The 57,354-nt window shown below is 43.0% G+C and carries 57 protein-coding genes (1 of these 57 only partly in view); 33 read left to right on the plus strand and 24 right to left on the minus strand.

What is annotated here, in order from left to right; all coding sequences use genetic code 11:
• Positions 1-139 precede the first annotated feature (139 nt).
• Positions 140-2,197: an alpha-amylase family glycosyl hydrolase gene (locus tag DPF91_RS07490; RefSeq protein ID WP_420855587.1), complete on the minus strand. Its 2,058-nt coding sequence runs from the start codon at positions 2,195-2,197 to the stop codon at positions 140-142.
• Between the two features lie 193 nt (positions 2,198-2,390).
• Here DPF91_RS07490 and DPF91_RS07495 point away from each other — a divergent pair, with 193 nt between their 5' ends.
• The gene (locus DPF91_RS07495; RefSeq protein ID WP_117233805.1) at positions 2,391-3,263 is read left to right on the plus strand and encodes a LysR family transcriptional regulator; all 873 of its coding nucleotides are present in this window, start codon (positions 2,391-2,393) and stop codon (positions 3,261-3,263) included.
• A 181-nt stretch (positions 3,264-3,444) separates the two neighbouring features.
• Positions 3,445-3,684 carry an HP1242/YdcH family protein gene (locus tag DPF91_RS07500; RefSeq protein WP_117233806.1) on the plus strand — a complete coding sequence of 80 codons (240 nt, stop codon included), beginning with the start codon at positions 3,445-3,447 and terminating at the stop codon, positions 3,682-3,684.
• A gap of 344 nt (positions 3,685-4,028) precedes the next feature.
• On the opposite strand, the gene soxR is transcribed toward DPF91_RS07500, so the two are convergent.
• Complete coding sequence (gene soxR / locus DPF91_RS07510; RefSeq protein WP_117233807.1) at positions 4,029-4,451, minus strand: redox-sensitive transcriptional activator SoxR; 423 nt, start codon at positions 4,449-4,451, stop codon at positions 4,029-4,031.
• A 99-nt stretch (positions 4,452-4,550) separates the two neighbouring features.
• On the opposite strand from soxR, the gene DPF91_RS07515 reads away from it, so the two are divergent.
• Entirely contained in the window at positions 4,551-4,970 is a 420-nt protein-coding gene (locus DPF91_RS07515; RefSeq protein ID WP_117233808.1) for a VOC family protein, read from the plus strand.
• A 115-nt stretch (positions 4,971-5,085) separates the two neighbouring features.
• Here the strand turns inward: DPF91_RS07515 and DPF91_RS07520 are convergent, their stop codons facing one another.
• The 3 genes from DPF91_RS07520 to DPF91_RS07530 all read right to left on the minus strand — a co-directional run bounded on the left by DPF91_RS07520 (position 5,086) and on the right by DPF91_RS07530 (position 7,726).
• Positions 5,086-6,195, minus strand: a complete 1,110-nt coding sequence (locus DPF91_RS07520; RefSeq protein ID WP_117233809.1) for a DUF1254 domain-containing protein — start codon at positions 6,193-6,195, stop codon at positions 5,086-5,088.
• 145 nt (positions 6,196-6,340) lie between these two features.
• Entirely contained in the window at positions 6,341-6,736 is a 396-nt protein-coding gene (locus DPF91_RS07525) for a GlcG/HbpS family heme-binding protein (RefSeq protein ID WP_117233810.1), read from the minus strand.
• Between the two features lie 12 nt (positions 6,737-6,748).
• A complete protein-coding gene (locus DPF91_RS07530) occupies positions 6,749-7,726 on the minus strand; it encodes an aldo/keto reductase (protein ID WP_117233811.1) in 978 nt (325 codons plus the stop codon).
• A gap of 113 nt (positions 7,727-7,839) precedes the next feature.
• Between DPF91_RS07530 and DPF91_RS07535 the strand changes: the two genes are divergently transcribed.
• Positions 7,840-8,730 carry a LysR family transcriptional regulator gene (locus DPF91_RS07535; protein WP_117233812.1) on the plus strand — a complete coding sequence of 297 codons (891 nt, stop codon included), beginning with the start codon at positions 7,840-7,842 and terminating at the stop codon, positions 8,728-8,730.
• Here the strand turns inward: DPF91_RS07535 and DPF91_RS07540 are convergent.
• Positions 8,727-9,566: a sulfurtransferase gene (locus DPF91_RS07540; protein WP_117233813.1), complete on the minus strand. Its 840-nt coding sequence runs from the start codon at positions 9,564-9,566 to the stop codon at positions 8,727-8,729. The genes DPF91_RS07535 and DPF91_RS07540 overlap by 4 nt on opposite strands.
• A 146-nt stretch (positions 9,567-9,712) precedes the next feature.
• Between DPF91_RS07540 and yqfB the strand changes: the two genes are divergently transcribed.
• Positions 9,713-10,027, plus strand: coding sequence for a N(4)-acetylcytidine aminohydrolase (yqfB, locus tag DPF91_RS07545; protein ID WP_117233814.1), 315 nt, complete (start codon positions 9,713-9,715; stop codon positions 10,025-10,027).
• A gap of 56 nt (positions 10,028-10,083) precedes the next feature.
• On the opposite strand, the gene DPF91_RS07550 is transcribed toward yqfB, so the two are convergent.
• The 4 genes from DPF91_RS07550 to DPF91_RS07565 all read right to left on the minus strand — a co-directional run bounded on the left by DPF91_RS07550 (position 10,084) and on the right by DPF91_RS07565 (position 14,894).
• Positions 10,084-10,359: a nitrogenase-stabilizing/protective protein NifW gene (locus DPF91_RS07550; RefSeq protein ID WP_117233815.1), complete on the minus strand. Its 276-nt coding sequence runs from the start codon at positions 10,357-10,359 to the stop codon at positions 10,084-10,086.
• A gap of 139 nt (positions 10,360-10,498) precedes the next feature.
• A complete protein-coding gene (locus tag DPF91_RS07555; protein ID WP_117233816.1) occupies positions 10,499-12,946 on the minus strand; it encodes a trimethylamine-N-oxide reductase 2 in 2,448 nt (815 codons plus the stop codon).
• Between the two features lie 23 nt (positions 12,947-12,969).
• Positions 12,970-14,064 carry a NapC/NirT family cytochrome c gene (locus DPF91_RS07560; RefSeq protein WP_117233817.1) on the minus strand — a complete coding sequence of 365 codons (1,095 nt, stop codon included), beginning with the start codon at positions 14,062-14,064 and terminating at the stop codon, positions 12,970-12,972.
• A gap of 233 nt (positions 14,065-14,297) precedes the next feature.
• Entirely contained in the window at positions 14,298-14,894 is a 597-nt protein-coding gene (locus DPF91_RS07565) for a beta-phosphoglucomutase family hydrolase (protein ID WP_117233818.1), read from the minus strand.
• A gap of 325 nt (positions 14,895-15,219) precedes the next feature.
• Here DPF91_RS07565 and cspE point away from each other — a divergent pair, with 325 nt between their 5' ends.
• On the plus strand, positions 15,220-15,432 hold the full coding sequence (gene cspE / locus DPF91_RS07570; protein WP_117233819.1) for a transcription antiterminator/RNA stability regulator CspE: 213 nt from the start codon (positions 15,220-15,222) through the stop codon (positions 15,430-15,432).
• Between the two features lie 209 nt (positions 15,433-15,641).
• Here cspE and DPF91_RS07575 read toward each other — a convergent pair whose 3' ends face one another.
• Both DPF91_RS07575 and msrB read right to left on the minus strand, forming a co-directional pair.
• Positions 15,642-16,748, minus strand: a complete 1,107-nt coding sequence (locus DPF91_RS07575) for a mechanosensitive ion channel family protein (protein ID WP_117233820.1) — start codon at positions 16,746-16,748, stop codon at positions 15,642-15,644.
• A gap of 311 nt (positions 16,749-17,059) precedes the next feature.
• Positions 17,060-18,208, minus strand: a complete 1,149-nt coding sequence (gene msrB / locus DPF91_RS07580) for a peptide-methionine (R)-S-oxide reductase MsrB (RefSeq protein WP_117233821.1) — start codon at positions 18,206-18,208, stop codon at positions 17,060-17,062.
• 134 nt (positions 18,209-18,342) lie between these two features.
• On the opposite strand from msrB, the gene DPF91_RS07585 reads away from it, so the two are divergent.
• The 7 genes from DPF91_RS07585 to DPF91_RS07615 all read left to right on the plus strand — a co-directional run bounded on the left by DPF91_RS07585 (position 18,343) and on the right by DPF91_RS07615 (position 24,637).
• The gene (locus DPF91_RS07585; RefSeq protein ID WP_117233822.1) at positions 18,343-18,741 is read left to right on the plus strand and encodes an OsmC family protein; all 399 of its coding nucleotides are present in this window, start codon (positions 18,343-18,345) and stop codon (positions 18,739-18,741) included.
• Between the two features lie 180 nt (positions 18,742-18,921).
• Positions 18,922-20,985: a hybrid sensor histidine kinase/response regulator gene (locus tag DPF91_RS07590; RefSeq protein WP_117233823.1), complete on the plus strand. Its 2,064-nt coding sequence runs from the start codon at positions 18,922-18,924 to the stop codon at positions 20,983-20,985.
• Positions 20,986-21,015: 30 nt separating this feature from the next.
• The gene (locus DPF91_RS07595) at positions 21,016-21,555 is read left to right on the plus strand and encodes an NUDIX domain-containing protein (protein ID WP_117233824.1); all 540 of its coding nucleotides are present in this window, start codon (positions 21,016-21,018) and stop codon (positions 21,553-21,555) included.
• Between the two features lie 89 nt (positions 21,556-21,644).
• Positions 21,645-22,319 (plus strand): pyrimidine 5'-nucleotidase, encoded by a 675-nt coding sequence (gene yjjG, locus DPF91_RS07600; RefSeq protein WP_117234201.1) that lies wholly within the window; start codon positions 21,645-21,647, stop codon positions 22,317-22,319.
• A gap of 9 nt (positions 22,320-22,328) precedes the next feature.
• Positions 22,329-22,853 (plus strand): RNA methyltransferase, encoded by a 525-nt coding sequence (locus DPF91_RS07605; RefSeq protein ID WP_117233825.1) that lies wholly within the window; start codon positions 22,329-22,331, stop codon positions 22,851-22,853.
• Positions 22,854-22,881: 28 nt separating this feature from the next.
• Positions 22,882-23,403, plus strand: coding sequence for a DUF2058 domain-containing protein (locus DPF91_RS07610; protein ID WP_117233826.1), 522 nt, complete (start codon positions 22,882-22,884; stop codon positions 23,401-23,403).
• Positions 23,404-23,530: 127 nt separating this feature from the next.
• A complete protein-coding gene (locus DPF91_RS07615) occupies positions 23,531-24,637 on the plus strand; it encodes a threonine aldolase family protein (RefSeq protein ID WP_117233827.1) in 1,107 nt (368 codons plus the stop codon).
• 144 nt (positions 24,638-24,781) lie between these two features.
• On the opposite strand, the gene DPF91_RS07620 is transcribed toward DPF91_RS07615, so the two are convergent.
• Positions 24,782-26,254 (minus strand): peptide MFS transporter, encoded by a 1,473-nt coding sequence (locus DPF91_RS07620; protein WP_117233828.1) that lies wholly within the window; start codon positions 26,252-26,254, stop codon positions 24,782-24,784.
• A gap of 427 nt (positions 26,255-26,681) precedes the next feature.
• On the opposite strand from DPF91_RS07620, the gene DPF91_RS07625 reads away from it, so the two are divergent.
• On the plus strand, positions 26,682-27,899 hold the full coding sequence (locus DPF91_RS07625; RefSeq protein WP_117233829.1) for a cyclic di-GMP phosphodiesterase: 1,218 nt from the start codon (positions 26,682-26,684) through the stop codon (positions 27,897-27,899).
• An 82-nt stretch (positions 27,900-27,981) separates the two neighbouring features.
• On the opposite strand, the gene nhaD is transcribed toward DPF91_RS07625, so the two are convergent.
• On the minus strand, positions 27,982-29,421 hold the full coding sequence (gene nhaD / locus DPF91_RS07630) for a sodium:proton antiporter NhaD (RefSeq protein WP_117233830.1): 1,440 nt from the start codon (positions 29,419-29,421) through the stop codon (positions 27,982-27,984).
• A gap of 232 nt (positions 29,422-29,653) precedes the next feature.
• Here nhaD and DPF91_RS07635 point away from each other — a divergent pair, with 232 nt between their 5' ends.
• On the plus strand, positions 29,654-30,136 hold the full coding sequence (locus tag DPF91_RS07635) for a L,D-transpeptidase family protein (protein WP_117234202.1): 483 nt from the start codon (positions 29,654-29,656) through the stop codon (positions 30,134-30,136).
• Between the two features lie 114 nt (positions 30,137-30,250).
• Here DPF91_RS07635 and DPF91_RS07640 read toward each other — a convergent pair whose 3' ends face one another.
• Positions 30,251-30,907: a nitroreductase family protein gene (locus DPF91_RS07640; RefSeq protein WP_117233831.1), complete on the minus strand. Its 657-nt coding sequence runs from the start codon at positions 30,905-30,907 to the stop codon at positions 30,251-30,253.
• Between the two features lie 240 nt (positions 30,908-31,147).
• Between DPF91_RS07640 and pepT the strand changes: the two genes are divergently transcribed.
• Positions 31,148-32,371, plus strand: a complete 1,224-nt coding sequence (gene pepT, locus DPF91_RS07645) for a peptidase T (RefSeq protein ID WP_117233832.1) — start codon at positions 31,148-31,150, stop codon at positions 32,369-32,371.
• Positions 32,372-32,470: 99 nt separating this feature from the next.
• Here pepT and hpf read toward each other — a convergent pair whose 3' ends face one another.
• On the minus strand, positions 32,471-32,827 hold the full coding sequence (hpf, locus tag DPF91_RS07650; protein ID WP_117233833.1) for a ribosome hibernation-promoting factor, HPF/YfiA family: 357 nt from the start codon (positions 32,825-32,827) through the stop codon (positions 32,471-32,473).
• Between the two features lie 449 nt (positions 32,828-33,276).
• Here hpf and DPF91_RS07655 point away from each other — a divergent pair, with 449 nt between their 5' ends.
• Positions 33,277-34,185, plus strand: coding sequence for an ROK family protein (locus tag DPF91_RS07655; protein ID WP_117234203.1), 909 nt, complete (start codon positions 33,277-33,279; stop codon positions 34,183-34,185).
• Between the two features lie 88 nt (positions 34,186-34,273).
• Here the strand turns inward: DPF91_RS07655 and DPF91_RS07660 are convergent, their stop codons facing one another.
• Positions 34,274-36,385, minus strand: a complete 2,112-nt coding sequence (locus DPF91_RS07660; RefSeq protein ID WP_117233834.1) for a sensor domain-containing diguanylate cyclase — start codon at positions 36,383-36,385, stop codon at positions 34,274-34,276.
• A 373-nt stretch (positions 36,386-36,758) separates the two neighbouring features.
• On the opposite strand from DPF91_RS07660, the gene DPF91_RS07665 reads away from it, so the two are divergent.
• The gene (locus DPF91_RS07665) at positions 36,759-37,124 is read left to right on the plus strand and encodes a DUF3316 domain-containing protein (protein ID WP_117233835.1); all 366 of its coding nucleotides are present in this window, start codon (positions 36,759-36,761) and stop codon (positions 37,122-37,124) included.
• 44 nt (positions 37,125-37,168) lie between these two features.
• Here the strand turns inward: DPF91_RS07665 and DPF91_RS07670 are convergent, their stop codons facing one another.
• Complete coding sequence (locus DPF91_RS07670) at positions 37,169-37,846, minus strand: DUF2057 family protein (RefSeq protein WP_117233836.1); 678 nt, start codon at positions 37,844-37,846, stop codon at positions 37,169-37,171.
• Positions 37,847-38,081: 235 nt separating this feature from the next.
• Positions 38,082-39,518 carry an amidohydrolase gene (locus DPF91_RS07675; RefSeq protein ID WP_117233837.1) on the minus strand — a complete coding sequence of 479 codons (1,437 nt, stop codon included), beginning with the start codon at positions 39,516-39,518 and terminating at the stop codon, positions 38,082-38,084.
• Positions 39,519-39,745: 227 nt separating this feature from the next.
• On the opposite strand from DPF91_RS07675, the gene DPF91_RS07680 reads away from it, so the two are divergent.
• Positions 39,746-40,369: a 3'-5' exonuclease gene (locus DPF91_RS07680; RefSeq protein ID WP_420855580.1), complete on the plus strand. Its 624-nt coding sequence runs from the start codon at positions 39,746-39,748 to the stop codon at positions 40,367-40,369.
• Here the strand turns inward: DPF91_RS07680 and DPF91_RS07685 are convergent.
• From DPF91_RS07685 to DPF91_RS07700, 3 genes are all read right to left on the minus strand, one after another.
• Entirely contained in the window at positions 40,366-41,391 is a 1,026-nt protein-coding gene (locus DPF91_RS07685) for a methionine synthase (RefSeq protein ID WP_117233838.1), read from the minus strand. The two genes, DPF91_RS07680 and DPF91_RS07685, sit on opposite strands and share 4 nt — an antisense overlap.
• A 29-nt stretch (positions 41,392-41,420) precedes the next feature.
• A complete protein-coding gene (locus DPF91_RS07690; RefSeq protein ID WP_117233839.1) occupies positions 41,421-42,407 on the minus strand; it encodes a DUF1852 domain-containing protein in 987 nt (328 codons plus the stop codon).
• Between the two features lie 251 nt (positions 42,408-42,658).
• Positions 42,659-42,913 (minus strand): MarR family winged helix-turn-helix transcriptional regulator, encoded by a 255-nt coding sequence (locus tag DPF91_RS07700; protein ID WP_241033780.1) that lies wholly within the window; start codon positions 42,911-42,913, stop codon positions 42,659-42,661.
• A 145-nt stretch (positions 42,914-43,058) separates the two neighbouring features.
• On the opposite strand from DPF91_RS07700, the gene DPF91_RS07705 reads away from it, so the two are divergent.
• The 14 genes from DPF91_RS07705 to DPF91_RS07765 all read left to right on the plus strand — a co-directional run bounded on the left by DPF91_RS07705 (position 43,059) and on the right by DPF91_RS07765 (position 55,843).
• Complete coding sequence (locus tag DPF91_RS07705; protein WP_241033796.1) at positions 43,059-43,331, plus strand: DUF3861 domain-containing protein; 273 nt, start codon at positions 43,059-43,061, stop codon at positions 43,329-43,331.
• Positions 43,332-43,454: 123 nt separating this feature from the next.
• Positions 43,455-43,667 carry a TIGR02450 family Trp-rich protein gene (locus DPF91_RS07710; RefSeq protein ID WP_117233842.1) on the plus strand — a complete coding sequence of 71 codons (213 nt, stop codon included), beginning with the start codon at positions 43,455-43,457 and terminating at the stop codon, positions 43,665-43,667.
• Positions 43,668-43,782: 115 nt separating this feature from the next.
• Positions 43,783-44,628, plus strand: a complete 846-nt coding sequence (locus DPF91_RS07715) for an SDR family oxidoreductase (RefSeq protein WP_117233843.1) — start codon at positions 43,783-43,785, stop codon at positions 44,626-44,628.
• A gap of 33 nt (positions 44,629-44,661) precedes the next feature.
• Entirely contained in the window at positions 44,662-45,045 is a 384-nt protein-coding gene (locus tag DPF91_RS07720) for a nuclear transport factor 2 family protein (RefSeq protein WP_117233844.1), read from the plus strand.
• A gap of 797 nt (positions 45,046-45,842) precedes the next feature.
• Complete coding sequence (locus DPF91_RS22035; protein ID WP_164684075.1) at positions 45,843-46,013, plus strand: hypothetical protein; 171 nt, start codon at positions 45,843-45,845, stop codon at positions 46,011-46,013.
• A 218-nt stretch (positions 46,014-46,231) separates the two neighbouring features.
• Positions 46,232-47,746: a hypothetical protein gene (locus DPF91_RS07725; RefSeq protein ID WP_117233845.1), complete on the plus strand. Its 1,515-nt coding sequence runs from the start codon at positions 46,232-46,234 to the stop codon at positions 47,744-47,746.
• A 73-nt stretch (positions 47,747-47,819) separates the two neighbouring features.
• Entirely contained in the window at positions 47,820-48,176 is a 357-nt protein-coding gene (locus tag DPF91_RS07730) for a hypothetical protein (protein WP_117233846.1), read from the plus strand.
• Between the two features lie 131 nt (positions 48,177-48,307).
• Positions 48,308-48,628 (plus strand): hypothetical protein, encoded by a 321-nt coding sequence (locus tag DPF91_RS07735; protein WP_123766754.1) that lies wholly within the window; start codon positions 48,308-48,310, stop codon positions 48,626-48,628.
• A gap of 431 nt (positions 48,629-49,059) precedes the next feature.
• On the plus strand, positions 49,060-50,430 hold the full coding sequence (locus DPF91_RS07740; protein WP_117233848.1) for a COG3014 family protein: 1,371 nt from the start codon (positions 49,060-49,062) through the stop codon (positions 50,428-50,430).
• 14 nt (positions 50,431-50,444) lie between these two features.
• Entirely contained in the window at positions 50,445-51,041 is a 597-nt protein-coding gene (lpoB, locus tag DPF91_RS07745) for a penicillin-binding protein activator LpoB (RefSeq protein WP_117233849.1), read from the plus strand.
• Entirely contained in the window at positions 51,041-52,468 is a 1,428-nt protein-coding gene (locus DPF91_RS07750) for a DUF6844 domain-containing protein (RefSeq protein WP_123766755.1), read from the plus strand. Before lpoB ends, DPF91_RS07750 begins: the two co-directional genes overlap by 1 nt.
• A gap of 14 nt (positions 52,469-52,482) precedes the next feature.
• Entirely contained in the window at positions 52,483-53,631 is a 1,149-nt protein-coding gene (locus DPF91_RS07755) for a hypothetical protein (RefSeq protein WP_117233851.1), read from the plus strand.
• 31 nt (positions 53,632-53,662) lie between these two features.
• The gene (locus tag DPF91_RS07760; RefSeq protein WP_117233852.1) at positions 53,663-55,546 is read left to right on the plus strand and encodes a hypothetical protein; all 1,884 of its coding nucleotides are present in this window, start codon (positions 53,663-53,665) and stop codon (positions 55,544-55,546) included.
• A 33-nt stretch (positions 55,547-55,579) separates the two neighbouring features.
• A complete protein-coding gene (locus DPF91_RS07765) occupies positions 55,580-55,843 on the plus strand; it encodes a DUF4282 domain-containing protein (RefSeq protein ID WP_117233853.1) in 264 nt (87 codons plus the stop codon).
• A gap of 86 nt (positions 55,844-55,929) precedes the next feature.
• On the opposite strand, the gene DPF91_RS07770 is transcribed toward DPF91_RS07765, so the two are convergent.
• Together DPF91_RS07770 and DPF91_RS07775 are read right to left on the minus strand one after the other, a co-directional pair.
• Entirely contained in the window at positions 55,930-56,925 is a 996-nt protein-coding gene (locus tag DPF91_RS07770) for an ABC transporter substrate-binding protein (RefSeq protein WP_117233854.1), read from the minus strand.
• A 99-nt stretch (positions 56,926-57,024) separates the two neighbouring features.
• A protein-coding gene (locus DPF91_RS07775; protein WP_117233855.1) for an endonuclease/exonuclease/phosphatase family protein crosses the window boundary here: on the minus strand, positions 57,025-57,354 show its end. 618 nt of this gene lie beyond the right edge of the window; 330 of the gene's 948 nt are visible here — the last part of the coding sequence; its start codon lies off the right edge, out of view — the gene reads right to left on this strand; it ends in the stop codon at positions 57,025-57,027.

The raw sequence follows: 57,354 nt of genomic DNA on the forward strand, positions 1-57,354 counted from the left end.
AGCTCTCTAGCTCTCTAGCTCTCTAGCTCTCTAGCTCTCTAGCTCTCTAGCTCTCTAGCTCTCTAGCTCTCTAGCTCTCTAGCTCTCTAGCTCTCTAGCTCTCTAGCTCTCTAGCTCTCTAGCTCTCTAGCTCTCATCCTCACTCACACTTCGCGACAGCAACCGATTCTGCTTTGCCATCTTCGTTAAACGTTAAGCTCCACACATATTGACCATCTTCCATTAAGGTAGCCGTCGTGTCTTGGCCGTAACCACCACGCACTAGTTTGTTCGTTTGACCAAGCTTGAGGCTTAGTCCATCAGCGGTAAATTGTGGTGACCAACTCTCAGCCGCATATTGCATGCGATAGCTGCCGGCCTTTTCGTTCATAACGACTTGATAGAGGTTATTGCCCTTGTATTTGAATGAGCGAGAGTCAATGTGTTTCCACCCTGAATCAGCAAAGTCTCCTACAACGAATAATTCAGTAGAAACTGGGCCCTGTTGGTCTACGGTTGGGTTATCACATTTCCCTAAGGCGCCTAAGTCGTCACCCATTGTTTGGATCGACTGTGACTGAGGTTTTGGTTTTGTCGCATGTTCAATTTTTAAGAAGCGTGCTTCAAACGGTTTGAGATCAACCGCATAACTGCCTTGTTTATTCCGAATCAGCGTTTCACGACGTAAATCCGTTAGCCCATCTTTAGAACCAATCTCTTCGCCTTTTAACGAAAGCATTTGAGAATCGCCTGAGATATTAGCAACATAAAGCAGGTTTTCATCACCAAACTGTTTATGGTCAACATAGAATTGGTCGGTACTCAAAATATGTGTGCGTTTGCCTTTAGCTAAAGCAGGGTGCTTGTCCCTGAGAGACATCAGCAGGGTGACTTCTTGCTTGAGTTTAGCTTGTTGCTCTGAAAGTGAGGCTGTCACACCGTCGATCTTGGCACTTGTACGCGCCACATGGTCATCACAAAAGCCTTGAATGGCACAATTACCCCAGACCTTGTTGGCAAAGCCATCGACTTGGTCACCAATCTCATCACCATAATACACAGTGATTGGACCAGAATAAGCGGTTTGGAAGGCAAAGGCTGCTTTATAGCGTAACCAGTATTCTTCATCTTGTGGTGAGGCAATGTTAGAGCGTTGCATTAGGTCACCAAAGCGAACGAGGTCGTGGTTACCAATCATTAGGTTTGGTTTAGCGTGAGAAGGGTAGAGATCATGAAGTTGCATTCCTTCGGCAAGCCATTGACCGCTAGCATGTGAAACGCCTGCTTCGTTTGCAGCAAAGGTTTCGACTAATCTGTAGCGCATTGGAAAATCAAACGCAGAACACAAAGCGGGAGCATCTTCATCGCCATAGCCTGTTTCTATAATGCGGTTTTCTCCAGCCCAAATTTCCGCCACCATGTAACCAAGTGGATTGACCTTTTTGCCATTAGAGTTGGTGTAAGTGACGCTAGCTGAGGCTTGCTCGACAGCGCGGCGAATCTCCGTCCATGCTTCTGGTGGTACCTGGTACGCTTGGTCAAGTCTCCAACCATCAATCTTGAGTTCGTTGATCCAATATTGAGCGACTTCTTTGTAAAAAATGAGGCTATCGGGATAGGACACTGGGTTCGACTCACCGACAGGTAAGTTGCCACTTGGTGAGGCGACAACATTCTTTTTGTGGTGACCAAACACGCCGTCAAAGAAGACATAAAGGCCACGCTTATGCGCTTCTTCCACTAGTTGTTTTGCTTGCTCAAACGTTCCGAAGCGAGGGTCGATGTTAAAGTAATCAGTGGCGAAATAACCCGTTGCATCCAGTCTATCTGCCCAGTGCTTTTGACCTTCAATTGGCTGAGAGTCAAAAATTGGCGTCATCCATATTGCATTAACGCCAAGCGATTGTATGTAATCAAGAGAGTCAATGATGCCCTTAATATCACCCATATGGTGACTAGTACCGTAACCCGTACCATGACCGATATTTGGGTCACCATTTACAAAACTCTCTACCATGATCTGATAAATTATAAGTTCATCAATAGCTGCACTATTGTTCTGACAAGCGTATGGACCTGATTCTGTTATAGCAGAATTGTTCGCTTGATTGGTTTGACTATGAACATGGTAACCACTGAATAATATGGCGTTCGATCCGAGTAGCAGGGCTATTTTTTTGAGTTTCACGTTTCTGTCCTTATTTCCATTATGGACGATAGGCTTCTGGCAGAGGCTTTTCTTGGTTTTATTATGTTGATTGTTACTTAATCAAATCAGCTTGAAATCATCCATATAACTCATTGAAAAGGATGAGGGAGAAGGGTGAGAGATCGCTGTCACAATTTGTCTATGCTTCGAGTTTACAGTCACCTACAATGAAGACGTTGTAGCATGAGTAGAGAGAGACGAGATGGCAAATTGGGAAGGTGTGACAGAATTTGTAGCAGTAGCCGAAACGCAGAGCTTTACGGCTGCTGCCAATAAGCTGAATACCTCTGTCGCTCAGATAAGCCGACGTGTTTCCAATCTCGAGAGTCGATTAGCGATAAAACTGTTTAACCGGACGACTCGTAAGGTTTCATTAACAGAGCCTGGTTTGTTGTATTTCGAACAATGTAAACAACTTGTCGAGGGGCTTGAGTTGGCAGAGCTCGCGGTGACTCAAATGCAAACCGTACCCAAGGGCTTGATCAAAATTACCGCGCCAGTCACGTTTGGCGAACAAAAAATCGCACCACTTCTTAATCAATTTCTACTGCTGTACCCTGAAATAGACTTGGATATTAACTTTACGAACCAAAAACTTGACCTGATCGATCAAGGCGTCGATGTCGCAATCCGTTTAGGACAACTCGAAGACTCGTCCATGATGGCAAAAAAGCTTGCTGAGCGTCAGTTATACGTTTGTGGTACTCCTAGCTATCTAGAATCTTTTGGTGAGCCACACACGCTTTCTGAGTTATCTCATCATCAATGCTTAGGCGGAACAATCGAGCATTGGCGATTTAAAAATCAGGGGCGAACTCATAGCCTAAAGGTCAGTGGCCGCATGAAATGCAACAGCGGTATAACGCTTCTCGATGCGGCTCTGTCGAGCTTAGGTTTAGTGCAATTGCCTGATTATTATGTGCGAGCTCATATAGAGTCGGGACAATTGGTCGAAGTGCTTTCTCAATATAAAGATGATAGGGAAGGGGTTTGGGCGGTTTACCCTCCAAACCGAAACTTATCTCCAAAAGTCAGGGCATTGATAGACTTTTTAGCGGAAAGTTTGACAATTTAGGGGCAGTCGAACAATGCTCCGAGCAATAAGCTTCAAACTTGTGGGACTCAACGCAATGCTGGGTGGGAAAGCAGCAATTTGTGGTCTCGGTCTACTATTTAAATTAACGTTTTGTTAGTGAAAGTGTTACATTTAAACGAGCGATGGTTTTATCGTGTGTCTTAAAATGAAAGGAGCAAGTATGTTAGGTGAAGTTCACTCTCTGGTTAATGATTTTCCTGAGCATAAAGACAAAGTAGAAGCACTGATAAGCAACGATGAGTCGTTTGCTGCTGAGAACAAGCGTTACAACGAACTGGACAAGGAAATTCGAGTTCTAGAGCTTAATGGAGCTCCAATCGATGATGAAGCAATGCATCAGCTTAAACATGACCGTTCCGTACTTAAAGACGCGCTATACCAACGTTTAACGAGCGCATAACCTCCTCAAATTAAAGTATTTATAAGCCAGGTGAGCGTAATCATCTGGCTTTTTTCGTTTTTGAACTACTAGGGTCTGTTGACCTTTCGAGCTGGTTTTTGCAGCAGTTTGTGGGAAATTTCCACAAGGCAAAGGCTTTGATGTGTAGCTAGCCTACATGAGAAGCCGATAACACAGTGGAAATGAAGCACAAACGCTGCCCGAAGGGTTCGGCTAAAATCGTTTTATGCTTTGTTAAGGGGTATTTACTTAGAATGACTAGGCTACACACCCCTTGCCGCGCCTAAAACGATTTTATCTCGAACAAAATTTAACCTCGAAAGGTCAACAGACCCTAGGTAGGATTACCAGAGACCAGCACCCTGCGCTTCGTTCGCTATTTCATCGTCAGGGTTGTATAGCTGACATGACTTCATTGATAGGCAACCACAACCAATACAATGGTCAAGCTGTGAATGGAGTTTCTGCAAGTTCTCAATGCGTTGTTCAAGTGATTCTCTCCATTTTGCACTCATTTCTCCCCATTGTTCTTTGCTTGGCGCTTTGTTTAAGGGAAGCACTGCCATTGCTTGTTTGATTTCTTCCAGCGGTAATCCAACTTGTTGAGCTATCTTGATGACGGCAATCCGTCGCAATACATCGCTATTGTAGCGTCGTTGATTGCCACTATTTCTGGTTGATGTAATTAAGCCTTTGCGTTCATAGAAATGGATAGCAGAAACAGCAACTCCCGCTCGATCAGCAACTTGACCAACAGACAACATAATAAATCTCCAAAAAAGTGTTTGACCTAAACTTAAGTTAAGGTTTTAGAGTGAGTCGCAAGTTAAGTCAATAATGAAGATCACAATCAGAAGGAATTGAGTATGACGACACTAGAACACGCCAACATCACTGTACCGAGCATCGATGCTGCTATCCGCTTTTTAAACATTGTTGCACCGGATTTTAAAGTGCGTGCTGATGAGTATCGAGACGACCACTATCGTTGGGCGCATATAGGTAATGACTACAACTACTTAGCATTGCAGGAGCCTAATGAGAAGGTAAGTGCTGAAGATCGTCGTAATCCATATTACGACATCGGAATTAACCATTTAGCATTGACCGTGTCAGGTGTCGAAGACATAAAAGCCAAACTAGAGCTTGCGGGATATAGAGTTAACGGAGATATGCAAAGCGAACCGTTCAGAAAACGTGTCTATTTTTGGGATGAAGCCGGTTTTGAATGGGAGCTGGTGGAGTACTTCACTGATGAAGTCGCAAAACGCTATATCTATGAGTAATGAGATCCATTCCGAGTAACAGATAACTCAGAGCAACAGATAGGGGAGAGGGAGCATATCAGCTCCCTCTCTTCATTTTCACTTGTTCTAATACATGTCACTTAACTCTGTTTAGTTACTTGCCATGTGGTAGCTCAACATCCTTAGCGTAAGAAACAATCTCGTTAATTGAGGTTGGTTGGTACATACGTAGGATACCCGTCCAACCTTTTTCAACATCGATGTTATTGATGGCGTTATCACCACAATTGAAGTTAACGGTATAACTACCATCTTTGTTGGCTTTGAGCTCTCCTTCACGGCTTGATAGTGCAAAGTTATCAGTATGAATATAGGCATCAGCACCATAGGTTGTGATTGAGAAGAAACCATTCTCTGTCAATGGTGGTGCATCGAACGTCATTGTCTGACACTCACCACTGCGATCGTCAGCTAATAACACCTTGTAGAACGCATGCTCACTTGGAAGACCGCCAAAGCCCATTGATGTCATGCCAAGAGCGTGGAACTGCTCTACATTACGCTCAGGGACGCTGTCATGGTTTGAACCGACAGTCGGAGCTCCCATCGCTTTGGTGAAGTCTAGCTGTGCAACATGGCCCTCAAGTTGCAGTCGTACTTTTTCGCGTGACTTTTGATCGAAGCCTTTTGGTGTGTAACGGGTGTATTCGTCCGTAGTTACTTTAATTGCATCCTGCTTCATGTGACCCTGCATGAGATCTTTGTCTGAAACTGAATCTATCTGTGTTCGAACAACCACCCAAACGTGTTGGCCGCTTGAAAGCATATCAGGAGTCACGGTAACTTTGTTTTTACCTTGCTCTGAATAAAGTACCGCAACGGTTCGGTGTTGTTCATCGATGATCTGAATGCTTTGGTAATCATCATGAATAGGCAGCTCAAATGTCACTGAGCCTTCGGTGTCGAAAATCCCTTTCGAATATAAGGTGTCTCGGTTTTGTCTTACGACCGTTTGTGTCTCTTGGCTGACTAGATTACGGTCATGTTTAAACTTATTAGTACTGCCTTGAGCTTGCTGCTCAAAGAAGTATTTGTCCGATTCCGCTAGGATGAAGTTATCTTCCGTGACAACTGTTGAACCACCATGCGCAAGCTGAACTTGAGTAGGTTCACCTTTCTTAGGAAGGTGATCACCAAGGTCATGTGCCATTGCTGTGTGAGCCATTAGACCAGAAATCATTGATGCGATAATTAGCTTTTTCATAGTAACCTCATTAGGGGATGTTCGTTTCGATGGGGTTACTTTATGAGTTATTGGTTATGTTTTGAAATGATATAGAATAATGTTAGATATGCAACTGGTGCATATTTAAAAAGACTTACTCTGTACTGAGTAAGCCTTTTACTGTTTATTTGAAAAGAGTATTTATTGCTTGCTGTGCGAGCCGTTCATCATCTTCTTCACTCAAACCGCTGATACCAATTGCGCCGAGCACCTGGTTGTTAAGCTCAATCGGTAGGCCTCCTTTGAATCCGGTGATTCGAGGGTCTGTCCAGTAACTCAGTTCTTTACCAGTTTCTCTTGACCATGCTCCTAGATTGCCACTTGGTTGGCGATCTCGAGCGGAGGTGTAGGCTTTGTTCTGTGCTAACAGTGCCGCTTGAGGGCTTACGTCATCCATGCGCAAATAACCAAGTAATTCTCCATGACTGTCACAGACAGACACAGCAACGGTTTGTTGATTGTCTTCAGCGATTGAAATAGTCACATTAAGTAGCTGTTGTACTTGCTGTAAAGTTAACATTGTTACTTCCTTTTATGGCATGCGTTGACCGCGAGAGCGCACAAATAAGGTGTACCACTCTTCACGAGTCAGTTCAATTGTCGTTGCTAGTGCTGATGCCTTAATGCGCTCAAGGTTGGTTGTACCAATTACAGGCTGAATATTCGCAGGGTGACGAAGTAGGAATGCAAGTACGATCGCCTCGCTAGGTACTTGATACTTCGCTGCTAGTTCCATCACATATTGTGTGGTCAGGCGGACGTTTTCAAACTCTGAATCCAAGCCTTTCTCTGAGTACTTACCTTGCGCGAGACAGCCCCATGCTTGAATCTGGATGTTATTGAGGCGGCAGTATTCCATTGTTCCTGGAGTAATATCACCTTGATTGAATCCTTCAGTACCTACCATTACTACATCATTGAAGAAATCGAGTTTTGACAGGCTCATTTCGACTTGGTTTGCCACAATCGGAAGATTCAACGCCGATTGTAGGAAGTTGATTTGATGGCCACTCATGTTAGAAACACCAAAGTGTGCCACTTTACCTGCAGCATGGATCTTATGCAGTGTCTCGGCCACTTCATCCAGTTCCATTAATGGATCTGGGCGGTGAAGAAGAAGCACATCAAGCTGTTCGATGTTCAGGCGCTCAAGGATCCCGTCTACCGATTGTGAGATCCAGTTAGCTGAGAAATCATAGCGACCGACACCCATTTCATCTTCAAATCGGATGCCACACTTCGATTGAATGTACATGTCATCACGTAGTGCAGGGGAGCTCGCAAGCACCTTGCCAAATGCCTGTTCAGCTTTCGTGTGGGTATAGATATCAGCGTGGTCGAAGATATTAATACCCGCGTCAAGCGCTGTTTCGATGACATTGCGTGCTTGAGTGATTTCAGTATCTGTGATCGGGTTGCTATCCCAGCCACCACCGAGTCCCATACAACCGTAAGCAATCTGGCTGACATCTTTTAGATGAGTTGCTAAAGGTAAAGTCTTGTTAGTCATTGTTTTCTTCCGTTGCGAACTAAATTAATAGCCATTTTATTGTTTTTATTTGAAATGATAAGTGCGTAGTTTAGAATTCATTGTTCTTGAGTGAGAACAATAAAAGGCATTAGATGAGTGATTTTAAGCGTGTCGAAAGGTTGATGCTGTTTGTCGAGTTAGCTCAGCATTTGAATTTTACTCGAGCGGCAGAAGTGCTTGGCGTCTCTAAGGGGCACTTATCGGAGCAGATAAAGAAGCTAGAGTTTGAATTACAGTGCCCTTTGTTAGTGAGAACAACTCGTAGCGTACGCTTAACTCAGGAAGGGGAGCGAGCGTTCCAGCAGGGGTTGAGAATTCGTTCGCAAGTATTAGAGCTAGAGCGTAACGTTTCTTCCGAGCATGATTCCATTGTTGGAACTTTGCGTATTACAGCCCCCAAAATGTTTGCCGAAATTTTTCTGTTTGATATCTGTGCGAAGTTTCGTGAAATTCACCCCGATATCGAATTTGAAATCAACTCAAGCTATACCAATTTCAACCTTAACCAAGATGATATTGACTTGGCCTTTCGAGCAACGATGAATCCGCCAGAGAACATGGTCGCGTCCCTACTCATGCCATATCAACATTATTTGGTTGCTTCTCCTAGCTATCTCCAAGCAAATGGAACGCCTGAGAACCTAGCTAATCTTAACCAACACCAATGTCTGACCACTCTCCACCAGAGTGTTTGGCCTATGAAGTCGCAAGACGTTGCGGTGGATGGATGGATGGCAACCAATGAAAACCACCTACTCAAGCAGCAAGCATTACTTGGGCACGGCATTGTGCGAATTGCGAGTTACTATGTTGATCGAGAAATTCAGTCAGGTCTTTTGGTGAAGGTGTTGGAACATGAGTACTTGCAAGGGCAGAACAGTATCTATCTGTTTTACCCTCAGGTCATTTACCCGTCACAAAAGCTCAAGGCATTCGTAAAGTTTGTGCAGGAGTATTTCAACTCGCTTACTTTTGGAATTTAGCTTTCTATTGGTAGAGAGTCATTACTTCCCCATTCGGCCCAAGAACCATCATAAAGAACTGTCTCTTTCAGTTGAGCGATATGAGCTGCCAAAATAAGGATGCAGGCTGTGATACCAGAGCCACAAGAAAACACGATAGGCTTACTTTTGTCTTCAACGAGCTTGCTAAACAAAATCTGTAAATCAGCTTCTGGTAAAAACTTATGCTTACCAAGTACTTGAGCAAAAGGTAAGTTCACCGACGTAGGGATATGGCCACTGCGAACACCAGGTCTAGGCTCGGCAACTTGAGCATTGAAGCGTGGTGCGCCACGGGCATCGAGAATCGTGTAAATCTCATTGCTTAAACTTGAATTCAGGTCATCTGCATCAATGACTCGCTTATGCTGGCAAGAAGCTTGGTAAGCATTGCCTGTCGCTGTTGGTTGCTTTGACTGCGTCACAACAATACGTTGTTCTTCACACCATTGAGGTAAACCACCGTCTAGCACATAAACCTGATCAAAGCCCATAAACTTGAAAGTCCACCAAGCGCGTGGGGCAGAATAGATACCTTGATTATCGTACAGCACCACTTTGCTTTCAGCTTCAATGCCGAGTTCCATACAGACTTGATTAAATTGGGTTTCTGTTGGCATGGCATGAATCTGCGAGGAAGTGTGATCGCAGAGTTTATTTTCAATATCTAGGGTCAATGCATTAGGAATGTAGAGAGGTTCGGGGTATTCGATAGGCTCCTTACCTATCACGGTCTTCATACTGACGTCGAGGATCAGTAGCTTAGGAGCATTCAGGTGTTCATTTAGCCATTGTGTTGAAACAATCGGTGAGGGCATAGAGTATTTCCTTTTACTTGAACCACAATCTATTCTTTTTACGCTAAGTGCGAACTGTTTTTTTATCGAGGTGTTAAGTTTCTTTTTATTCAGCTGCTAAGTTACTATGACAGAAAATGACCGGATATCAATTAATTGGAGTGACTATGCCAGCCCCAACCAAAATCACATTCTTTGAGTTTTTAACACCGCTTATCACTTCGGGTAAGAAGACCATTACCATTCGCGATGAGTCAGAATCTCACTATGTGCCAGGTACTCAAGTGGAAGTGTTTACCTTGGAAACGGACCAAAAAGTTTGCGAGATTAAGATCTTAGCGGTAGAACCCCTTAGATTTGAAGATATCGGAGAGTTTCACGCCGAGCAAGAGGCGATTGAGTTGCCAAGGCTAAAAGAACTGATTAAAGAGATCTACCCAAATACAGATGAGCTTTACATGATTACTTACGAGCTAGTGTGAGTCATCAACGTGTTTGAAAGAGTCGTCAACACACTTGAAACAGCCTGAATAACTCATTAGCGCCTTTGGCAAGTTGTGCAGCCACGACAAGCCTGCCGTGTTCCTTTGCTTAATTGAGATCGTTGGATTTTACAGTAGGCATTTTTTAACGCCCTTCTTGCAGCGAACCAATCTTCGGGTTTTTCGAGAATAAGGTAACCGTTAAAACGTTTGGTGAGTGCTAAGCGATGCTCATTGATGAACTTTTGTGTATAGCTGATTTCGAAATAGTCTAGCGCCTCCTCAATAGAGGTGAACGTAGAAATGGTCTGCATGATCTCTGGTTGGCTCATGAATCGGTCTCGCTAATTAATGTGACGACATTAGCAGCTTATCCAATTCTTATATTTGATTTGAGTCTAGCCTGATGTTGCTCTTATGAAACAAAAAGACCCAGCGATGTGCTGGGTCTTGGACATTATGAAGGGCTAATTAAGCGTTCTTAGGTGGAGTGAATGCCGTTAGCTCAAGTGCTGGACCTTCGTATTTCTCAATCTTCACAAGCGCTGAGTTCGCTGCACAGCCGTTTGCTAGACGTGAAGTTGGAATATCAAGCGTGAGCACGTTTGCGCCACCGTTCTTACATAGACCCGTTTCTTTGTCTAAGTCTGGCCAGCCACCTTCGTGGATACATACCGCACCTTGCTTGATGCCGTCTGTAACAAGTGCACCCACAAGTACAGCGCCACGGTCGTTGAATGCACGAACGAGATCACCCGTCTTAATGCCACGTGCTTTCGCATCTTCTGTGTTGATTGAGATAGGTTCGCGGTTTGCGATAGCATACTCATCACGAAGCTTCGCGTAGTTGAACTGGCTGTGTAGACGGTGCGCTGCGTGCGCTGTCATTAACTGAAGTTCACCATTCTGAGACTTACCGAAGAACTCTGTAGGCTCCATCCACGTTGGGTGAGCAGGACAGTCCTCTAGTTTGTAGCCTTCGATGGTTTTCGAGAAGATCTCGATCTTACCTGAAGGCGTACCTAGTGGGTTCATCACTGGATCCTTACGGAAGTCTGCGTGACGAACGAACTGAGCCGCTTTCTTGTTCAGCTTCATTTCGATTAGCTGGTTCTCATCCCAGAACTTACCGAACTTAGGCATACGAACGCGCGCTTTCTTACCTGCTTTTTGTGCTTCATCGTAGAAGCCTTTCAGCCAAGCCATCTCGTCTTTACCTTCAGTAAACACATCACGACCGCCTGCTTTTAGCAGCTCAGACATGTCCGCGAATACATCGAAGTCATTACGCGCTTCACCTTGAGGCTCAACCGCTTTCTTCATTGGCACTAGGTGTTGGTTCGAGTAGTCACCGGTCATCGTCATATCGTTACGTTCGAACGATGTTGTGATAGGCAGAACGATGTCGCCGTGCTTCGCTGCTGCTGTCCAGTAAATCTCAGAGATAACCACCATCTCTGGTTTCTGCCATGCATTGATCAGGCGGTTTGTGTCTTGGTGGTGAGTGAAGTTACCACCGCCTGCCCACCAAATCATCTTGATGTCTGGGAAAGTAAGCTCATGACCGTTGTGCATGAATTTCTGACCAGGATTCTCTAGCGCTTCAACGATACGCGCTACAGGGAAGCTGTTCACAGCACCTGATACAGCCCAGTCGTTACCCGCAGAAGAACCACCACCGATAGATGCTGAAATTGCAGGAAGTACCGCAGCATCGCGCGTTGGGTTACCACCGTTAGAGTAATGGTAAGACAGGCCGAAACCACCACCTGGTAGACCGATTTGACCTAGCATTGCTGCTAGAGTTACTACCATCCAGTGACGTTGTTCACCGTATTGCTGACGTTGAATACCCCAACCAGCCATTAGCATTGTGCGGTTTTGGCTGAAGATATCTGCAAGCACTTCCATTTGTTTTGCAGGAACGCCAGTGATCTCTTCTGCCCATGCTGGTGTCTTCTCAACGCCATCTTCTTTACCCATCAGGTACGCTTCAAACTTATCGTAGCCAGTGGTGTACTTGTTCAGGAATTCAACGTCGTGCTTGCCTTTCTTCACTAGTGAGTGAGCGATACCCATCATCATTGCAACGTCAGTCATTGGACGTGGTGCAATCCATTCTACTTTGTCGCCAAAGAATTCTATCGTCTCAGACTTCATTGGATCGATCGCGATGATTGTTTTGCCTGATGCTTTCAGTTTATTAAAGAACTCAAGGCCAGAGCAGTCTGTAGAGCTCCAAGCGATCTTAAGCGTGTTCAGTGGGTTCATACCCCAAAGTACAACAACGTCTGAATTTTCTAAAACGACAGGGTGTGTTGTCTGCTGTTCGTAAACCTCAATTGAACCCATTACGTGAGGCATGATCACCTGCGCAGCACCTGTTGAGTAATCACCTAGGTGACCTGAGTAACCACCAGCCATGCTCATGTAACGTTGTAGAAGGGTTTGTGCTTTGTGGAGCACACCACTTGAACGCCAGCCATAAGAGCCAGCAAATACAGAGTCTGCACTGTTTTCTTTACGGATACGCATGTGTTGTTCGTGGATTAGCTTGTAAGCTTCGTCCCACGAAACACGCACGAACTCATCGTCACCACGCTTACCTGTTGGTGCTGATGGGTTATCTAAGAAACCCTTACGTACCATTGGGTACTTAATGCGTGCTTTAGTATGAACTTGGTCTGGGCCTGTAGTCTGAAGACTGTTTGGTACTGTTTGAGCTAGAGCGTTGGTCGAAGAGACAAGTTTTCCATCTTTAACTTCAACAATCATCGGGCCCATACGACCAGCCGTTAGAATACCTTTACCACGTTTGTTGGCAGCAGCGGCCGTCATTGGTGTCATGGAAGTGAACGCGATTGCGCCCGCTGCCATACCTGTTCCTTTAAGGAATCCGCGACGTGTAATTTCTGTCATTTTTATATCCCTTTTGTTTCTTATTAGTGACCAACCACATCTTTTGCGTGGTTCTGGAAGTATTTGGTAAGTAGTTCAAGGTCTTCATCTGAGATATCGGTGCGCTCACCCATACCTTTTGCTACAGGGCCCCATGCATTGACGGTGAAGTGACCCGCGGCAATCTTCGCGTGACAAGTTGAGCAGTAAACGTTGTCTAGTTCTTCTGCATAGTCCCAAATAGGTTCTAGTGAATCTAGAACGTCAGCATCGATTTGGGCGGTTAATACAGCTGTGCGCCATTCATTACCGTATGCATCAGCTTTGAATTCACCAGCATTTACAGCTGCTTGTCCTGCATCGGTTAGCATGGCGACGATAGCGCGTTGTCCTTCGCCGAAGTAAAGGACTTGTTCGGCACCTTTCATTTGGTATGCATGCAGCTCAACGATGCGTTGTGAACCATTTGCTTCAACAACATCAAGTTTTGCTGTTGGGTTGATGGTACCTAGGTCGCCCATTTCAATGGTTTCTGCTGGGTATACCACTTTCGCATCTGCTGATGTGTTTTGAGTAAATGCCATTAGGTTGTCAAACGCTTCGCTGTCCATTTCTGGCTCTGGCGCAAAGTGAGCAACGCCTTTGTGACAGTCAATACAGGTTTGATGGTTTTCTTGACCGTATGCGTGCATTTTGGCTGCATCTTCAGATTGTTCGTACGTATCCATAGCATCGAACTCATGACATGAACGACAAGTTGCGGAGTCGTTAGCACGCATCTGGCCCCAAACGGTTTCAGCCATTGCCATACGGTGCTCTTCATACTTATCTTCGGTATCGATCTTACCGGTGACGAACTCGTGGTAGATGTCTTTAGAGGCACGGATTTTAGTGATCACGTAATCAATTGGATCGTTAGGAATATGGCAGTCGGCACATTCAGCACGAATCCCTTTTGCATTACTGAAGTGGATGGAACCTTCATATTCTTCGTATGGGATTTCCATTGAGTGACAAGATACACAGAATTCTGTGCTGGAGGTGTAATGCATAACTGCGGCAGTACCACCTAGAGTGATCCATCCTACAGCGATGCCTAAAATTGCAATAATTGCGACATAACGTTTTTTAATTGACATGACTCGAAATGTTTATTCATAGTTTGTAATAATTTTTACCAATGCTAATACTTTCGAGGTATTCAAAGTTGATTTACATCATTGTTGCCCGATTTTTTTGTGCTCTAAGTTAGCTAATGAGCGAGAGGTCACTAAAGTGTTTATGAAACGGTATGTAAAATGAAATAAACCATAACCCAGACGGATGGGAGGGTTATGATTTATAAAACTAACGGGTGATTATGGCGGCGAATTTAGACAGGGAAGAAAGACAGCTGGTTGTTACAGACCATAATACAGTCCATACCAGCTGCATGAGCCGCTTGTTTACCAAGCTCGGTGTCTTCAAACACAACACATTGAGTTGGCTCTAAACCAATTTTCTCTGCTGCCAATAAAAACGTATCAGGGTTAGGCTTATGATTCTCTACATCGGTAGCGGTCACAACGGCATCTAACAAAGGCAATAAGTTGTTTTTCTCCAATAGCCCCATTGCCGATACGCGCTGGCTGCCTGTTCCAATTGCAGTTTTGAACTGCCCCTGTGAGCCTTTAAGAATCGTGTGGGTCACTTCTATTGGCGCGGCCTCGGTATTTGCACTAGCAAAACTTGCCATTTTGAACGCTGACACCTCGGTATAATCGAGAGTAATCGCATACTTTTTAGAGACTTCCGCTGCAATTTTGGGACTCGGCATGCCGCCTAGGCTGTGTAGCCACTCACCATCGAACGGGAAGTTAAAATGTTCGGCGGTTTTTTTCCATGCTTCAACGTGTGCTGGCATAGTGTCGAGTAGGGTGCCGTCCATATCGAAAATTAGACCGGAATACTTGTCTAAGGAAATGCTCATTTGTACCTCTAAATCATAGAGTTGAAGAAAATACTTGAGTTACTACCCAAATAAATGATGTGTTTATCATCAATCTTGGAAAAGGTTGTGTCAAACCTATCAAATTTTCAATCTTCTCTTTACTTTGTCCCTGTAACGGGTAAGATGCCCCTAGCTCTGTTTTTAAGAGAGTTATTTTAGATTTTTGAGTAAAAGCAATACCCTTCAATATTCTTGTAATACTTGTCGTAATATATTTCTTTTAGTTTCACGGAATTTAAATAATTCAGATCTACAGTGCAACGCGATTGTGCGATTTTTAAATTGAAATATATGAGGACATATCATGTCAAACAAGACTACTGGTACAGTAAAATGGTTTAACGAAGAGAAAGGCTTCGGCTTCATTACTCAAGCTAACGGCGGTGCAGACGTATTCGTTCACTTCCGTGCAATCACTGCTGAAGGTTTCAAAACTCTGAAAGAAGGCCAAGAGGTTTCTTTCGAAGTTGAACAAGGTCAAAAAGGCCCACAAGCTGCAAACGTAACTGTTCTTTAATTTTACGTTTTTAAGTTTGAAGAAATGCTAACCCTAGGGTTAGCATTTTTTTTGCCTGTTTTTTAGAAACCGCCTGCTCTTGAAATCGACAGCTCCTGAAACCGACAACTCTTGAAGCCAAGCGTTCGGAAAGCAAATGTTCAGAAAAGTGTATGAATTACTTTGAGTAACCAAGGCAGTACATTCGCTGCCTTGATCATGTAAGCGGATTAAACAGTAGGCGCGGGGTGGTTCATGTCATTGTTCAGCGCGCTTGTCGGTTCTATATGTAAGGTTTGAGTTGGGAAGGCGATATCAGCGTCGTGCTGGTGAATAATATCCATCACTTGCAGTAGAACATCTTGTTTCACTTCGTGAAAACGGACCCAGTTTACCGTTTTAGTGAACGTATAGATGAAGAAATCTAGAGACGATGGCCCGAACTGGTTGAAGTTAACAATCAGCGTTTGGTGAGCATCAATATCTGGATGGTTCTTAAGCATCGCTTTTACATCAGTGATGATTGCTGCGACCTTTAGGTTGTCTGAATAGCGCAGGCCAATGGTTTCGTAGATACGACGGTTTAGCATGCGAGAAGGGTTCTCGACCACAATGTTACTGAACACCGAGTTTGGGACATATAAAGGACGTTTGTCAAAAGTGCGGATCACAGTCATTCGCCAACCAATTCTCTCAACAGTTCCCTCGATTTGTCTGTCTGGCGAGCGTATCCAATCACCCACCTTAAACGGGCGATCGAAGTAGATCATCATGCCGCCAAAGAAATTGGATAATAGATCTTTCGCCGCTAAACCGACGATCAAACCACCCACACCACCAAAGGTCAGTAGGCCAGATAAGCTTACGCCAAAGGTTTGTAGCCCCGTCAGTAAACCAATAACAACGAAGAAAAGCTTGGCAACCTTCGCAACGGCCTGAACCGTGGTTTCATCACGCTTTTTCTGGCTCAGCACATAACCTTCGATGTTCTCGATAAATCGAACAAAGAACCAAACAAACATACTGACTAACAGGATCTGTTTTAGTGTACTTAGCCAGTTGAGGTCGCTTTCAAAGTAGGTCTGTAGGATTAGCCCGAGTGAAACGGTACCAGGCCAACACCAAATCACGGTACTGACTGGGGACTTTAGGGCGTGAAGTAGCAGGTCATCCCATTCAAAGCGGGTTTTCTCTGCTAAGGCCTCTAAGCGGCCATAAATAACACGCCAGATGACCCAAGCGACAAGACTTGCGCAAGTAATAAACAGAACACTGTTGTTCCAAGAAGTGGAGTAATTAACGTAGAGGGATTCGAATTGTGATGTAATCTCTTCCATGCTCACTGTGCTACTAAGTTATTGAATTATTAGAGAGTGTAACACTTAATCTGAGGTTAAGAGAAATGTTCCGCACGAAGTTTACGAACGATGGTGTTGAAACAACTTTCTTACCTACCTACGGAACAAATTTTTGAGGGTGCGGTATTTAATCGTGACGATTACTTTATAAATCCCATAGCGTACGATTATAGCGAGCTTAACTAAATAAAACATGCTGAATATCAAAAAAAAAGCAGCCACATTATGTGACTGCCTATTTGATGAACAGATGTTCTCAACTGTTCGATGAGAAAGCTCGATAAATCCTTTTAACTGTCGAATAACGCGACATACTCTTCATATCCTTCTTCAGCCAGTTTTTCTACGGGGATAAAACGCATCGCAGCTGAATTCATGCAGTAACGCAACCCTGTTGGCTTAGGACCGTCTTTAAACACATGTCCTAAGTGAGAGTCACCGTAGCGACTTCTTACTTCTGTTCTTGGATAGATGAGCTTGTAATCCGTAGTGGTCACTATATAAGCGTCATTAATCGGTTTTGTGAAGCTTGGCCAACCCGTACCAGACTTATATTTGTCTTTTGAAGAGAACAACGGCTCACCGGTAACGATATCCACATAGATACCAGCTTGTTTGTTATCCCAGTACTCATTATTAAACGGGCGCTCTGTACCGTCTTCTTGAGTCACGTAATACTGAAGTTCAGTTAACTTATCTTTGATCTCTTTATCCGTGGGTTTGACGTAGTTTTTAGCACTTACTTGACCTGATCGCTCAGTAAGAATCTGTTGAATGGTCACTGGCATTTCTTTGCGGCTTTCACCAAATACTTCATCTAAGTACTGGTCGCGACCTGAGCGGTAGCGATAGTACTTGTAGCGAACACTACTTTTTTTGTAATAATCCTGATGATAATCCTCAGCTGGCCAGAACTTTTCGAACTTAATTAGCTCAGTCGCGAGGGGCTTCGGGAAAATACCGGCAGCTTCGATCTTAGCCATGAACTCCTCAGCTTGTTGGCGCTGAGTTTCGTTGTGGTAAAAGACGGCTGGGCGATAGTGTTTACCTCGGTCGACAAACGAGCCCTCAGGGTCGGTAGGGTCGATATGACGGAAAAACTGGTCCAGCACATCAAGGTAAGAAGCCTTGTTTGGGTCGTAAGTTACTTTGATGACTTCGATATGTCCCGTTTTACCTGAAGAGACTTGAGTGTAATTAGGGTTATCTACGTGACCACCAGAATATCCAGACACGACATCGATGACACCATCGAGCTGTTCTAAGTCTGATTCTGTGCACCAAAAACAACCGCCAGCAAGTGTGGCAACTTCAGTGTTGCTGTTACTAGAATTTGGTGTGTCTTTCATAGTGTCAGCGTGACCATTGAAGCCAACAAATATTGCCAACATTGGTAGAGCAAGCAGAGATGAGATCAGACCCTTAGAAATCCTACGCATAGAAACCTCGTTTGTGGATTGGTTTATCTATTAGAACGTATCAAGTAAAAAAAACTTTCAATGAATTTATACGCTGCGATACTCTATTGCTATCAAGTGAAGCAATCTTTCTCAAAGAACACAGGGTTACAAACATGCAAGCAGAAGTGAAATGGATCGAAGAATTTAAGTTTCTTGGTCATTCTCAATCGGGTCATTCAATCGTAATGGATGGAAATGGGGGAGCGACTGCACCAAGCCCAATGGAAATGGTATTAATGGCTGCTGGTGGGTGCAGTTCAGTAGACGTGGTTGATGGCTTAAAAGAAGCAGGACAAAAAGTGACGGAGTGCACTGCAAAGCTGAACACTGAACGACGTGAAACAGCGCCGAGAATTTTCACTAAGGTGAATATCCACTTTGTTGTTTCGGGTGATAATCTTGATGAAGAGATTGTTGAGCGCGTTGCTGCGGACTCACTACAAAAGTATTGCTCTGTTTGTCTAATGCTGGGTGAAGGTGTTGAAATGACGCATAGTTGGGAAATCGTGTAGCTATCGGCACTGCACTCATTAGGCTAATCGCTTAGAGTAAAAATATTTTATAAAATCGTCAGTGATTAATAATAAATCACGGCGATTTTTGATATCATCTGTTCTTTAGAGAACCAAGACCTCCTCACGGCACTAAACGCCAATTCATCCAGTGGTCTTTTCGTCGAGTTGTAAAGGAAGATGACCCAGTTAATCCGCAAGGCTTTCGAGTACGCTGAGCCAAATCTATTGATCTATGCCATTCTCGCGGTATTTGGATTTCCAATCTATTACTTAGTCTGGGAAGTGCTCATCCCGCAACCGTACGAAAACTTTGGATTGAGACTGGCACTGGGCCTCATCAATGTTCCATTATTCTTTCGTCATTCATTTTCAGACGCGATGAAGGCTTACCTACCACTTTACCTGATTGTAAGTATCACGCTTTGTGTGCCGTTCTTTTTTACGTTCATGACGATAATGAATCAGTGGAGTGACGTTTGGGTCATGTCTTTGATGGCCGCCTGTTTCCTGCAAGTTTTGTTGGTTAACGATTCAAGACTGCTATTTATACAAACAGTTATAGCAACGGCTGGAGCATTTATTGCTGCTAGTTGGGTCTCTGATACTTCGCCTTTGGTTGGATTTAGACCAGAGTACGTTGCGATCATTTTATTTATCTATGCGTTCAGTATTTTGCTGCAGTATCGAACCTTTATGAAGTCGACCTCTAAGGTCTCCTTGGCCAAAGCGTTCGGTGCAAGTATTGCTCATGAGATGAGAACCCCTTTAATGGCGCTCCAGGGCAACATTCAGTTGCTTCAACAGATATTAACCTCATTGCCTCCGAGCTCAGACATGAGTGGTAAGCGTACTATTGACCCAAATGAGTATCTCCAATTAAGCCAAGCACTAAATGATGCACTAGGGATTGTTGATTCTGGGTCAAAGACGATTGATGTGTTGCTTGCTTCACTCGATGAAGATCGGATTCCAAATACTTCTTTTCATTATTTTTCGGCCTCTCAAAGTGCGCAGCAAGCACTACATGAGTTTCAATATACCTCACCGGAAGAAAAGCAACTTATTGAGCTGCTTATCGAGCCAAATGATGACTTGGTCGCGTTTGGTTCAGATCTGCTGTTTAAATACGTGCTATTCAACTTGCTCAAAAATGCATTGGTTTATAAAGCTGCGCCAGATTTCAAAATCAGAGTCAGTCTACGCAAAGTGAATGGTGATATTGAGATCCGAGTTAAAGATAATGGGCCGGGTATTGATAACGACAAACTAGGGCATATATTCGACGACTTTTACACCTCTGGTAAGCAAGGCGGTGTAGGACTTGGTCTTGCGTTTTGTCGTAAGGTCGTCGTGTCCTTTGAAGGCTTGATCTACTGTGAAAGCCGCCCGGGTAGCGGCGCAGAATTTGTGATTACCTTACCGGGTGCGAGCTCTCCTAAACTCAGTAGACTTAAGAACAGTGTGTTACGTTCAAAACAAGTGTTAGTCGTTGCAAGTAAATCAAGAACCGCTGAACACTTTCAATCGTTGTCACAATTCATTGTGGTCAAGCATCAATTTTTGACTCCGAAAGAACTGTCGCTGAACTCTGATACGCTGTCTAGCTATGATCTTGTACTGTGTGACCTGCAAAGCTTCAATCGAGATGAGCGTTTACTCTCACGTGTCGAAAGACGATTTATTCCGTTGGATAGCAAGATTGTTTATGTGAACAATCACAATACTAAGTCGTTAACACTCAATAATATGGTCAAACACTCCAAAGTTGATGAAGCTCAGTTGACCCAGCGCTATTCCGAAACGATTCAAGACTTAATGTTCAACTCCAGTCATTGGAATGATTTAAAAGAGAACCATCAAGCTAATCAAAGTAAAACCATTTTGTTAGTTGATGATAATATTTCTCTACGAACGTATTCGGGTAAATTACTTGAAGTGGAGGGTTTCAATGTGCTTTACGCCGAAGATGGAATACAGGCCCTGTCAGTGTTACTCAAGCACGATATTGATTTGATCTTGATGGATCTAGAGATGCCTAATATGGATGGTATTGATACCACGTCACAAATTCGTAAGAATCCGCTGTATCAAGCATATGTGGACACACCAATAATATGTTTTACTGGGGAACGCCGTAAGGATAACTTAGAATATATCCTAGAGAGTGGGATGAATGATTACATTCTAAAACCTGCTTCCAAGGACTTACTGGTCAGTAAAATTCACACTTGGACTCAATAACACTTAGATTCAATAACACTAGGAACCACTATGCCACCTATTAAACAGCTAGATTCAACCATCGTTTACCAAAACAATTGGATGTCGGTAAGAGAGGATAAAATCGAGCGACAAAGTGGCAAACAAGGGATCTATGGTGTGGTGGACAAGCCTGACTGTGCTGCGATCATCGCCATTGATAAGGGCCACATTCACCTCGTTAACCAATATCGTTATGCAGTAGAAGGAAGCTTTTGGGAACTACCACAAGGCGCTTGGGAGTCTCGTCCAGATGCCGATCATCTTGAGCTTGCCAAAGGCGAGCTTCGCGAGGAAACGGGCTTAATCGCGCAACAAATGACTTATGTTGGTGCTCAGTTTATCGCATATGGATTTCTCAATCAGACCTGTCATATCTATCTTGCGACTCAACTAACCCAATCGGATACGCAATTGGACTGTGAAGAAGAAGATCTCATTAGCCAATCTTTCACCATTGAAAAATTTGAATCTATGTTGATTTCAGGCGAGATCAAAGATTGTGTTACTACTGCTGCGTTCGGGTTAACTAAGCTAAAAGGTTTAGTTTAAACCCATAACCTATTACACTACTGCTCACAGAAATAATCATCGCCCAACGGATGAATATCTCCTCACTATTGTTACCTGAGTTACCTCTTATGAAATACGAATGGGTGTTGTTTGACGCCGATGAAACCCTCTTTAATTTTGATGCCTTTAAAGGCATGCAGTTGATGTTTGCGCGTAAGGGCGTTGATTTCACGGAAACTGATTACGCTGACTACCAACAAGTGAATAAGCCTCTTTGGGTTGATTATCAAAATGGCGATATCACCGCGGACGAGCTAAAGCACACACGTTTCATAACCTGGGCCGACAAGCTTGAGACGACGACATCAGATCTGAATAGTTCGTTTTTGGAGGCGATGGCAGACATCTGTACGTTATTGCCTGGTGCTCAAGCGCTTATTGAAGCGTTATCCGAAAAAGCGAACCTGGGTATCATTACTAATGGTTTTACAGAACTGCAGGCCATTCGTCTTGAACGTACGGGTATGAGCCAGTATTTCAAGCACGTAGTGATATCTGAAGAAGTAGGCGTTGCAAAACCTGACCAGGGTATTTTTGCTCACGCATTCGAGAGAATCGGTCAACCGTGTAAGTCTAAGGTACTCATGGTGGGGGATAATCAACATTCCGATATCCTTGGTGGTATCAACTTTGGTATTGAGACGTGTTGGTTAAACCGTTTTGACGAACCTAAATCCATGGAGATTGAACCACATCATCAAGTCAAGTCCTTGGACGAGTTACATAGTATTCTTTTAGGTTAATCAAGATTCATGACTAAGAAAGACATCGTAATTGGGTTAACGAACCCTAAGAGCCCGAGCAATGTTGGTGCAGTGATGCGTGCTGCAGGTTGCTATCAAGCGGATGCGGTTCATTATACTGGTGTCCGCTATGCTAATGCGGCTAAGTTCCACACTGACACTAAATCAGCGTCTTCAACGATCCCTTTGGTCAATGTTGATTCGTTGCTGGACAACTTGGATGCAGATACCAAAATCGTTTGTGTTGAACTTGCAGAAGGCGCAACGCCACTTCCTCGCTTTCAACATCCAGAAAAAGCGATTTATATTTTTGGTCCTGAAGACGGTTCGATTAGCCAAGAAGTAGCAGACCGAGCTGACCACGTGGTGTATGTGCCGACGGTAGGTTGCATGAATCTAGCGGCCTCTGTAAATGTGCTGCTTTATGATAGATTAGCAAAAAGCGATGTGATGGATGAAAGTGAAGAGTTGATTCGTTCTAGCCGCGATAATCGCAACAAGTTAAAGGTTCAAGCGTCTTCCGTTCCAGCTTGAACAGAATAAAGAAATAGAGAAAAACGACATGGCAAAACTAACCCTACAAGAACAGATGCTAAAAGCAGGCCTTGTAAACGAGAAAAAACTGAAGAAAGCCAAGAAGGGTGCGAAGAAATCACGAGTTCAGGCTCGTGAAGCCAAAGCGGCCGCTGAAGAAAACCGTATTGCCCAGCAAGAGCGTGACAAAAAAATCAACCGCGAGCGTGAAGAGCAGCGTTTAGCAAAAGAGATCAAAGCTCAGGTTAAGCAACTTATTGAGATGAATAAGATCGATCTGAAAGATGGTGAGATCAAATACAACTTTACCGATGGCACGCTAGTGAAAGCTCTTTATGTGGAAGAGCTAACACGTACTCAGCTAAGCAAAGGTATTTTGAGTATTGTTCGTGATGGTGAAGGTTACGCTGTGATTCCAGCGGTTGTTGCTGAAAAAATTGCAATGCGTGATGACGAAACCATTGTTGACACCAAGGCGCGTGAGGAAGATGCAGTCGATGAAGATGATCCGTACAAAGATTTCGTCGTTCCAGATGACCTGATGTGGTAATCCAAACTGTATAGATAATCTAACGCCAGCCTTTGTTGCTGGCGTTTTGCTATAAAAGCTGTCGATTGGCTAACATTGTTCAATTCGTAAGCAACGGTCGACATGCAACAAAAATCAAGGAAGTCCAATGAGCATTAGCATGAAGCAAAAGTGCGAACATTTTCTATGCGGCCAATCCGCACTCCAACCTGCAGATGAATTTGCCATGATGGCGGAGTTCTGTCACAAACACAGTATTGAGCATGATACGTACGGTTCTGGTGAGTTTCTCCAACAGTTTGAGCAAAAGGTCGCTGAGCTGTTAGGGTACGAAGCGGGCGTGTTTGTGGTATCAGGCACTATGGCTCAGGTTGTTGCATTGAATATTGCCAGTGAGCGTAGTGCAAAACCATTAGCGGCAATGCATCCAACTTGCCACATCATCAAGCATGAGTGGCAGAACTATCAATTTGACTCCAAGTTCATTGCGTTACCAGTTGGACACCAGAATCGAGTGTATGGATCAGCCGATTTAAAAGCTTACCCAGGCCAAATTGATGCGGCCTTGTATGAGTTGCCAATGCGTGAGATTGGTGGTCAGTTACCGACGTGGGATGAACTGCAAGAAGTGAAAACGTATTGCCGTCAACAAAATATCCACCTGCATTTAGATGGCGCTCGATTATGGGAAGCGTCTGAACATTATTTTGCACAAGGTGATGCTCAGAATTATGCCGATGTTACCCAAGGCTTCGACTCGACGTATGTCTCTTTTTATAAGGGAATTGGTGGATTGGCAGGTGCGATGTTACTCGGTAATGAAGCGTTCATTAATAAGGCCAAAGTCAAGATACGTCAGCAGGGGGGAGATATCTATCATCGTACGCCGCTGGTGGTCTCTGCAGCGATGAGGTTTGATGAGAGGCTAACTGCGATGAACGGCTACCATATTAGAGCGAAAAAGATTGCAGGCTTGATAGAGGAACATTCACCGAGCATTGCTATTAACCCTAAGAAGGTTCAGGTTAACCTGTTTCATGTTCATTTGCCTATGGAAGTTAAAGAGGCCGAGCAGCTTAGAGAGCATATTGCTGACCGCTATAACCTTTGGCTTGCAAATGGTTTTCAACCAGCTCAGTTGGCCGGGCAGTGTTATTTCGAATGTTATGTTGGAGAGAACTCGATGGCACTAGATGATGAACTCATCAGCAATGTGTTTAGTGAGATTGAATCCTGGATTCAAGCCAAGCATTAACTTGAATATACTCATGTAATTCATACCGCTATAAGAAAGGGCATTCTCTACCAGTTTATCATTTGAAATAGACTTGGTGAGGATGCCCTTTTTAATCGTGCTCTCATTCTGGAATATTGAGGACGAGTCGATTAACTTGAAAGGTTAAGCTTTAGCTTCTTCCAGTTGAGCTTCTGCGTTTTTCGCTGCATCAAGCATCTTGCGAATTACAACTGATGCCGCAAGTGCGATACCAACCATAACAACAGCTAGCACGGTTAGAAGTTGGAAGTAGTCACCGTAAACCGTTTGAACGATTTCTTGAGTGATTTCCTGACCTTTCTCTAGCGCGATAGAAGTAGAGAACACGGCACCTACGATACCTGATAGCGCGATTGCAACAGAGAACAGACTTACAGAGAAGTTCTCGATATGCTTAGGTGCTACAGATAGGATGAATGCTACTACCATAGAACCTACGATTACTTCCGCGATTGCTTGGAAGAAGTGGATTGCTAGGAAAATCTCAGGACGAATAACAACGTCTTCACCCACTGTGCTAACAGCGAACGTTAGGATACCGAAAGCAATAGCTGTTAGAACGAATGCTAGAGCAACTTTAGTTGCTGTAGATAGGTGGATGTCACGCTTCTCTAGTGCACCAAAGAAACCCGCAACGATTGGACCACCAACCATACACCATAGTGGGTTCATCGCCATTGCCGCTTCTGGCTCTAGAGGGATGAAACCAAATAGAGAACCTTTAAGTGTGTTGATTGCCACCATGTTCATCGATGTCATCATCTGACCGTAGTAAACGAAGAAACACGTTGTTAGGAAAGTCACGATAAGGATAGTACCCATCTTCAGTGACTCAGACTTGCTCGCTTTGAACATTAGAGAAACGAAGTAAAGAATTGCTGCGCCACCAATCGCATAAACGATGTTTTGACCAACATCCATGTTAGAGAACATGAAGAATACAAGGCCGATCATCGCAGCAGAAAGTGCGCCAAACATTGCCCAGTTTTTTGCAGGAACCGGTTTTTGGTCTAGCTCAGCACCAACGCCAGTTAGGCCTTTACGGCTCATGATTAGCATACCAAGAGCAGCCGCTGCCATGATTCCAGAGATTGCGAAACCACCGTGGAAGCCAATCACAAGAACGATCATTGGGAACAGGTATTGACCTAAGAAGGCACCAACGTTGTTCACTGAGTAGTTGATTGGGTAACCCTTCTCAAAGTCTTCTTGAGACTTGAACGTACGCTTGTACAAGCTTGGGTACGATGGAGACATTAGACCACGACCGTAACTTGCTAGAGCAATACCACACATAGATAGAGGGACGTTTGTCGCTGATGCGCCTAGTACCAGTAGCACGTAACCAGAAGCAAACGCAAGGAAACTGATGGTTAGTGATCGGTAGGCACCCAAGAATTTGTCTGCGATGAAGCCACCTGCGATAGCGAATAGAGGACCGATCGCAGAGAACGCGCCGACGATCATCATGGTGTCAGCTTCGTTATAGTTTAGATCTTCTAGAAAGAATCGAGTTAGGCTGACGAGAACGCCGTAGAATGATAAGCCAAACATCATTTGGCAGAACATCATTGATTTGTTGAGTTTATTCCACATATTAAATTGCTCGTTGTTTTTAAACAGTACTTATTACTGTTAAATGTTAACTTTTTGGCTGGACATATTTTGAAACATTTGTCGCAAAAAAGGAATGCTTCATACGAGTTTTTCTAATGCATATGTGGATTTTTACTAATGCTTTGTTCTGGATCAATTACGTGCTACTGGTGTTTTTATCTTTGCGCAAACGATTATTTGGTTATTTTATCTAACGTAATTCGTCCTCCTACAGGATAAATACGAGATAAAGAGCGTTCAATCTAATCAATGCTTCTTAATGTGAAGTTAACGTTAAACTATGTGATCAAATTATCACTTACAGTACAGGTGACCATTTGTTGGGCGGGTTATAGTTTGTTACAGTTTTATAAACTATTGAACACTTGTATAATGCAACGCTACTTACCTGCATTCAACGTTATAAATGACATACAAGTTAGAAGACTCAATCAAAATATCGATCGATAACCTATCGGTGGGTATGTTTGTTACAGCGATAGAAAATAGTAAACGCGTAAACTTAACGAACGCGGGTAGAGTTACAAGCAAAGAAGCGATTACGCGTTTACGTAGTAATCAGGTCAAATTTGCTTGGGTGGACCGAAGCCTGTCAGCGCCTGACTGCATCATTAAACCTGTAGAGGTTGAGACTAAGCCAGAAGTACCTGAGACAGTATTGCGTCAGCAAAAATTAGCGAACCAAAAGCGTAAACTTATTAGTCGTGAATCTAATCAAAGACGTGCGAAAAAGGTACTAAAAGAAGCTAAGAGCCTTGCCCAGAAACTGATCAATCAAACCTTTGAAAGCAAGGTTATTGACGTCTCTGTCGTTGAAGACTGGGCAGATGAAATGATTGAGTCTGCGTTGGTCGATTCTGATGCCTTACAATGTGTATCTGCGCTGCGTAAAAAAGATTCTTACCTACTAGAACACTCGGTGAACGTATCCTGTCTACTGGTCTCGTTTGGTAAGCACCTAGGCTTTGAAAAAGAAGTGCTAAAGCAACTTGCTGTTGGCGGTATCATTCATGATATTGGCAAGGTAAAGGTGGATGACAAGGTACTTCACAAGCCTGGTCGTTTAACTCCTGAAGAGTTCGACCATATGAAACTTCATCAGGTGTTTGCTAACCAGATTATTGATGATATCAAGGGTCTGAGCCCAATCAGTCGCGATGTGTGTCTGATGCACCATGAAAAGCTGGATGGTACGGGTTATCCAAATGGACTCAAGGGTGATGAACTGACTTTGTACGGCCGTCTAGCAAGTATCATTGATATCTATGATGCATTAACAGCAGACCGAGTTTACAAGAAGGGTATGACCTCAGCAGAAGCGTTTAAAATCATCCTTAGCTTGACGCCGAATCATTTAGATTCTGAGTTGGTGTATAAGTTTATTAACTGCATCGGCATGTATCCTGTTGGCTCTCTTGTTGAACTGAGTGATGGGCGAGTTGCGATTGTATGGACTGCAAACTCAACGCAACCACTAAAACCTGAAGTGAAATGCTTCTACTCAAACAAGTATAAGCGTTATACCGACGTTACTTATATTGATTTAAAACACAGCAACACTAAAATTGTAAAAGCGATTTCGCCTAATTCTCTCAACGTTGATGTGACACCATTCTACGATTAAGCATTCAAAAATTAGTTCCAATAAAAAGCCTCGACGATACTTATCATCGAGGCTTTTCGTTTAGTAAAGATATAATCTCTATCTAAAACAGGTGTCCATTGAGCGTCAGATGTAATGCGATACTGACTATGTAGCCTAACGCGATGACTGGCGCCCATTTTAGATGGCCAAAGAAAGTGTACTTGCCGTGCGCTGCCCCCATTAGTGCGACACCTGCAGCCGATCCTATTGAAAGTAGGCTACCACCAACACCTGCAGTAAGTGTGACTAACAGCCAGTTACCCATGCTCATGGCCGGATCCATGGTTAAGACTGCAAACATGACTGGAATGTTATCGACGATGGCCGAGAGTATACCAACCATGACGTTCGCCCATACTGGGTCCCATTGGTTGTACATAATCTCAGAGACCAGACCAAGATAACCAAGCAAGCTCAAACCACCCACACACATTACGACACCGTAGAAGAAGAGTAGGGTGTCCCACTCGGCGTGAGAGACCCTGCGGAATACATCAAATGGCACAACAGAACCAAGGCGCTTAAGCGCGTGATCGTCTCCGTTTTCAATCGCGCGTGTAGCTTTCTTATGCAAAGAAGCTTGCAGCGTTTGTCTGAGAAAAAAGCCGAAGAACTGCAAGTATGCTAACCCCATCATCATCCCCATAACAGGAGGGAAGTGAAGCACCGCATGGAAGCTTACCGCCGTCATGATAGTTAAGATAAACAGCCCGACAATGCGTCTTGCGCCGCGTTTGAGTTCGACAAATTCTGAGGCAGCGTGTGGTTGTTCTTTAGGTACAAAGAACGACATGATGAGTGCTGGAACTAAGTAGTTTGCGACGGATGGAATAAACAGTGGCATGAACTCTGAGAAGCTAACATGACCCGCCTGCCAAACCATAAGAGTGGTGATATCACCAAAAGGACTGAATGCTCCCCCGGCATTGGCTGCAATCACAATATTAATGCAGGCGATGTTAATAAAGCGTGTATTGTTTCCACCTACTTTGAGGACGACTGCGCACATGAGTAGGGCGGTGGTCAGGTTATCGGCAATAGGGGATATAAAAAAGGAAAGAATACCGGTTAACCAAAATAAGGTTCTGAAGTTAAAGCCTTTATTGACCATCCAGGCTCGTAATGCATCAAATAGACGTCTTTCTTCCATCGCACTGATATAGGTCATCGCAACCAATAAGAAGAGGAGGAGTTCAGCGTATTCAAGAAGGTTGTGTTCCAATGCCGCTTGTGCAACTTCGGTAGCGCCGTGATTTTTGTACACATAACCAATCATTATCCAGATGATGCCGGCTGCGAGTAACACAGGCTTAGATTTTCTCAGTTTGAGAAGCTCTTCCATCATGACCAAGGCATACGCAATAGCGAAAATCAGAAGTGAAGCGTATCCGACAGTGGACTGGGTTAATCCGTTGAGTGGGGTAATTTCTGAAGCGTGAGTAAGTGAGGAAAACCCTAAAAGTGAAATAAAAGCAAAAGAACACAATAAAAATTGTTTCATCTGACCTCCCTGCCATATGCCCCTAAATCTTTGATTGGTTTAATCTTAATCACTTTGTGTAAGTGAAGTTGTGATTCACTTCGTGTCTTCTGCATGCCAAGGGAATAAAATGCCGTCTTTTTATGCCAAAAAATTTTGTTATGATGCGTTCTCTATAAGGGAATGATGTGTTCTTTGTTCTTTAATTATTGTTTAGTTTGATTCTGGGTTAGCTGTGGTTGTAAAAAGCGTGTTGCTAAAAACGCTCTTAGTAGTATTGTTGAACGTGGTAGCGTTTTCGTGTTTCACTAAAGAGATCGATTTGGTGAAGGTAGATAAGTCCAAGCGTCGACTTTACCTTATGGCAAACCAAGAAGTGATTAAAGAGTACCGTATTGCTTTGGGTGCAAACCCTCAAGGCCATAAGAAGGTTGAAGGCGACAAAAAGACTCCAGAAGGCTTTTATCGGATCATTGCTAAGAACGAAGAGTCAAGGTTCTACCGTTCTTTAAGGATTGATTACCCAAACGAGTACGATGCTTCTCGCGCTTTCTCTCAGGGACAAAATCCAGGTGGTGACATCATGATCCACGGCCTAAAAAACGGTGAGACTCGGGCTGGGCGTTATGTTCAAAGCTTCGACTGGACAGATGGGTGCATTGCTCTGCTAAATCACGAAATGGACGAGTTGTTTGATATGATTGAGGTAGGTACACCTATTCAGATCGAATGGTAGTTGTGTTGCGCATACAGACGTGCCCCGTATTAAAATACGTTGAACAGAAAAAAGGCTGGGAAACCCCAGCCTTTTTAGTATTTGTCGATTGCTCGTTATTGAGCAAAAACCGAATTAAGCAACAGTTACAACGTGGTCTTGAGCTAGACGAGCTTTTGGTAAACCGTGGTTGTAATCTTCGCCTTCCTCGTGGTAACCAATTGCGAGTGCAACGTCACATACGTGACCTTCTAGCTCATCAGCGAACTTCTCACCGATAAGTTTAGCATCAACACCTTCCATCGGAGTTGAATCGATACCAAGACGCGCTAACGTGTGTAGGATATTACCTAGTGCGATGTACACTTGAGCTTTAGTCCAAGTACCGTTGAAGCCGTTTTCGTCGGTATTTGCTTCTGCGAATGCATAAGCACCCATGAACATGTCATACATGTCAGCTGGTAGGTGACCAGAAGAAACCTCTGCGTCTACACGTTTAGCAAATTTCTCTTTTGTGAACTCAGGATCGTGAGCGAACAAGATTGTATGGGAAGCAGCTTTTGCGTGTGGCTGGTTGAATTGATGCATGTTCTCGAACGTATCGTGGAAACGCTGTTTAGCTTCATCAGACTCAACAATAACGAACTTCCAAGGCTGAGAGTTGATTGAAGAAGCTGATAGACGTAGAGCTTCTTTGATCACTTCCATATCTTCCGCAGAGATACGCTTTGAAGCGTCGTATTTTTTTGCAGTGTAGCGAGTGTTTAGATCTTTGATAATTGGATGAGACACGTTATTGCTCCCGATATGAACTTGTTTAACGAACGGGTGCAGTATGCAAAATTCACTAATCCAATTCGATAGTTAAATTTTCCAATCTTTATGGTGCTTATGTTCCATAATGATAACTGGCTACTCGGCACACAAATCGAGTATTCATGATTGAGAGCAATTTATTTCTTCATAAACGGCGTACTATGCCCTTAATTCCAAATAACACGCCAATAATGAAGAGATTTATAGGAAATAATAATGAATCAGTTAGTAGAGCGTTTTTTGCGTTATGTGTCATTTGATACAAAATCAGACCCTTCGAATAAGCTATGTCCAAGCTCTCCGGGTCAAATGACTTTTGCTCAAGCATTAAAGCAAGAGATGTTGGAGATGGGACTGAAAGAGGTTTCTCTGGATAATAACGGCTATTTGATGGCGAAGCTTCCATCTAACGTGACGTATGATGTTCCAGCGATTGGGTTTGTTGCTCATATGGATACGGCACCTGACGCTTCTGGTAAGAACGTAAAACCTCAGCTCATTAAAAATTACCAAGGTGGCGGTATAGCTTTGGGTGATAGTGGTGAGCAACTGACACCGGCTCAATACCCTGATTTAACGTCACTGCATGGACATGACATTATCACAACTGATGGTACAACATTATTGGGCGCAGATAACAAAGCAGGTATCGCTGAGATCTTAACCGCGGTTGCTTACCTGACGGAGTACCCCGAAATACCACATGGTGATATCTGTATTGGCTTTACTCCAGATGAGGAAATTGGTCGAGGCGCAGACCTGTTCGATGTGGAAAAATTCGGCGCTAAATGGGCATACACCATCGATGGGGGGCCTGTTGGAGAGCTTGAATACGAAAACTTCAATGCTGCTCGTGCTGATGTGATTGCGCATGGTGTGAATGTTCACCCAGGAACGGCGAAGAATAAGATGATCAATTCTATGAACATCGCTGCTCAGTTCCAACTAATGATGCCGAGTCATGAGACGCCTGAATGCACTGAAGGGTATGAGGGTTTCTATCATTTGGGTGGTGCAGAGATGTCAGTCGCCAAGAGTCACCTAGTTTATATTTTGCGTGACTTTGAGCGTGAGGGACTAGAGAAGCGTAAAGCGTTCATGCAGCAAAAAGTAGATGAGCTCAATGCTCAATTAGAAAGGGGGTCTGTTGAGTTGCAGTTAACCGACAACTATTACAACATGAAGGAGATGGTAGAGCCTCACTTTCATGTGATTGAAATTGCTAAGCGTGCGATGCAGCAGTGCGATGTTGAGCCGATGATCAAGCCAATCCGTGGTGGCACTGATGGCGCTCGTCTCTCATTTATGGGGTTGCCTTGCCCAAATATCTTTACTGGCGGTTATAATTTCCATGGCATCCACGAGTTCATCACCGTTCAGGGTATGGAAAAAGCGGTAGAAGTTATCGTTAAGATTGCACAAGAAACGGCTGCTGAGTAATTTTAGCATCTAAGGCTGTAAGCGAACTTATAGCCTTTAAACGCAACAGCGCCGATGGAATCCCATCGGCGCTGTTTTAATTCTTGCCCTCAGTGACGTTTAAACCAATTTCATCTCTTGAACAATATCAGAAGCAATTTCTGGTTTTGTGCTTGTTGGTTTTTCGTGTTTATCTGCCTTGAGTTGACCTTTACGGTTGCGTAGACCCGCCTCTAACTTTTTGATTGCAGCACTAACTGCTGGGTACATAATATCTTCTTCAGCTTTAGCTGATACTCTAACCCCTTCGTAGTTAGTGAAAATTTCTACTGCGTGTTGGTTGTGTTCCTTTGTAATAATGATGTCGCAGCTAATGAGAGAGGGGTAGTGCGAAGCGATTTTATCAAACTTGCCAGTGATATCCTTACGTGAATCTTCGTTGATAGTTACGTGATGCGTTTGAACATTTACTTTCATATTGATTCCTTTTTTGTTGCTTCGTGCTTTAAACCTAGCAAAGCAAATGATGTTTCGCCAACAATTCATGTTGTGAGGTGTGACACACTTTGTTGTAATGAAAAATTCTTGTTAAAGCTATTGAATATCACCCAGAAAGGGCACATATTATGTCTCGAAGTTTCAAGCTTCGATGCTTTTTTATCCAGATGTTAATTCCTGCCATTTTTGATTGATTTATCGTTTGTTGCTGAACGCCCATTCAACCTAGTTCACTTGTTTTTTCGCCTTCCATTCAAAAGTTTCACAGCCACCTCAATATTCGTGATTGGTTGCTCAAACCTCGAAAATACTGGCTTTAGCCCTCTAAGATCTGACGTGGATAACAGTGCTATATCGTTTTATTTGCCATAGTTGTTTCATACAGTTAAATCGCACCAGTGAGTGCAAAGAATGAGATGAGAGACAGCATGATTGTAGGCTTAGATATTGGTGGCACTAAGATAGAGGGTGTAGGCTTAGTGCCTAATTCTGAAACGGAAATCTATCAGACCTTAGTTACTCACAGGGAACCAACCAACAAAGAGAACTACGAAGGTTTTCTTCATTCTGTCATGTCTGTGATTGATGAAGTCGCTAAACATGGTGATATTGAATCGATTGGAATTGGTTGTTGTGGTTCGGTGGGTAATGATGGCTTGATGCAAGGGGCGAACGTTACGGTTCTTAATGGGCAAGATTTTATTGGTGACCTGCAAAAGCGCATCGATGTGCCTGTTGCTATTGCCAACGATGCAGACTGCTTGGCGTTGTCTGAATTTAAAGATGGCGCAGCGAAAGACGCACTGAGCTCTTGTGTCGCCATTATTATCGGCACTGGTTGTGGCTCTGGTGTTGTGATTAATGGTGGTCTGGTCACCGGCCTTAATAAGCTCGGTGGTGAGTTGGGTCACAATCCATTACCACACTTTAACCCAGAAAAAGATGGCCCAGCCGTTGAATGCTACTGTGGTTCGATGAACTGTACGGAAAGCTTTGTTTCGGGCACAGGACTAGGGCGTACTTTCAGTGAGAAATATTTTGAGGCAAACTCAAAAGAAATCATGGCCCTGGTAGAACAGGGGGATAAGCAGGCCATAGAACACTTTGACTTGTATTGTGATCAGCTAGCACGTGTCATTGGTTCGATTGTGAACTTTGTTGATCCAGAAATTGTTGTGCTTGGGGGAGGGATGTCGAACGTAGACGCTATATACCCTCGCGTGCAAGACAAGCTAAACCAATATACTTTTACTAAGTCAGTGCGAACTCGCGTTGTGAAGAATCTTCATGGTGACTCTTCAGGTGTACGCGGTGCGGCGTTCTTACACTCGATCTAAATTCAAAAAGGGAGTGAGTTGATATCAACTCACTCCCTTTGCAATTTAACTATTTTGATCCATTCAGGATTCGGTGCTCCATGTACGCCTATTCGATGACATAGGTCGCACGACCTTGCTCTTTTGCCTTGTAAAGTGCCATATCTGCATCATGTATCAACGTGGGTAAGGCTCTCTCACACTGCGAGGCATGAGCAAAAGCACCACCAATGGAAAGTGTCACTCTGTCATAATGAGGTGATGAACGGTGGGGCAAGTCCAACGAATGGAGATCAGCAAGTAAGTTACCGCAAATTTTCGTCATCATTGCTTGATCTTCTAGTTCAATGAGTACCAAAAATTCGTCACCACCATAACGGATTAGGCTGGCCCTTGAATTAAAGTGGGCTTTAAAGAGCTTACTGAGTCGGGTTAGAAGGTCATCGCCTGCGACATGACCATAGGTATCGTTAAACTGTTTGAAGTGATCAATATCAACGAGTAGTAGCCCTAGGAAACTGTTTTCCGGTTGTAAGCTGACACTATAGCGATGGGATGCAAACTGTTGATTCAAAGCCTGTCGGTTGTATACACCAGTAAGTGGATCCGTGACTGAGAGTTTTTCAAACTCAGCTCGTTGGTTGATCAATTCTTGTCTCTGAAAGATGTTGGTTAAGCCAATACCAATATAACTTGTCAGCTGTTCAATGAGGTTAAAGTGGTAGTCCTGATAGTTGTGTTTTAACTTGGACTGCACGGTTACAACGCCTAACAGCTCATCTTTGATTATTATGGGTAAAAACATCAAAGAGTAGAACGTTTTAGTATGACTACTGGTTCGAATCAGGTCCGCAACCTCGCAACCCAAGTGTTTCGCCATGGCTGTGATGTCATAATCGTTAGTAAAATAGGGTTGCCTTGTTTGTACGCATCGCGCCGTGATTGAGTGGTTTTCACTGCAATCGACCTCAACGCTATCTACGTGTTTGCCATCATCGATGTAATGGTCAAATCGTACCTTGTGCTCCGAGCTATCATAAATACCAATAGCAAAGGTGTCTGCGCGCATGAAGAGGTTGATGTCTTGATAGAGACGATCAATAAGCTCGGCTATGTCGGAGCAAGTCGTCAGATACTCGCCCATTGAGCCCATCAAAGAAAGGTTATCTTGTAAGGAAATCGCATTGGCATGACGTACTTTGTCTTGCTGCAACTCATAGATTTTCGAAAGGTAACGCTTTTCTGACTCAGATTTGAGTTTACTCGTCAGCAGGCTCAATTCCAAAGAGGTTTCCAGGTGCTGCATGCGTTTTTCTGGATTGCTCTTGTGAAGTTCAGCAAGCTGGTTGTATATACCAATGAATCCATCTAATAAGCGAGAGGACTGCACTTCTCTAGCTACCTGTACGCCATCATTAGCGTAGGTTTCGAGGTTGGTGTAGTGTTCGGCGTCGAGCGCTATCTCACAGTATTCCAAAAAGTCTGCTGCAACTTGGAAGCGATCACTGATTTTCGAACCTAACTCGAGCGCTTTGTTGTAAAGTTCTAGAGCCAACTCATATTTGCTTTGTTTGGCTAGGTGCTGTGCGAATGCACCGTAGTATAGGTACCAAGCAAAGTCACTAGGATTGCGTTCCAAAATTTCACGAGCTTTCTCGTATTCAGTGAAAGCTGTTTCAGCATCACCAAGGTAGTCAAACGCTTGTGGGTAGTTAGTTAATATGACATGTCGCGCGAGTTGCGACTCGTTAATATCAAGGTCACGAGCTTTAGTGAAGTTATCAAGCATTCCTTGGTAGTTACCCAACTGAAACTCAATATTACCAAACATGTTATAGACGTGACTCAGTAAAAAGTCATCACCTAACTCTTTTGCTTTTAAACCTCGAGTAAGGAAAGCGACAGCATCATCGTAACGACCTAACCGAAACAACATAACGCCAAGTGTATGGCTTGCATAAAGCTGAACGGTAATATGCTGTCCCCTTTTTGCGAGCTCGACAACTTCAGTTAACGTTTCGATTGCGACCAGATAGTTGCCTTTTTTGTACTCAAAGAATCCGTCACAATACCTCAGATAAATCGATGAGAGCGAGGTGTTTGCCGTTTTTAACTTGGGCTGGATCTCTGCCAGGTATTCTTCGACGTCCCGAGTCGAGTGGCATTGCATTAGATTTGGTAGTAACGATAGAGCCCAGTAATCAGTATTAGTATCGGTCATTAACGAGTATTCACCAGAGTACAAACAGAAATGTTATTTATGGTATATCATATTCTTTCTGGTGTGAAATTTTAGTGAATAGAATGGATCTATATGTTTATTGGTTATTATTTATAACTAAAGGTTTTATTTTTACGGTAGATAGATTACGTTTTTAGCGGTGCTACTGAGCGTAAGCCTCTGTTTATTTTAGGTAATGCTAAATTAAAAAATGAGCCAATACATTGAAATCTAACTCTGCTTAAATCACGCGAAAAGTATGAAAAATAAACTGAAATAATTTCGAACCATTGAGGGTCTATTCTCGTAAGTATCTTCGTTGGCTCGTTGTTGAGAGCCGTTTTAAGGTAAGTAAGACACACGGGAGTGACACATGAACACTATCAAAAATGTAAAAGTACTAGGGATTACGGCTCTATTCGCAATGGCTTCATTTTCAGCGTCTGCGAGCTTGATGTACCAGAAAGTAGTCAGTAATTCATCAGTGAAGGGTGACGCAGTTCAATCGAAAGAAATGGCTATCAAAAATGGGCAAATGATGGCTCAAAGCCTAAGTCAAGCGGACTCATATGAGTTGAGTCGTGAACTTCGCGTCAGCAGTTACCAGTCAGACAGTGGTTCATTCGAGTTACTAAATTCGAAGCTAACGGTTGAAGAGTTTTGGGGTGAATCCGGTGAAATTGTGTATCAACCGGTGATCGACGTGAAATACTCTTACGATCGAATCGACCGCGACTAATGCTGAGAACGAGATATTGCGCCGGCCCAACGCCGGCGCTTTTTTTATTTTTGATTAATGTAGTCTTTAAAGCGTTGCTTGGTCTCTGAATCAGCCTTTTCGTACCAAAAATGGAGCATTTCTTCCGCTGTTGAGCCGGTTTGCGTGGCTTGTGCTTTTGTTTGAGTTGCCGGTGTAGTTTGCGAAGTAGCTTGTTGAGTCGAAGTGGTGGTAAGCGCGGTCGTTGCGAGCGCGGCCACACCACCAACACGGTTGTAGTCCTGTGCTTCACGAACATAATCTCGGCCAATTTGCATGCCGTCTTTTAGAAGTTTATCTTGTTTTACTTCTATTGCTTGCTGTTGGTCATCGACTAGTTGCCATTGCAGATTGGCAATCTCTTTTTCTGCAGTTCTTAAATTACGATATTCTGGCAACTCAAAAGAAAGCGTAGTGTCGGTAGCGTTAAATTTCGCAATGATTGCGTCGCTGGTGGCGAATTTTCTTTCATCTCCTTGATCGAAAGAGGCTTCGTATTTAAAGACAAGTTGGTTATCGCCATCAGGTAAAGTGATGGTTTTTGTCGAAGAGAAAAGACCACCTTCTAACTTCGGTTTTTTTTCGTTAGCCGAGAAAACCGTTACATCGCTAGGAACTTCTAGGGTCACTTCGGCCACTGCATAAGGGGTAATAGATGAGCATGCGATACTAGCCAAAATAAGAGAACGAATGTTTAATTTCATGATATTCACTCAAATGATTGATTACTAATGAACAATTGCATAGAAAATACGATTAATTCAAGTAGCCAGTAGAGCTAATGTCAATCTTTCACCGAAAATTCACATAGACGAGTCACATTGGCATTGTTGTTTAGGGCTATGAGAGTTCAAGTTAAGAATTTACAGTGTAAAAAAGCGGCGATGGACGCCGCTTGCTTACAGAATTCTTTTCAGGGTCATTTTGTATGTGGAGACTTTAATCCATTAAACTTTTCGATTTAATTGCTTTCTTCGCTAATTCTTTAGCAAATTCAGCAATGTCAGCCTCAAATGCGTCAACACTTTCACGGATTTCATCGAGTTTCACTGTCTGCATTTCGCGATTCAACATCACAATTTCACCGTTGACGATGGTTGTGTCTATATTGCTTGGATTGGCTTGATACACTAAGGTCGCGTATGGGTCATAGCTTGGAAGCATGTTGGCTGATTGTGTTTCAACAATAACGATATCCGCTTTCTTACCAACCTCTAGAGAGCCAACACTGTCCTCCATATGTAGAGCCTTTGCGCCACCAAGAGTTGCCATTTCAATCACTTGCTCTGGGATCATGATGGTGCGGTCTGAGTGTTTCAAACGTTGCATGTTTGCTGCATAGCTTAATGTTCTCATGATATCGACTTGGTTAGAGCTCATCGGTCCATCTGTCCCAATGCCGATACGCATGCCTGCACGATACATTTCCCAGGCAGGAGCAATACCCGTTGCACCTTTTGCGTTTGCCATTGGGTTGTATGAGATGCCTGCATCTGCTTCTTTAACAAGCTTGATGTCGTTTTCTGATAGGTGGATAGCGTGTGCAAGGACTACGCGTTCATCAAGAACGCCGATCTCAGACATGTACTCCACTGGTGAGGTTGCTTTGGTTTCGTCTTTGATGCGCTTTTCTTCGTTAGGAAATTCAGCAACATGAATCAGCACTGGCACATCGTACTTTGCAGATAATTTATTGATTTCTTGGAGCTTGTCTTTGCTAACGGTGTAGACGGCGTGTGGTGCATAAGCTGGGGTGATAAGCTGATCGTTTTGGTACTCCTCAATGAAGCCTTTCGCGTATTCAATACCGCCATAAGGTTCTTTCGCATCGACGACTGGAAACTTAATCACTGTTTCCCCCAAGACGGCTCGAAGTCCTACTTCTTTTGTTGCTTTGGCCATTTCATCCATGTGGTAATACATGTCGGCGTAAGTCGTAACACCACTTTGTGCTAGCTCAATGCTGCCCAGTTTTGTAGCGTTGTAGATCAGCTCTCGGCTTAACTTTTCTGCTTCTAGTGGAAAAAAATATGCAAATAGACGGTTAGATATGCCTTCTTCGCCTAAACCACGGAATGCGATCATTGGAAGGTGGTTGTGAGCATTGACCATACCCGGCATCACAATGCCATCATTAGCGTCGATGATCATTTCTGCACTGTATTGAGTAAGAAGCTCTTCACCGCCAACCGCGATAATTTTATCGTTCTCAACCACGACAACACCATCTTTGATGACTTCCATATCTGAATTAATAGTAAGAACTTGACCATTACTGATGATCAAATCTGCATTGTGTGTATCTGTACCAGCTGTTGTGATACAACCTGCCAACAGCGATGTGCTAATTGCGCATGCCAAACTTTTAAGCGTCATTGCTAAACCTTTATATTTCTTCGTTTTTATGTAACGCAAAGGTTTGCGTCACCGGATGGTATTCTATCTTGGTTTATATAGATAAATCGATAGGAACCGTGCTATTCATTTGTTGTTGAGATGAAAACCTCGTCTTGATTTATCAACTTGAGGTTCTGATGGGAATTTGGCGAACGGTTGAGTAAAATACGCGCTTTGCTTTATTTAACTCAATACTGGAACTCAACGTGTCTATTTCCCCATTTGCTCATACCGTTACAATTCTCGACTTCGAAACGACAGGCTTATCCCCAAATCAAGGCGATCGTGCAATTGAAATCGGTGCAGTGAAGCTAGAAAATGGCCACATTGTTGATCGTTTTCAACGCTTGATGACACCAGGTTTTCGCGTGAGTAGCTTCATAGAAAGCTATACAGGCATTACCAATAATATGCTTAGAGAGGCGGATGATTGCGCGGTGGTGATGAATGAGTTTGCTGACTTTATACAGGGGAGTAATTTAGTCGCTCACAACGCATCGTTTGATAAGAAATTTCTCGACGCTGAATTAGAGGCTATTGGTCGCAGTTACGATGGTGAGTTTGCTTGTACTTTATTGAATTCTCGACGTATTTCTCAGCAGGCAACTTCGCATAAGCTTGGTGACCTCGTGAGATACCATCAGATTGATAATGATGGGGTATTTCACCGAGCGTTAGCTGATGCGGAAATGACAGCAAAGTTATGGTTGATCCAGCTTGATATCTTAAACTATGAGTATGGTATTGCATTGCCGCGTTTTTCACTGTTGCAAAGGATTGGTAAAACACCGAAAGCATCTGTGGCTAAGATGCTTTCGGAAGTCAGCTAAGTGAGTTCGCTTCGAACGATTTCTGCGCCCGCACTTAACGCACTTAACTTCGCTTCGGCAATGTGGCGAGGTAGGGGAGCCATGCCGCAATTGGTGCAAGGGTAGAGATTCTCGGCATCGACAAACTCTAGAGCGTTGCGAAGTGTCTCAGCAACCTCTTCGGCTGTTTCGATTTCGTGGGTAGCCACATCAATTGCACCTACCATGACCTTCTTACCACGGACCAACTCCAGCAGTTCGACAGGAACACGAGAGTTATGACATTCGAGTGAAATGATGTCGATGTTCGATTTTTGCAGCTTTGGAAAGACTTCTTCGTACTGTCGCCATTCAGAACCGAGAGTTTTCTTCCAATCGGTGTTCGCCTTGATTCCATAGCCGTAACAGATATGAACCGCTGTTTCGCATTTCAGCCCTTCGATGGCACGTTCTAGAGCTGCGATACCCCAGTCGTTCACTTCATCAAAGAACACATTAAATGCAGGCTCATCAAATTGGATAATATCGACGCCCGCGGCTTCTAACTCTTTTGCTTCTTGATTAAGAATCTTAGCGAATTCCCATGCCAGTTGTTCACGGCTTTTGTAGTGATCATCAAACAATGTATCGATCATCGTCATAGGACCAGGGAGTGCCCATTTGATCGGTTTATCCGTTTGTTTACGTAGGAACTTTGCGTCCTCTACAAACACCGGTTTTTGACGACTGACAGGACCAACAACCGTTGGCACACTTGCATCGTAGCGGTCACGGATTTTTACCGTTTGACGCTTCTCAAAATCCACGCCGTCAAGGTGTTCAATAAAGGTCGTGACAAAGTGCTGACGAGTTTGTTCGCCATCGCTAACGATATCAATACCCGCACGTTGCTGCTCTTGCAGAGAGACGCGCAGTGCATCATGTTTGCCTTCAACAAGCGCTTGGTCTTGCAGTTTCCATGGTGACCATAGTGTTTCTGGTTCAGCTAACCATACCGGTTTTGGTAGGCTGCCAGCGGTAGAAGTTGGTAAAAGTGTTTTCATGTTGTGTAACCTTAGATTCAGTAAATTGATTAAGCGCCGTTTGTAGACCAGTTTGCAGACCAGTTCTCTAAGATGGTCTGATATGGCTTGATAAAGTGCTCTTCGGCAAATTTACCTTGCTCAACCGCAAGCTTGCTGCGTTCCTCTCGGTCGTAAACGATCTTGGTCAATGAGTGATCAAGGTTTTTTATGTTTGGTTGGTAGCGTTTTCCTGCTACTGCATTCGCGTTGTAGATCTCAGGGCGATAGATTTTTTGGAATGTCTCCATCGTGCTGATCGTACTGATTAATTCAAGGCTCGTGTAATCATTGAGCAGATCACCAAAGAAGTAGAAGGCGAGTGGAGCAACGCTGTTTGGTGGCATGAAGTAACGTACTTGAAGCCCCATTTTTTGGAAGTATTGCTCTGTGAGTGAAGATTGGTTTGGCGTGTATTCCACCCCTAAAACAGGGTGATGGTTATCGGTTTGTTGATAGACTTTACTGTCTGAAACGCTCAAACAAATAACCGGAGGCTTACTGAAGTTTTCTTTATAAGTGTTTGAATTAATAAAGTGCTTAAATAGCTTTCCGTGCAAGTCACCAAAATCTTCCGGAATAGAGAAGGTATCCTGATCTTTATTATGTTCTAGAAGACGAACACTGAAGTCATAATCACGAACGTAAGAAGAAAAGTTATTACCCACAATACCTTCAATACGCTTGTTGGTTTGGTGATCAATGATGTTTGTTTTTAAAACTTCGATGGAAGGGAAGGATTCTCCGCCTGCTTCAACATCCATATCAACCGATACGATTTCCAGTTCAACAGAGTAACGATCACACTTTGGGTTATCCCAATTTGCCAGTGCATTGAAGCTGTTATCAATCATCTGAAGGGCGTTGCGCAGGTTGGCTTGGCGACTTTCGCCACGAGCGAGGTTGGCAAAGTTCGTGGTGATGCGAGTGCTGTCTGACGGAAGGTAGTTCTCGTCGAGGCTAATGCTTTTTATTGTAAAGTTAAATTCTGTATTCATTGCCGTGATATCCATTTCTTATTGTAAGAACCAAATTCTTTTTGCTGACTTTATCGATTTGGTGTTTGATGTAGTTTTTATACATTTCTACAACAAAGATAAAAAATGGATTTGTTTCACATTCAACATGAGGAACATTCATGGTTTCAAATTGAGAGTGAAATTTTTAGTTGAGATGTCGGTGCTCAGAATGCTTGTGATGCCAGTAAAAATTCGGAGAATTAATCTATATTAATTCTCCGCTAGGTTCCTCAATTATTGAGGTTGCGCGCCATTTTTATCGCGACCTGTTCGAATATTTCCAAGTCGGCAGGATCAATACCATCTTTCATTTTCTCAAACATCACGGAATCAACGTTCGTTAGCTTAGCGATAATCTCCTCGCCACTCTTTGTCATCCGCAAACATTGGCTGCGCTTATCTTCTGGGCTTGGCTCTTTTACGATCAGTTCTTGTTTAATTAAACTGCTGAGCAGGCGAGTAACCTGAGCTTTGTCTCTATCCAAAAAGTTTGCAATACAATGACAATTAAACCGAAGGTCGAAAAGTTCCTTAAGAGCTAACCACCTAAACACGACAAGACACTAACACTCATAAATTTTTAAGGTAGTAGATATGATCCCGAAGATTCGCAAAGACAAGCAATAGCGCATCATTGTTGAAGAAGTTGGCGTAGATGCACCCAAAACACTAGAGTTTGATTACCAAGACCGTGAAGATCTCTTCAACGTTGTTGAGAACTTAAAGAAAGGCAGTGGGTTAGAGCCAGAAACAGCAACCAAAGTTGCTGTGGCACTGCGCCTATTGGGACCTGTAATGATGAAAGATCGTAAGCATCCACTATTTGTTGATTTCATGCCGCATTTCAAGAAATTCATGCAGAACTTGAAGTCAACAGTAAAGCAGGCTGCTAAAAGCGCCTAATGTGTTGGGTTGAGTGGTTTCATCATTTTTGACTGGTTAGGTTCGCTTGACCACCTAGTCTACTTTGATCGATTTATTTAATTTCAGACTATATATAACATCAACCGCTTAGAGGAGTGTTAGATGAATCGCATCAATCCTAAAAAGTTACTGCATAGCAAATGGACTGCCGTGATGCCAATAGATAGGGAAAAGCACTTCATTGTTACGGACATAGATTTTGAGGAGGACATTTGCGTTTTTTGCATGATTGAGGCCGTAATGTCGAAGCGTCCACGAGAGATTGATTGGAAGGAGCTTAAAGATGCTTCGAAGTGGAAGATGGGTTGGAAGTAACAAAGATTTTTATAATCGGCTATTCATAGATTTGTGTGAATAGCCGTTTTTTGTCATTAAGTCATGGTTTGGCTTACGCTTATTTAGTTGCGTCGATATAGATGGAGAATGGAATATGAAAATCGCTGTTACTGCAGCAAGTGGACAGCTCGGTGCTGCAATTGTAGAAGCTGTCATTGAGCACACATCAAAAGAGAGTGTTATTGCACTAGCAAGAACACCAGAGAAAGCTTCTCATTTGGGTGTTGAGGTCAGACAGGGAGATTACAACGACATTGTCCAACTTGAACAGTCTCTGCAAGGTGTCGATTCACTATTGATTGTTTCGGGTATGGACGCTCCAGAAAAGCGGATCGGGCAGCATCGCAATGTGATTAATGCCGCAAAGCGAGCTGGTGTTAAGAAACTTGTTTATACCAGTGTTCAAGGTGCTGAAGAGGGCACCGCATTCTCACCAGTAATTCAGAGTAACCGTCAAACCGAGCAGGATATCCGTGAGAGCGGTCTCGATTGGGTGATTGGTCGAAATGGCATTTATATAGAGCCAGATATTGAATACATCGATAGCTACAAAAAGCTCGGTGGCGTTTTTAACTGTGCTGAAGACGGTAAATGTGGTTACACCACAAGATCGGAGTTGGGTTACGCCTATGCTCGTATGCTGACGGAAGACAAGCACAACGGTGAAATGTATAACCTTCATGGTGAAGCAATAACGCAAGCCCAATTAACGGAATACATGAACGTCGCATTTGGGACCGATCTTGTCTTCAAATCCATGAGTGTGGAAGAGTACAAACAAGATCGTATTGCAGAGCTCGGTGACTTCATCGGTACGGTTATCGCAGGCATCTATCAAGGGATTCGGGAAGGTAAGTCTGATAACCCAAGTCACTATGCTCAAGCTGCGGGTCGAGAACATGTTTCGTGGCAGGACTATTTTTCTAGTCTAAAGTCATAGTCAATACTAAGACGCAAGATGTAAGGAGTACGAATGAGTCAAGATATTCAAGCGAACAAGAAAAACGCCATTGCATTTTACGACATGGCTTATCGCGGAAAGCCTCGTGAAGCCGTCGAGAAATACGTAGGGGGTGAGTACATTCAGCATAATCCATTAGTGGGAAATGGGCCTGAGCCTTTTATTGAGTACTTTGAACGTATGCAATCGGAGTACCCAGAAAAGGACATTGAGTTTGTGCGAGCGATTGGGGAGGGGAATTTAGTTGCGCTTCATACTCACCAAACATGGCCTGATAATATTGAGTATGTGACGATGGATTTCTTCCGCTTTGATGACGAAGGAAAAATTGTAGAGCATTGGGATGCTCTACAAGAAATCCCTGAGGGAACCAAAAACGGAAATACAATGTATTGATGACGTAATGACTTAAAAAAGTCCAATGAACGCTTCCAACGTGAAACTCTTCGGCCATTGGACTTTTTACTCTGGATCCAATATTGGCTAAATATTTCGAGTTATCTAAAAATTTTTTCTAACCTTTTAAAGGTTAGTCAACGAGCATCTGTTTTCTCTAGTCTTGTAATTATAAATTCCCTAAATCTATACCTATAGATTTTCTCTACGCCTGCAATTATTTCTCCTTGTTATCATATTAATATTAACCATATTATTTGTTTTTTGATATCAAATGATGTTATTTTTATCGCTGATATTAAATGGTTTATCGATCAATTAGTTGTATATCATACATTCTTTTAATTGCATTGGCTTTCTGTATTGGTTAATTGATTGGATTAGTGATTGATTTTAATTATATGTTTAATTATTAATATATTAATTTATTACACTATTTTGTTGCTTTGATTTAATTTATTCATTTTAAAAGAAATATGTAGACTGTTTATTCTAAATTGTTCTAATATTTCCGTCCGGTAATTAATGGAATGCTATTTTAGTTAGTGCGAATAGGGAAATATAAATGAAACAAACTGCGATTATTATCGGTCTGACGTTGTTTATTGCCGGCTGTGCAGCAAACAATCATAGAAATAATCTCTAAGAATTTGATAGGTCAATTACTCGTGGTGATTATTTAAGCGCCTCTGAATTTTCATTAAAAGAATCACTCACTACCTTCAACTTTAGGGCTTGAATCATCCCGTAGTATCGAGGGTGTCGCATTTGATGAAGACTATGAGCAAAACAATTACATGTTTGTTATAGGTCGTGATACTGCGGCTTATGCTGCACGTTATGAGCTGGACTACCAAGGTTTTTATGCTTTAACACATTTTGGTATTGGTATAGCTCACCTCGATTTCTCAGATAAAGCCAAAACTCAAGCCAGAGATGGCGATGACCGCAAGATCTTTGGTGACTAAACGCTCGCGTTATCAGGTACTTCAACGTTTTTAACCGGTTTAGCGACTATAAGGTTATTAAAACAAACAAGAACGCTAAAGCAGCCAATTGCTTATTTATAGTCAAACAATTACCTCATTACTTATCACAGCAGTGTAGAGGTTACTTTTGTTAACGATAGTCCACCTCTGAGGTGATGCTGAACAAACTTAATAAAACACAAAGGAACACATTACATATGGAACTTAAGCGACTCAAAGCCACCTCGCTGATTGGGTGCGGGACATTATTACTTCTAACAGGATGTGGTGACGCTACTAACGCAGAACTTGCTTCTAATAACTTCAAAGATGTCGACCACTCCAAAACTGTCGTATATCGTCTTGATGCTAAAGAAGGTACCATTCTTGACTACCAAGTGACTAGTAATCTTAGACTACTTGGAAACAATGGGTTCTTAACCAGAACATCGGACGACCTATCATACCCTGACAAGTTAATATCTCGAATAGAAGACCACAAAGCGTCACTTAACGACGCAAGTGAGACCATTCCTCAAGAAATCTTTGACCTATATATTGAAGATCTTACTAAAACGCAGGAAGACCTAGAAAAACGCAAAGATTTTTATGCCTCTCTGTATGGTCAAGAAGGGCTACTTGCTAAGCATATCGAATCTACATACACCGAAGAATTTGATTCAGTTAAAACAGCGGAAGACAAAATTGCTGAACGCAATGCCTTCGTACAAAAAGAGCAAGATACACTTAACGCAGCAATTGAAGGGAAAAAGAAAGCACAGGACGACCTGAAAGCCCTCAACGATAACTTGAAGGCGTCGATTGCTGAGTTCATCGTAAACAACGATATTGCTTACAATGCTAGTCGTGTAAGTACCATGTGGAGTGCACGATTCTACAGTCCTGACAATAAAGATGCTTGTGTAAATGGAAGGCAATCATGGTCATCGTACGAATGGAACGAAGAACATAAGGTCTGTTACCGCTCTACTGAATCAGACAATAATGGATTAGATTCGTCCACGATAGAAAGCTTAACGAGCGAGCAATCAAAAGAGCTCGATGCGATCGTGAATAGCAAACGTTCGCAAGCGATCGAGCTTATTGTAATGCAGGGCAAATACCTACTTGATGAAAAAGCCTCAGAGAAAGCCTTAGACAATCGAAATATCATAGCCACGAACCGCTTTGGGACAGATTATGACTTAAAACGTAATCTCTCAAATGCTCAGCGAGAAGTACAGAATAAAACCAAGCGTGTGTATTCATTCACTAATGGTGTGTCAGAATCAAGAAACCGCAGTATTCGTATGGCTCAATCAGTCTATGTTGATGCACTAAGAGACACTCATGGTGTACCAAAAGAGGTTTCACTGTCTCAGTTTAATAATGAAAATGCCGCTAAAACGGTTGCTGCGCTCCTACTCGATTCACAGGCAAAAATGGTTGAGGTTGAGGTAAACAAGAAGGGTCGCTTAGAGTTGGTACAAGATAATCCATTTGACCAGCTCTACATTAAATTCGATAGAGGTCACGGAGCAGAATATGCGCGCTTGAGCCCTCGTAATCATCCAGATAATCAAGATGAATCCATGTTGTACATACATCGCGGCAGTGAAGGTAAGAGCTTTGAATCTGTACTACTTAAGCAGGCTGGAAACCTCAATGTAAGTTTTCATCAGGGCTCTCATAAATCACTCGATTCATTCTTAAAGAACTTCTACAGCTACTAGTTGGACATGTTGGTGGGTATGAATACTCTACCCACCTTCAGTCAAACCAAACAACACAATGGATATACACAAAATGAAATTACTAAAAATCTTCGCACTCGCTTTTGCACTTGTACTTGCTGGCTGTGGCGGCCACGGTTATGAAGGCACCTACAAAGCAACCGTTGATATGTCTACTGGCATGGCCGGTTTTGATAAAATGCTATTTGGAGGCAACGACACAACCTCTACAACCACAATGATTTTGAAAAAGAACTCAATCCAGATGGAAGATGATGTCTTCAAAATCAAAAACTCGAAAGTAGAGAATAAAGGTAATGGAGAGTTTTTAGTCCTGGAGCTCGAAGGTGAAACGGTTCAATTTGAAATCGTATATGATGAGCTTCACCTGCATCAGTACCCAATCACTTTAAGATACATTAAAGCGTAAAGCTAGTCGGTGATGGCAGCTTGCATGGCTTCCATCACCTTCCCACAACACCCTTTCCCTCACAGAAATTAGCCCACTATTCAGAATTACGAAACCGTGCTTACACTTTTCTGCGCCAAAAACTGAGGATTGTGCACACTTTTCTGCGCGATAAGTACCCTGTTGAGGTTGGATTCCAAATGGCAAAATGCGGATGGGGAAGCCTCTGTGGCAAAGCGAAAGTCACCCTCCAAGCAGCGCACTATAAAGCACTCGGTAATCCAAGCAATGTGACATACCACGATTATCGCAATAACACTCCTAACCACACTATCGCCGTTACAGCTAACTTTGTGTATGACTCAGACAACAACGAATGGTGGTTTGAGAAAACAAGTGGGATCGCAGATGCTGTTAGCGGGTTTCGTTACACCTTCAGCAAACTCTGCATCTTTAGGTGGCGCAATCGGTGATAGAATCTGTTCTCGCTGTTCTTATATTTATAAATACCCTCAATCCATATCTATATGAATAGCTTTTTCTATGTAACTGCTACTATTGTTATTTCTTATTATACTAGTAATAACAATGTTACTTTCCTTTGTGATCTTAAATATTGTTATTTTTATAATTGATGTAAGTTTAGTTATTGATCTGCCTGATAAATATCATTCATTATTTTAATTGTATTAGCTTGCTCTATTGGCTAATTTATTGGCTGACTAATTATTTCTAATTATGTTTTTAGTTGTTTATATACTAATTTATTGCCGTATTTATATGTTTTAATTTAATTTATTCATTTTGAAATAAAATAGTAGACTGTTTATTCTAAATTGTTCTAATATTTCCATCCGGTAGTTAATGGAATGCTATTTTAGTTAGTGCGAATAGGGAAATATAAATGAAACAAACTGCGATTATTATCGGTCTGACGTTGTTTATTGCCGGCTGTGCAGCAAGCAATCATAGAAATAATCTCAAAGAATTTGATAGGTCAGTTACTCGTGGTGATTATTTAAGCGCCTCTGAATTTTCATTAAAAGAATCAGGCTTTACAACAGGTCAACCAAAGACGAACGACCTATTGTGGGGGTTACAAGCTGGGGTGACTCAAACGTATTTGGGGAACTTTGAACTTTCCACGGAAATATTGGATAGCACAGAGGAGCTATTAAGTCGTCAAGATACTCAGAATGGGTTAAAAAATGTTAGTGATGTCATTAACGCAACATTGATAAATGATGCAGTCACTGACTATACACCGACTTATTATGATCGCGTTTTCTTAAATACAACCAAAGCTTGGAACTTTTTAGCACAGAACGATTATGCGAACGCTAGAGTTGAACTGAACCGAGCCGAAGAACGCCAGCGCATGGCTGTCGTGCATTTTGAAAAGCAAATAGCTGAACAACAAGATTTATACAAAGAGTCAGAACTCACACAATACGTTCAAAAAAGTGTCGAATCCGATGAGACTAATATGGCCTTGCAAAGAGCGGGATTTCAGATGGGACGCTGGCAACCATATGAGGGCTATATTAACCCTTTCACCACCTATACTTATGGGTTGAACTATCTTATCAATGGAAATTCAAAATCTGATTTTGACCAAGCGGTAGATGCATTTGAACGTGTTTACCAAATCACTGGCTCACAAATGGTTGAGCGTGATCTTGAGTTAGCAAAAAGATTATCTGGTGGTGATTTGTCTGCTCGAGATAATAAGGTATGGGTTGTTTTCTCTAATGGTCAATCGATGATCAAGGAAGAACGCAGAATTGATATTCCTATGTTCTTGTTTAGTGATCGTGTCAGTTATACAGGTATTGCGTTGCCAAGATTAAAAGAACGTGGTGTCGCATATTCTTCTATTACAGCAAATGGCCAACAGACAGAAACTGTAGCGGACATGGATCGGATCATTGCCTCTGAGTTTGATAAAGACTTTCCAATTATCTTAACCCACGAAATGATTCGTGCAGCGACCAAAGTCGCCGCTCAGATGATGCTAGATGAGTACAACGAATGGGCAGGGTTAGGTGCGGCTTTGTTTGCTGCGGCAACGACATCAGCTGATATTCGTAGCTTTAGTGCTCTTCCAAGTCAGTTTCAAACTGCTCAGTTAGAAAGGGACGGAAACACCGTCAATTTGGATTTGGGTTCATACAGCAAGGTGATTGAGCTTGACCCTAACTCTAATCAACACATCTTGTTTGTGAAAGCAGCAACTGACCAAACAACACCTCTTGTTAAAGTTATCAATCTATAAGGGAATACAACATTATGAATAAGATCCTTGCGACATTCGCGTTATCTACGACAATCGTTTTAGTGGGTTGTTCGACTCCAACAGCCTATATCGACGCCACAGACCGAACTTCGAATATCAGTGCAGGTTTGTCATATGCTGATTTCTATGCGGCAAGTGATGCTTTGGTTAGTGACCTATTAATTGCTCCTGGCTTCGATCGTCCGGATGGTTCTCGAAACATCATTTATGTTGGTGCGATTGAAAACGATACGATGCAACGTATCGACACTGACCAGCTTACCCGCGGATTACGAGTCAAGATGTTGCGCTCTGGTAAGTTTGCTATGACGACTGCTTTTGGTGAAGATGACTCGACACGTAACTTCCGTGACCTTGTCGACTCTGGCATGGTAGACCAATCGACAGTGAATAGTGGCGCAACCGTTATTGCTCCTGATTTCAGCCTAACTGGAAAAATCGTACAGCGAAACAATACCGTAAACCGTGGTGATACACGCATTGATTACTATTTCCAACTTTCATTGACAGATCTTAAAACCGGGATCGCATATTGGGAAGGTGAAGAAGTTGTAGGAAAGATTGCTGATGGAAACACGGTAACATGGTAATGAACAGTAAAATAAACTCGGTCTTTAATAAGGTTACTTTGTCCATATTGCTTATTGGTGGTGTTTCAAGTCACGCATTGGCCAGTGATTCAGTAGGTGTGGCAGAAAAGGTTGAAAACTCCACTCAATCAGCTGATCAAATTGTCACTAACGTGCGTGAGCCTATTGATGAAGTTGAGGGAAATATTACTCGTTTTATTTCAGCTCAGCAGCAGCAGCTCACAAGAGCAAACTTAGCCAATCAGTTTAAATTCTACTCTGGTGTAGCCATGATTCCAGTCACGCAGGACAACGCTGAGTGGGCAGTCTATCGTGGACTGGCATTAAATGAAGCGGTGGCAAAAGCGCGCGAGGAATACTTAACGACTCTAAATCGAGATTTTGCGACAGAGACGGTACAAGAGTTCTTTAGGGTTCGAGGTTTAGAAGAACCTAGTGCAAGCGATTTCCAATCACCGACCAAATTTGGTCAGCTGATGGACAAAGCAATAGCACTGGTTGACGGTGCAATGATGTCTCAACTGGATGATATGGGAATTCCTTCAGCTGAATTCCGATCAGCACCGCCACAAAAACAGCAAAACTTGATGAGAGATTACTTCGAAACTCGTACGATCTCACGTGCTTACGGTGATCTATCAGGTCTGTTTGTGACTAAAACCTTCGAATCATATGATAGTAGTGGTCGAGGAACCGTCGGTGTTGTGATGGTGCTTTCGAATACGCGCAGAGACCACGTTGTTGATTTGATTGAATCTGAAGGACAAGTTAAACCGACTCCTGAACGAGCTGATGCTCGCTATGCGAATGTAAGTCAAGCTATTGCAAATGAACCTAATAAGTTCCTGAATAAAGGCGTTCATCTTCGCTACGATGAGAAAGGCTACCCTATGCTCGTCGCGTATGGACAAGCTGGCGTTCCTTACTCTGCAGATCCAGATGAACGCTATTATGAACGTCGCGCAGCAAGTGAGTTTGCTGAATCTGATGCCTGGAGTGCGCTGGCAGCGTCTTACAATCTAAGTGGCGACTATGCCAAGCAAGATATTCAAGCCAAAGTACGCTCCCAAGATAGAACAACAACGTTAGTTGGCCCTGGTACTACATCAACGAGTACAACATCGGTACAAAATAATATTCGCACCATGGTTGAGAATAGTTCGAGTATGACCGCATCGTTGAAAGGATTGACTGGTGTGAGTGTTGAGCATAAATGGCGTGAGCAACACCCTACAACTGGACAAGAGGTGTCTGGTGTCGTTTTAGTGTGGCATCCAACGAAAGTTCGAGAGTCTATAGCGCTACAGCGAGGTGTACATGAATCTGAAGTGCATAGACAAACTCAAGCGGTTGATGCCCCTTCTACAACCGAAGGCGCCTCAGAGAGCTTTGAATCGGAATCGTTCTTCAATTTTGCTGATTTTTAATTGGGAGCAGTGATTTGAACCATATTAAAAAGTACTTGAGTATTGCGCTCTTGGGCTTAGTTACAGTGCCAGTATTTGCTGACACTGTGACTGTCGAGAACGTAGGTACAGGCCCTAGTATTCAAGAAGCGATCGATATTGCGGTTCGACGCTCAATCGAACAGGTCAAGGGCGTGTCAGTTGAAAGCCAGCGTTCAACTGACTCGAGCTATGCTCGAGATTCTAATTCAGGCTCGAATTATAGCCAGCAGAGTAAAAGTGGTGAGACGGTGACAACAGCTGGTCGTGCTACCTATCGAATACTTAGTGAGAAATGCAGCGCAGGGGAGTGCCGTGTTCGTTTGCAAGTGAATGTATCTGTCCCTAAAGGCTATGAAAGGCAGCAGAAGCTAAAGCAATTGAACAGTGAGCGTAGAACCATTGCGGTTAAGCCCTTTACCGGGAGTCACGCTGCAACAATTACTCGAGAGTTAGAAGCTAATTTTGTTAAAGATAGAAAGTTTAACGTTTTAACTGATTTAGATAGTCCCAATCTAGACTATGTTTTAGAGGGTAGGGTAATAGAGGCGCAAACCAGAAAAAACGTCACAGATAAGTCTCGCACCGTTGCTCTGACGGGGGAGTATATCGAAGATATTACAACAACGTATTCTTCCAGAGTGTTACTTGAATATAAGTTGATTGATCGCGTTAATGAGCAGATTAAATGGAGTGCCACAATCCCAACAACGTCAAGCCGAAACAACCTTTCGTTACTGCTCAATATTTCGGCTAATAAAGTTTTTGATCAACTTAAAGAGAATATTTATCCCTATGTCTTAATTAAGAATGATGACAATAGCTTGGTACTGAACTCAGGTAGTGACAATGTTCGTAGCGGTCAACATTTCGATATTTTTAAGATGGGTGAAGCCATTATTGATCCAGTAACCAAGGAATCATTAGGTGTAAATGAAATCAAGGTCGCACGGGTTAAAGCGTCGCGAATTCTACCTAAATTGACTTATGTAACCTTGGTTAGTGGCTCAGTAGATGACGTTGGTAAGCATGCTATTGCACGAAAAATTGTCGCTCCGGCACCTGCTCGCTCAGCAGTATCTAAACCAAAGAGTAATGCTCAACCAAAAGCAGAAACTAAGGCGCCCACACGAGTGCATTTCTAACGCATACCTAACACTACTACATACATAAAAAATGAAATTACTAATTGGCATTGCTGCTTTAATTGCAGCCGTCTCTGTGTGCGCAGAGCAATATGAAATATCACCGAAGCTTGAAACTTCATACTCTGAACAGGAATTTAGAAATAATAAGAAGGCACCACAAGCTCGCTTTTTTAAAGAAAAGGATTGTTCAGGAGAGAACTGTAGCCACCTTAATCTAGGGAACGGTTCGTTTTCGTACGGCACAGACGCAAAATTAATTGCATCGGCTCGATATCAAGACCGAAGCTATGGAGTCGTTGAACAAAGCTATCGTAAGAGTGACGGCAGCAAAAGTTGGACTCGTTATGAGTATCATTTTGCCAACAATCGACACAGCACAAAGAGAGTCCATCGTGGGCGACTTTGTGACAAAGCACTCGCGACCGGTATTTCGATTGATGGGCGTTTGATATGTGTGAACTCGGAAGAGATTGAAATTCACAATGCTTCTGATACTAAAACGATACCGTTACCTTTCGATGCCACCATTGCTGAAGTTAATAATAACCTAGCTGGGACATTGGCTATCGCATTGGTTGATATTGAGCAAAGGGTGGTTGCTTATACAACGCTATATGCGCTTGAAAATGAGGCTGAAGATAAGTGGACAACAGCGCACACTTTATTGCACTCCCGTTCGGATCTCCGCGATGTGCTGGCTGTTTACCCTGTGAATCGAAAGACTGGTGCAGTGGCTCTCTATGAATTTGTCAATGTATTCAACCGTGGTGTAAACCTTTATGAATTTTCTGATGACCGCAGTTCATATCGAGTGATAACAAATGGTGACGAACAAAACTGGGGGGCTAACGTAGAAGTCTTTCATGACCATGGTGTTTACACTCTTACAGCTAAATCAGCCGACAGTGATACATGGTTTACGTACGCTGTTGATCGCTCTGAGATGACCAAAGTAGAAACATATGTGAACGATAATGATACCGCCACAGTCGCTGAGTTCATGGGAGGATATGGGTTGCAATATAATAGCTGGGAGTCTTGGCAGTCGGTGGGAGACGATATCAGTACTCGCTACTCCATTGACAATTCGCTTATGCACTCTCTGTACGTCCAAGGTCGAATTAAAGATACACAACTCAGCGTTAAGTATTTAACGACGGCACTGGAAGATTCGGACGCACCTGATGGTTCGGTTGATATTTTGACAGGCCTAGTGGACTTTAATGGCTTCTTTAAGGGGGCTGATACTTTACGCCTGACATTTGACTGGAATAAAACCAATGGTACTGCGACATATAAATCTAAAAAGCCACAATATTGTATAGAAGGCCAGTGTAAATTCTCTCAAGACTTTGAGTCTAAATATATGAGTATTGGTACTCTTTTGTTTAGCGAACGTGGCCAATATATCGGTTTTAATTACACGAACTACTCCTTACCTTCAACTTTAGGGCTTGAATCATCCCGTGGTATCGAGGGTGTCGCATTTGATGAAGACTATGAGCAAACCAATTACATGTTTGTTATAGGTCGTGATGCTGCGGCTTATGCGGCACGTTATGAGCTGGACTACCAAGGTTTTTACGCTTTACCACATTTTGGTATTGGTGTAGCTCACCTCGATTTCTCAGATAAAGCCAAAGCTCAAGCTAGAAATGGCGACGACCGCAAGATCTTTGGTGACTATACGCTTGCGTTATCAGGCACTCTCGATCTTGGATATATTCATCAGCGCCGTTGGAGACAAGCTTGGGGAGCTGGATATTCGATTCAAGGTGGTTTGAAGGCTCAGTTTGACTGGACGGCGCCGACAGACTTACTCAGGGAGACATCTAACGACAAGTTGATGATCGCAAACGAACGTGCGGATCTCCGATGGGGACCTTACTTACAGTTTAATATGATTTTTTAATGCTAACTTTTACAATCTTCAATGGAGGAAAATATGAAAAACGTACTTTTTTTTAATTCAATGCTAACACCAAAACTTGTAACTGCACTGTATTGGTTAATGTTAGTAGTCGCGGTAATTGCAGGTATCATTACTATGTTCAGTGGATATTCTGGATTTACATTCTCAACGTTTTTAACCGGTTTAGCGACTATTTTAGGTGGCGCAATCGGTGCGAGAATCTGGTGTGAATTAATGATTGTTGTATTTAAAATCAATGAAAACTTACAGGCAGTAAACGACAGCCAAAAGGCCTAAATAGCTAATTTGTTAAATATGGATACGTGTGTGATATTTGACATACGTATCCATTTCAATTTTTATCACCTAATGCTGGCTTCTAGCTATAATGCATTTTGAACTTTCATTGCAATATCTTGGGATACCCAAGATTTCCAAACGTCTTCATAGTTTTCAAAGAAGTAGTACATTGCTTCTTCTGCATCCGCTTGTTCGTCTTCCATCCAAGCCAACAGTTCACTCATTTGTTGATTAGTGAATCCACGGCTTTCAAAGTATTGATATGCCGTTGGCTCTCTTTGCGCAAACTCTTCTGTAGTTAGGGTATAGACTGGTGCCGATGGGTACATAGTGACTTGTGGATTCTCGCACTCTGGCTGTGTTGTACAGTTTTGGAACTCTGCTATGTCAGTACCACTTTCAAAATCGACCTTCACCATATTGTACTTACCAAGTACTGGTGTTGGAGACCAATAGTATCCAAACCAGGGTTTTTTACGTTCGTAAGCTTTAGCTATGGTTCCTGCCAGCGCTGCACCTGAGCCAGGGTCTATCATCTCAAATTTATGTTCTTCAAGATTCAATGCCTCAAAAAGGTGGCCAGCAGTGATTTGGCATGTCCAACCTGCCGGGCAACCGTAGAATGCGAACATCTCATCGTCTTCTGGGTGCTCAAATAGGTTTGCGTGTTTAGCCACACCCTCGATGGTTTTCATCTCTGGATACTGTTCAACTAGATAATCCGGTACCCAGAAACCTTCTTCACCACCATTTACTAATGATTTACCAGCAAGGCGTAAACGTTTTTCACTAATACCTTTATCAAGCGCTTCCTTGATACCATTCGTCCACATTTCAGGGGCGACATCAGGCTGACCCTTTTCAATCATTGAGGTACCGGTTGGTACGCTATCTCCGGGTATTAAATCGGCTTCGCATCCTAGACCTTCATTGAGAATGAATTGGTCAACATGTGCAATAAGACTGGCAGAGTTCCAGTTCATATCAGCAATAGTGAACTCTCCACACTGTTCAGCATATGAATGAGCTGAAAACGAGGATAGAACCAAAATAGATAAAGTAGAGAGCTTCGCTTTCATCGACGTAATTCCTTTTAATTGTCATGAGCTTATTTGACTATAACAACAGAAATCACTTGCTCTTTAAAGCTACTTTCACGAAAAAGTGTTCATCGATTGTCAAAGTATGAAGTTGACGGTAACCGCGACAAAAGCATGGTCGCTAGCCTGTTTATCTTTCTCAAATATCGGGTTGACGAGGTGTTGGTCAATAACTTGATAGTGGATTACATCAGCCAATGAATATTGTGAATCTGGTTGGAATTCTTGCGACATTAATATGTAATCGAGCACATTCCCTTTCGAAAAGTGATAGTGGGTCGGTGTACGTTTCGTATCGGTATTTCTTGATGTGTAGATAGACCAACTATCCTCCAACGTTAGTCGAGATTCATCACTAAGGTTTTGTGTTAACTGGCCAGTGATCGAACTTTCTAGCCCCTGATTCAT

It is taken from the genome of Vibrio maerlii (genome assembly GCF_003415655.1).
GTDB lineage: Bacteria > Pseudomonadota > Gammaproteobacteria > Enterobacterales > Vibrionaceae > Vibrio > Vibrio maerlii.

What these genes read in the sequence shown, in the direction of transcription:
- DPF91_RS07715 (WP_117233843.1), top strand. Translation starts at nt 43,783, where the DNA reads ATGAAAATCGCTGTTACTGCAGCAAGTGGACAGCTCGGTGCTGCAATT.
- DPF91_RS07690 (WP_117233839.1), bottom strand. Translation starts at nt 42,407, where the DNA reads ATGAATACAGAATTTAACTTTACAATAAAAAGCATTAGCCTCGACGAG.
- pepT (WP_117233832.1), top strand. Translation starts at nt 31,148, where the DNA reads ATGAATCAGTTAGTAGAGCGTTTTTTGCGTTATGTGTCATTTGATACA.
- DPF91_RS07655 (WP_117234203.1), top strand. Translation starts at nt 33,277, where the DNA reads ATGATTGTAGGCTTAGATATTGGTGGCACTAAGATAGAGGGTGTAGGC.
- DPF91_RS07585 (WP_117233822.1), top strand. Translation starts at nt 18,343, where the DNA reads ATGCAAGCAGAAGTGAAATGGATCGAAGAATTTAAGTTTCTTGGTCAT.
- DPF91_RS07615 (WP_117233827.1), top strand. Translation starts at nt 23,531, where the DNA reads ATGAGCATTAGCATGAAGCAAAAGTGCGAACATTTTCTATGCGGCCAA.
- nhaD (WP_117233830.1), bottom strand. Translation starts at nt 29,421, where the DNA reads ATGAAACAATTTTTATTGTGTTCTTTTGCTTTTATTTCACTTTTAGGG.
- DPF91_RS22035 (WP_164684075.1), top strand. Translation starts at nt 45,843, where the DNA reads ATGTTTGTTATAGGTCGTGATACTGCGGCTTATGCTGCACGTTATGAG.
- DPF91_RS07710 (WP_117233842.1), top strand. Translation starts at nt 43,455, where the DNA reads ATGAATCGCATCAATCCTAAAAAGTTACTGCATAGCAAATGGACTGCC.
- DPF91_RS07670 (WP_117233836.1), bottom strand. Translation starts at nt 37,846, where the DNA reads ATGAAATTAAACATTCGTTCTCTTATTTTGGCTAGTATCGCATGCTCA.
- DPF91_RS07720 (WP_117233844.1), top strand. Translation starts at nt 44,662, where the DNA reads ATGAGTCAAGATATTCAAGCGAACAAGAAAAACGCCATTGCATTTTAC.
- DPF91_RS07685 (WP_117233838.1), bottom strand. Translation starts at nt 41,391, where the DNA reads ATGAAAACACTTTTACCAACTTCTACCGCTGGCAGCCTACCAAAACCG.
- DPF91_RS07725 (WP_117233845.1), top strand. Translation starts at nt 46,232, where the DNA reads ATGGAACTTAAGCGACTCAAAGCCACCTCGCTGATTGGGTGCGGGACA.
- DPF91_RS07620 (WP_117233828.1), bottom strand. Translation starts at nt 26,254, where the DNA reads ATGTGGAATAAACTCAACAAATCAATGATGTTCTGCCAAATGATGTTT.
- DPF91_RS07550 (WP_117233815.1), bottom strand. Translation starts at nt 10,359, where the DNA reads ATGAGCCAACCAGAGATCATGCAGACCATTTCTACGTTCACCTCTATT.
- DPF91_RS07660 (WP_117233834.1), bottom strand. Translation starts at nt 36,385, where the DNA reads ATGACCGATACTAATACTGATTACTGGGCTCTATCGTTACTACCAAAT.
- DPF91_RS07515 (WP_117233808.1), top strand. Translation starts at nt 4,551, where the DNA reads ATGACGACACTAGAACACGCCAACATCACTGTACCGAGCATCGATGCT.
- DPF91_RS07610 (WP_117233826.1), top strand. Translation starts at nt 22,882, where the DNA reads ATGGCAAAACTAACCCTACAAGAACAGATGCTAAAAGCAGGCCTTGTA.
- DPF91_RS07750 (WP_123766755.1), top strand. Translation starts at nt 51,041, where the DNA reads ATGAACAGTAAAATAAACTCGGTCTTTAATAAGGTTACTTTGTCCATA.
- DPF91_RS07765 (WP_117233853.1), top strand. Translation starts at nt 55,580, where the DNA reads ATGAAAAACGTACTTTTTTTTAATTCAATGCTAACACCAAAACTTGTA.
- cspE (WP_117233819.1), top strand. Translation starts at nt 15,220, where the DNA reads ATGTCAAACAAGACTACTGGTACAGTAAAATGGTTTAACGAAGAGAAA.
- hpf (WP_117233833.1), bottom strand. Translation starts at nt 32,827, where the DNA reads ATGAAAGTAAATGTTCAAACGCATCACGTAACTATCAACGAAGATTCA.
- DPF91_RS07555 (WP_117233816.1), bottom strand. Translation starts at nt 12,946, where the DNA reads ATGACAGAAATTACACGTCGCGGATTCCTTAAAGGAACAGGTATGGCA.
- yqfB (WP_117233814.1), top strand. Translation starts at nt 9,713, where the DNA reads ATGCCAGCCCCAACCAAAATCACATTCTTTGAGTTTTTAACACCGCTT.
- DPF91_RS07560 (WP_117233817.1), bottom strand. Translation starts at nt 14,064, where the DNA reads ATGTCAATTAAAAAACGTTATGTCGCAATTATTGCAATTTTAGGCATC.
- DPF91_RS07595 (WP_117233824.1), top strand. Translation starts at nt 21,016, where the DNA reads ATGCCACCTATTAAACAGCTAGATTCAACCATCGTTTACCAAAACAAT.
- DPF91_RS07520 (WP_117233809.1), bottom strand. Translation starts at nt 6,195, where the DNA reads ATGAAAAAGCTAATTATCGCATCAATGATTTCTGGTCTAATGGCTCAC.
- lpoB (WP_117233849.1), top strand. Translation starts at nt 50,445, where the DNA reads ATGAATAAGATCCTTGCGACATTCGCGTTATCTACGACAATCGTTTTA.
- DPF91_RS07530 (WP_117233811.1), bottom strand. Translation starts at nt 7,726, where the DNA reads ATGACTAACAAGACTTTACCTTTAGCAACTCATCTAAAAGATGTCAGC.
- DPF91_RS07495 (WP_117233805.1), top strand. Translation starts at nt 2,391, where the DNA reads ATGGCAAATTGGGAAGGTGTGACAGAATTTGTAGCAGTAGCCGAAACG.
- DPF91_RS07675 (WP_117233837.1), bottom strand. Translation starts at nt 39,518, where the DNA reads ATGACGCTTAAAAGTTTGGCATGCGCAATTAGCACATCGCTGTTGGCA.
- DPF91_RS07665 (WP_117233835.1), top strand. Translation starts at nt 36,759, where the DNA reads ATGAACACTATCAAAAATGTAAAAGTACTAGGGATTACGGCTCTATTC.
- DPF91_RS07730 (WP_117233846.1), top strand. Translation starts at nt 47,820, where the DNA reads ATGAAATTACTAAAAATCTTCGCACTCGCTTTTGCACTTGTACTTGCT.
- DPF91_RS07605 (WP_117233825.1), top strand. Translation starts at nt 22,329, where the DNA reads ATGACTAAGAAAGACATCGTAATTGGGTTAACGAACCCTAAGAGCCCG.
- DPF91_RS07625 (WP_117233829.1), top strand. Translation starts at nt 26,682, where the DNA reads ATGACATACAAGTTAGAAGACTCAATCAAAATATCGATCGATAACCTA.
- DPF91_RS07575 (WP_117233820.1), bottom strand. Translation starts at nt 16,748, where the DNA reads ATGGAAGAGATTACATCACAATTCGAATCCCTCTACGTTAATTACTCC.
- DPF91_RS07565 (WP_117233818.1), bottom strand. Translation starts at nt 14,894, where the DNA reads ATGAGCATTTCCTTAGACAAGTATTCCGGTCTAATTTTCGATATGGAC.
- msrB (WP_117233821.1), bottom strand. Translation starts at nt 18,208, where the DNA reads ATGCGTAGGATTTCTAAGGGTCTGATCTCATCTCTGCTTGCTCTACCA.
- yjjG (WP_117234201.1), top strand. Translation starts at nt 21,645, where the DNA reads ATGAAATACGAATGGGTGTTGTTTGACGCCGATGAAACCCTCTTTAAT.
- DPF91_RS07770 (WP_117233854.1), bottom strand. Translation starts at nt 56,925, where the DNA reads ATGAAAGCGAAGCTCTCTACTTTATCTATTTTGGTTCTATCCTCGTTT.
- DPF91_RS07500 (WP_117233806.1), top strand. Translation starts at nt 3,445, where the DNA reads ATGTTAGGTGAAGTTCACTCTCTGGTTAATGATTTTCCTGAGCATAAA.
- DPF91_RS07590 (WP_117233823.1), top strand. Translation starts at nt 18,922, where the DNA reads ATGACCCAGTTAATCCGCAAGGCTTTCGAGTACGCTGAGCCAAATCTA.
- DPF91_RS07525 (WP_117233810.1), bottom strand. Translation starts at nt 6,736, where the DNA reads ATGTTAACTTTACAGCAAGTACAACAGCTACTTAATGTGACTATTTCA.
- DPF91_RS07535 (WP_117233812.1), top strand. Translation starts at nt 7,840, where the DNA reads ATGAGTGATTTTAAGCGTGTCGAAAGGTTGATGCTGTTTGTCGAGTTA.
- DPF91_RS07540 (WP_117233813.1), bottom strand. Translation starts at nt 9,566, where the DNA reads ATGCCCTCACCGATTGTTTCAACACAATGGCTAAATGAACACCTGAAT.
- DPF91_RS07760 (WP_117233852.1), top strand. Translation starts at nt 53,663, where the DNA reads ATGAAATTACTAATTGGCATTGCTGCTTTAATTGCAGCCGTCTCTGTG.
- DPF91_RS07740 (WP_117233848.1), top strand. Translation starts at nt 49,060, where the DNA reads ATGAAACAAACTGCGATTATTATCGGTCTGACGTTGTTTATTGCCGGC.